Origin of the sequence: Nitrospirillum amazonense (assembly GCF_007828045.1) — a bacterium.
Lineage (GTDB): Bacteria > Pseudomonadota > Alphaproteobacteria > Azospirillales > Azospirillaceae > Nitrospirillum > Nitrospirillum amazonense_C.
Genome location: NZ_VITN01000001.1, coordinates 575798 through 633468, shown reverse-complemented (window position 1 = coordinate 633468; position 57671 = coordinate 575798). Strand labels below are relative to the sequence as shown.

41 protein-coding genes (2 of these 41 running past the window's edge) are annotated in these 57671 nt (G+C 67.7%); 32 read left to right on the top strand and 9 right to left on the bottom strand.

What is annotated here, in order from left to right:
- From FBZ89_RS02530 to FBZ89_RS02465, 13 genes are all read left to right on the top strand, one after another.
- Positions 1–2922, top strand: partial view of a beta strand repeat-containing protein gene (locus FBZ89_RS02530; protein ID WP_145748436.1) — the 3' portion only. 1398 nt of this gene lie to the left of the window's left edge; 2922 of the gene's 4320 nt are visible here — the last part of the coding sequence; the start codon falls outside the window, past its left edge; the stop codon is at positions 2920–2922.
- A 676-nt stretch (positions 2923–3598) separates the two neighbouring features.
- Positions 3599–4348: an arsenical resistance protein ArsH gene (gene arsH, locus FBZ89_RS02525; protein ID WP_145748435.1), complete on the top strand. Its 750-nt coding sequence runs from the start codon at positions 3599–3601 to the stop codon at positions 4346–4348.
- Positions 4349–4352: 4 nt separating this feature from the next.
- Positions 4353–4706: an ArsR/SmtB family transcription factor gene (locus FBZ89_RS02520; protein ID WP_145748434.1), complete on the top strand. Its 354-nt coding sequence runs from the start codon at positions 4353–4355 to the stop codon at positions 4704–4706.
- A 15-nt stretch (positions 4707–4721) separates the two neighbouring features.
- Positions 4722–5552 (top strand): arsenate reductase (glutaredoxin), encoded by an 831-nt coding sequence (arsC, locus tag FBZ89_RS32015; RefSeq protein ID WP_145748433.1) that lies wholly within the window; start codon positions 4722–4724, stop codon positions 5550–5552.
- 11 nt (positions 5553–5563) lie between these two features.
- Entirely contained in the window at positions 5564–6589 is a 1026-nt protein-coding gene (gene arsB, locus FBZ89_RS02510) for an ACR3 family arsenite efflux transporter (protein WP_145748432.1), read from the top strand.
- A gap of 458 nt (positions 6590–7047) precedes the next feature.
- A complete protein-coding gene (locus tag FBZ89_RS02505) occupies positions 7048–9246 on the top strand; it encodes a TonB-dependent receptor (protein WP_246171995.1) in 2199 nt (732 codons plus the stop codon).
- A 37-nt stretch (positions 9247–9283) separates the two neighbouring features.
- Positions 9284–9964, top strand: a complete 681-nt coding sequence (locus FBZ89_RS02500; RefSeq protein ID WP_145748431.1) for a Fe2+-dependent dioxygenase — start codon at positions 9284–9286, stop codon at positions 9962–9964.
- A gap of 4 nt (positions 9965–9968) precedes the next feature.
- Positions 9969–11198, top strand: coding sequence for a PepSY-associated TM helix domain-containing protein (locus FBZ89_RS02495; RefSeq protein ID WP_145748430.1), 1230 nt, complete (start codon positions 9969–9971; stop codon positions 11196–11198).
- 68 nt (positions 11199–11266) lie between these two features.
- Positions 11267–12112 (top strand): tonB-system energizer ExbB, encoded by an 846-nt coding sequence (gene exbB, locus FBZ89_RS02490; protein ID WP_246171994.1) that lies wholly within the window; start codon positions 11267–11269, stop codon positions 12110–12112.
- A 5-nt stretch (positions 12113–12117) separates the two neighbouring features.
- Positions 12118–12543 (top strand): TonB system transport protein ExbD, encoded by a 426-nt coding sequence (gene exbD, locus FBZ89_RS02485; protein ID WP_145748428.1) that lies wholly within the window; start codon positions 12118–12120, stop codon positions 12541–12543.
- Positions 12524–13285: an energy transducer TonB gene (locus FBZ89_RS02480; protein WP_145748427.1), complete on the top strand. Its 762-nt coding sequence runs from the start codon at positions 12524–12526 to the stop codon at positions 13283–13285. The genes exbD and FBZ89_RS02480 overlap by 20 nt, the downstream gene beginning before the upstream one ends.
- Positions 13286–13413: 128 nt before the next feature.
- Entirely contained in the window at positions 13414–14187 is a 774-nt protein-coding gene (locus FBZ89_RS02475) for an FCD domain-containing protein (protein ID WP_145748426.1), read from the top strand.
- Between the two features lie 527 nt (positions 14188–14714).
- A complete protein-coding gene (locus tag FBZ89_RS02465) occupies positions 14715–17021 on the top strand; it encodes an acyltransferase family protein (RefSeq protein ID WP_145748424.1) in 2307 nt (768 codons plus the stop codon).
- Positions 17022–17113: 92 nt separating this feature from the next.
- Here FBZ89_RS02465 and FBZ89_RS02460 read toward each other — a convergent pair whose 3' ends face one another.
- A complete protein-coding gene (locus tag FBZ89_RS02460; protein WP_145748423.1) occupies positions 17114–18763 on the bottom strand; it encodes a lactate permease LctP family transporter in 1650 nt (549 codons plus the stop codon).
- Positions 18764–19317: 554 nt separating this feature from the next.
- Between FBZ89_RS02460 and FBZ89_RS02455 the strand changes: the two genes are divergently transcribed.
- The 6 genes from FBZ89_RS02455 to FBZ89_RS02430 all read left to right on the top strand — a co-directional run bounded on the left by FBZ89_RS02455 (position 19318) and on the right by FBZ89_RS02430 (position 28086).
- On the top strand, positions 19318–20082 hold the full coding sequence (locus FBZ89_RS02455) for a (Fe-S)-binding protein (protein WP_145748493.1): 765 nt from the start codon (positions 19318–19320) through the stop codon (positions 20080–20082).
- A complete protein-coding gene (locus FBZ89_RS02450) occupies positions 20072–21595 on the top strand; it encodes a LutB/LldF family L-lactate oxidation iron-sulfur protein (RefSeq protein ID WP_145748422.1) in 1524 nt (507 codons plus the stop codon). Before FBZ89_RS02455 ends, FBZ89_RS02450 begins: the two co-directional genes overlap by 11 nt.
- Entirely contained in the window at positions 21592–22242 is a 651-nt protein-coding gene (locus FBZ89_RS02445; RefSeq protein WP_145748421.1) for a LutC/YkgG family protein, read from the top strand. The genes FBZ89_RS02450 and FBZ89_RS02445 overlap by 4 nt, the downstream gene beginning before the upstream one ends.
- Before the next feature lie 6 nt (positions 22243–22248).
- A complete protein-coding gene (locus FBZ89_RS02440) occupies positions 22249–25101 on the top strand; it encodes an FAD-binding and (Fe-S)-binding domain-containing protein (RefSeq protein ID WP_145748420.1) in 2853 nt (950 codons plus the stop codon).
- Between the two features lie 148 nt (positions 25102–25249).
- Complete coding sequence (locus tag FBZ89_RS02435) at positions 25250–27472, top strand: malate synthase G (protein ID WP_145748419.1); 2223 nt, start codon at positions 25250–25252, stop codon at positions 27470–27472.
- A 245-nt stretch (positions 27473–27717) separates the two neighbouring features.
- Positions 27718–28086: a hypothetical protein gene (locus tag FBZ89_RS02430; RefSeq protein ID WP_145748418.1), complete on the top strand. Its 369-nt coding sequence runs from the start codon at positions 27718–27720 to the stop codon at positions 28084–28086.
- A gap of 123 nt (positions 28087–28209) precedes the next feature.
- Here the strand turns inward: FBZ89_RS02430 and FBZ89_RS02425 are convergent, their stop codons facing one another.
- On the bottom strand, positions 28210–29169 hold the full coding sequence (locus FBZ89_RS02425) for a hypothetical protein (RefSeq protein ID WP_145748417.1): 960 nt from the start codon (positions 29167–29169) through the stop codon (positions 28210–28212).
- Positions 29170–29502: 333 nt separating this feature from the next.
- On the opposite strand from FBZ89_RS02425, the gene FBZ89_RS02420 reads away from it, so the two are divergent.
- The 6 genes from FBZ89_RS02420 to FBZ89_RS02395 all read left to right on the top strand — a co-directional run bounded on the left by FBZ89_RS02420 (position 29503) and on the right by FBZ89_RS02395 (position 39126).
- Positions 29503–30144, top strand: a complete 642-nt coding sequence (locus FBZ89_RS02420) for a GNAT family N-acetyltransferase (RefSeq protein WP_246171993.1) — start codon at positions 29503–29505, stop codon at positions 30142–30144.
- 322 nt (positions 30145–30466) lie between these two features.
- Positions 30467–32677, top strand: a complete 2211-nt coding sequence (locus tag FBZ89_RS02415) for a TonB-dependent receptor (RefSeq protein WP_145748416.1) — start codon at positions 30467–30469, stop codon at positions 32675–32677.
- Between the two features lie 29 nt (positions 32678–32706).
- A complete protein-coding gene (locus FBZ89_RS02410) occupies positions 32707–34104 on the top strand; it encodes a tetratricopeptide repeat protein (protein ID WP_145748415.1) in 1398 nt (465 codons plus the stop codon).
- 25 nt (positions 34105–34129) lie between these two features.
- A complete protein-coding gene (locus FBZ89_RS31370; protein WP_145748414.1) occupies positions 34130–36676 on the top strand; it encodes an ABC transporter substrate-binding protein in 2547 nt (848 codons plus the stop codon).
- Complete coding sequence (locus FBZ89_RS02400) at positions 36673–37521, top strand: ABC transporter permease (protein ID WP_246171992.1); 849 nt, start codon at positions 36673–36675, stop codon at positions 37519–37521. The genes FBZ89_RS31370 and FBZ89_RS02400 overlap by 4 nt, the downstream gene beginning before the upstream one ends.
- A gap of 3 nt (positions 37522–37524) precedes the next feature.
- Complete coding sequence (locus FBZ89_RS02395; RefSeq protein ID WP_145748413.1) at positions 37525–39126, top strand: dipeptide ABC transporter ATP-binding protein; 1602 nt, start codon at positions 37525–37527, stop codon at positions 39124–39126.
- Here FBZ89_RS02395 and FBZ89_RS02390 read toward each other — a convergent pair.
- A complete protein-coding gene (locus tag FBZ89_RS02390; protein ID WP_145748412.1) occupies positions 39114–40166 on the bottom strand; it encodes a P1 family peptidase in 1053 nt (350 codons plus the stop codon). The genes FBZ89_RS02395 and FBZ89_RS02390 overlap by 13 nt on opposite strands.
- 112 nt (positions 40167–40278) lie before the next feature.
- Between FBZ89_RS02390 and FBZ89_RS02385 the strand changes: the two genes are divergently transcribed.
- Positions 40279–41157, top strand: coding sequence for an alpha/beta fold hydrolase (locus FBZ89_RS02385; RefSeq protein ID WP_145748411.1), 879 nt, complete (start codon positions 40279–40281; stop codon positions 41155–41157).
- An 11-nt stretch (positions 41158–41168) separates the two neighbouring features.
- Here the strand turns inward: FBZ89_RS02385 and FBZ89_RS02380 are convergent, their stop codons facing one another.
- The 5 genes from FBZ89_RS02380 to FBZ89_RS02360 form a co-directional block, all read right to left on the bottom strand.
- The gene (locus FBZ89_RS02380) at positions 41169–43583 is read right to left on the bottom strand and encodes an ABC transporter permease (protein WP_186457151.1); all 2415 of its coding nucleotides are present in this window, start codon (positions 43581–43583) and stop codon (positions 41169–41171) included.
- 14 nt (positions 43584–43597) lie between these two features.
- Positions 43598–45997, bottom strand: a complete 2400-nt coding sequence (locus FBZ89_RS02375; RefSeq protein ID WP_145748409.1) for an ABC transporter permease — start codon at positions 45995–45997, stop codon at positions 43598–43600.
- Positions 45998–46183: 186 nt separating this feature from the next.
- Positions 46184–47260 (bottom strand): LacI family DNA-binding transcriptional regulator, encoded by a 1077-nt coding sequence (locus tag FBZ89_RS02370; protein ID WP_145748408.1) that lies wholly within the window; start codon positions 47258–47260, stop codon positions 46184–46186.
- A gap of 109 nt (positions 47261–47369) precedes the next feature.
- Complete coding sequence (locus tag FBZ89_RS02365; RefSeq protein WP_145748407.1) at positions 47370–47843, bottom strand: DUF1203 domain-containing protein; 474 nt, start codon at positions 47841–47843, stop codon at positions 47370–47372.
- Positions 47844–47928: 85 nt separating this feature from the next.
- A complete protein-coding gene (locus tag FBZ89_RS02360) occupies positions 47929–48180 on the bottom strand; it encodes a hypothetical protein (protein WP_145748406.1) in 252 nt (83 codons plus the stop codon).
- A gap of 168 nt (positions 48181–48348) precedes the next feature.
- Here FBZ89_RS02360 and FBZ89_RS02355 point away from each other — a divergent pair, with 168 nt between their 5' ends.
- From FBZ89_RS02355 to FBZ89_RS02340, 4 genes are all read left to right on the top strand, one after another.
- The gene (locus FBZ89_RS02355; RefSeq protein ID WP_145748405.1) at positions 48349–49287 is read left to right on the top strand and encodes a LysR family transcriptional regulator; all 939 of its coding nucleotides are present in this window, start codon (positions 48349–48351) and stop codon (positions 49285–49287) included.
- A 97-nt stretch (positions 49288–49384) separates the two neighbouring features.
- Positions 49385–50215, top strand: a complete 831-nt coding sequence (locus tag FBZ89_RS02350; RefSeq protein ID WP_145748404.1) for a class I SAM-dependent methyltransferase — start codon at positions 49385–49387, stop codon at positions 50213–50215.
- Positions 50216–50565: 350 nt separating this feature from the next.
- Positions 50566–53598 carry a TonB-dependent receptor domain-containing protein gene (locus FBZ89_RS02345; protein ID WP_186457150.1) on the top strand — a complete coding sequence of 1011 codons (3033 nt, stop codon included), beginning with the start codon at positions 50566–50568 and terminating at the stop codon, positions 53596–53598.
- Positions 53599–53732: 134 nt separating this feature from the next.
- Positions 53733–54242, top strand: a complete 510-nt coding sequence (locus FBZ89_RS02340; protein WP_145748402.1) for a hypothetical protein — start codon at positions 53733–53735, stop codon at positions 54240–54242.
- Positions 54243–54307: 65 nt separating this feature from the next.
- Here FBZ89_RS02340 and FBZ89_RS02335 read toward each other — a convergent pair whose 3' ends face one another.
- Positions 54308–55897 (bottom strand): S10 family peptidase, encoded by a 1590-nt coding sequence (locus tag FBZ89_RS02335; protein ID WP_145748401.1) that lies wholly within the window; start codon positions 55895–55897, stop codon positions 54308–54310.
- Between the two features lie 349 nt (positions 55898–56246).
- Here FBZ89_RS02335 and FBZ89_RS02330 point away from each other — a divergent pair, with 349 nt between their 5' ends.
- Both FBZ89_RS02330 and FBZ89_RS02325 read left to right on the top strand, forming a co-directional pair.
- Complete coding sequence (locus FBZ89_RS02330) at positions 56247–57122, top strand: MipA/OmpV family protein (protein ID WP_211115072.1); 876 nt, start codon at positions 56247–56249, stop codon at positions 57120–57122.
- A 132-nt stretch (positions 57123–57254) separates the two neighbouring features.
- Positions 57255–57671 carry the beginning of a S8 family serine peptidase gene (locus tag FBZ89_RS02325; protein ID WP_145748400.1) on the top strand. It continues 1944 nt past the right edge of the window, so only the first 417 of its 2361 coding nucleotides appear in the window; its start codon is at positions 57255–57257; its stop codon lies off the right edge, out of view.

The window sequence follows — 57671 nt, the reverse complement described above, 5'->3', positions numbered from 1 at the left end:
CCCGGCGACGGCCTGTCCATCCAGGGCCAGGCCTACACCCTGGTCAACAATCCTGCGCAGTTGCAGGCCATGACCGGCGACCTGGGCGGCCACTACGCCCTGAACGCCGATCTGAACATGTCCGGCTTCGCCTACACCGCCGTGGGCGATGGCGCCACGCCCTTCTCCGGCGCCTTCCAGGGCCTGGGCCACGGCATCGCCAACCTGACCGTGGGTGGCGGCGGCTTCAGCTATGTCGGCCTGTTCGGCGGCAATTCCGGCACGCTGAACGACGTGTCGCTGACGGCGGTCAACGCCAGCGGCACCCAGAATGTGGGCGGCATCGCCGGCTGGAACGCCGGCACCATCACCAACAGCCAGGTCACGGGCACCATCGCGCTGACCAGCCTATGGTCGGAACGGGTGGGGGGGCTTGCCGGCACCAACGCGGGCACCATTGCCTCAAGCCACGCCGCCGTGGCGGTCAGTGCCGGTGACCACACCACCCGCATCGGCGGCCTGGTGGGCCAGAACGACGGCCTGATCAGCGCCAGCTATGCCCTGGGCAGCGTCACGGCCGGCAGCAAGACGGGCGGCGACATCGACCTGCCGGACGAGGGCACCAGCCTCGGCATCACTCCGCCGCCCCAGCCCGGCAATGGCATCGGTGGCCTGGCCGGCGGCAACAGCGGCACCATCATCGACAGCTACACCCTGAACCGGGTGACCACCGGCACCCTGTCCGCCAATATCGGCGGGCTGGTGGGCGACAACCAGGGCCGCATCTTCAGCAGCTTCTCGCTGGGCACGGTGGCGGCCGGTGCCAATGCCAGCCAGGTGGGCGGCCTGGTGGGCCAGAACGGCTTCGTCCGGCTGTTCGATCCGCATTGGCCCCCGCCCCTCTCCCTGGCCGGAACCATCATCGACAGCTATTCCGCGGCCACCGTCACCGTGGCGGATACCGCCTACAGCGGCGGCTGGGGCGGCCTGGTGGGACTGAACGAATTGGGCACCATCACCAATTCCTACGCCGCCGGCGGCATATTGGGCAACGGCGTCGCCGGCCTGGTGGGCGTGAACGACGCCCTGATCACCGGCAGCCATGCCAGCGACGCCGTCACCAACGCCGCCGGCCTGGTCAACACCAACGGCACATACGGCACCATCGCCGGCAGCTACGCCACCGGCGACGTCGGCGGCACCGGGAATCTGGGCGGCCTGGTGGCCTACAACTACGGCACCATCAGCGCAAGCCACGCCACCGGCAGCGTCATCGCCCGCTTCGCCGCCACCATCGCCGGGCCGCAGACGGTGGGCGGTTTGGTGGCCTACAACATGGGCGTGGTCACGGACAGCTACGCCACCGGCGGCGTGGAGGGCACCAGTTCGACCGGCGGCCTGGCCGGCGTGAATTACGGCACCATCACCACCAGCCACGCCAACGGCGCCGTCACCGCCCGCGACGACAGCGGCCTGGTGGCCGGCACTGACATCGGCGGACTGGTCGGCCTCAACAGCGGCGGGACGATCGGGCAGAGCTATGCCACCGGCCAGGTGACGGCCGGCAATCGGGGCCAGGCCCTGGGCGGCCTGGCGGGCGGCAACACCGGCACCATCACCGACGCCTATGCCACCGGCGCCGTGCAGGTGGGGAACAGCGTCAGCGGCGTCGGCGGGCTGGTGGGCCAGAATGGTGGCCTGGTCAACCACAGCTTCGCCTTGGGCGCCGTGACGGTGGGCAACAGCGTCACCGGGGTCGGCGGACTGGCCGGAACCAACGGTGGCACCATCACCAGCAGCTACGCCACCGGCCTGGTCAACACCGGCACCCTGGCCCAAGGGGTGGGCGGCCTGGTCGGCACCAACGGCGGCCTGTTGGGCGGCGATCAGGCCGGCGCCACCATCAGCGTGGCCGGCGGCACCGGCACCGGTGGTCTGATGGTGGGGGGCCTGGCAGGGTCGAACAACGGCACCATCACCGACAGTTCCGCCACCAGCGCCATCATTGCCCAGACGTCCGGTACCGTCGGCGGGCTGGTCGGATTGAACAGCGGCGAGATCCGGCGTGCCTGGGCCAGCGGCGATGTCAACGCCAACTATCGCGTCGGCGGCCTGGCGGGCGTCAACAGCGGCACCATCAGCGACAGCCACGCCACCGGCACCATCAGCGACACGGTCGCCGGCGTCACCACCTTCCCGGGCTATGCCGGCGTCTATGTCGGCGGGTTGGTGGGGCAGAACCTGGGCCTGGTCAGCAACAGCTACGCCACCGGCGCCATCAGGGACAGCGGCTACGGCAGCTATGGCCTGGGCGGCCTGGTGGGATCCAACAGCGGCACCGTCACCAACAGCTATGCCCTGGGCATCGTGGCGGGCAGCGCCCGGGGCGACGCCGTCGGCGGCCTGGTGGGGGAGAACCTGGGGATGATCGACACCAGCCATGCGGGCGGCACCGTCTCCTCCGGCGGGCGGGACGGCGAGGTGGGGGGGCTGGTCGGCAGCAATGACGGTACCATCACGAACAGCTATGCCACCGGCAATGTCTTCAACGCGCCGGAAAGCGGCGCCATCGGCGGCCTGGTGGGCACCAACAACGGCCTGATCAGCCACAGCTACGCCACCGGCGACGTCAACGCCCAGGCCGACAACGCCGTTGGCGGGCTGGTGGGCACCAACAACGGCACCGTCACCGACAGCCGCAGCAGCGGCACCATCTCGGGCCTGAGCATCGTCGGCGGCCTCATCGGCAACAACAGCGGCACGGTGGTGAACAGCGGCAGTGTCAGCGACATCCTGACCAGTGACCCGCCCTACTATGCCGGCCTGCTGATCGGCTACCAACACACCAGCGGCACCATCGTCAACAGCGCCGGCGCCGGCACCATCACCACCGGCGTGGTCGTCGGCGGCTCCACCGCCCAGATCGGGGGCACCGGGTTCTGACCCGGCGGGCCGGCGCCCCAGGCAAGGGGCGCCGGCCCGCCCATTTCCGACAAAACAGGCCGGCGCATCCCGGAAAGCGGCGGCCCTGTCAGCCGGAGGGCGGTGGCGCTGGTGCTGCGCCGTCAGCACGTCGGGATAGGCCGCCACCGGGCCCTGGAGCCTGCGGATCGCCCGGAAGATGTGGGCCTCGCCCAACAGGCACTCGTGGTAATCCTCACCGAACGTGCGGAACAAGGTCGCCGCCCGCTTCAGGGGCCCGCGTCGACAGCCCCGGAGTCGGTTGGCCCTCGTTCCCGCGCAGGCGCGCGGCGGTCTCCGTGTAGGCGAACAGGGCCCGGCGCAGCACGCCGTGCTCGCGCATCATATCCTCAACCGCGCCGACGCCCTTCCCGCTGCCCGCCCCCTTCCCGCGTCCCGCCAAGCCCGCGGCCGCGACGGCGCCGGCGGAACCGGTATGGAGGAACGACCGGCGCGGCATTAAGGCGCAAATTCACCACGCTTGAAAACACAGGGAATCCGGGCCGCGCTGCCCGCGACTGAACACCCTTCCTCTTGGTACCGGGCGCGTGGGGCCGGTACCCATTCTGAGACCGATCGGCAGATTCGGGCGAGCAGTTGGCATAACCGATTTCAAAGTCGTTTGACTATTCGATATTTGTCGAATTATCGTATCGGCATGATCGACCTCCCGAACATCGACGCTGCCCGGTTCGACTGCCCCGACCTGGACAAGCTCACCCCCAAGCGGATTTCCACCCATCCGCCGCGCATCCTGCTGCTCTACGGTTCGCTGCGGGAGCGGTCCTTCAGCCGTTTCCTGACGCAGGAGGCCGCCCGCCTGCTGGAGCGGTTCGGGTGCGAGACCCGCATCTTCGACCCCGCCGGCCTGCCGCTGCCCGACAGCGCGCCCCCAACCCATCCCAAGGTCGCGGAACTGCGCGAGTTGTCCATCTGGTCCGAGGGCCAGGTGTGGTGTTCGCCTGAGCGCCACGGGACCCTCACCGGCGTGTTCAAGAGCCAGATCGACTGGCTGCCGCTGGAGACGGGCAGCGTCCGGCCCACCCAGGGCCGCACCCTGGCGGTGATGCAGGTGTCCGGCGGCAGCCAATCCTTCAACGCCGTGAACGCCATGCGGGTGCTGGGCCGTTGGATGCGCATGGTGACCATTCCCAACCAGTCGTCGGTGGCCAAGGCCTACCAGGAGTTCGACGACGACGGCCGCATGAAGCCGTCCGCCTACTACGACCGCGTGGTCGACGTGATGGAGGAATTGGTGAAGTTCACCCTGCTGGTGCGCGATCGCTCCGACTACATGGTCGACCGCTACAGCGAGCGGAAGGAGGCCGCGGCCAAGGAACCCAAGCCCGACCTGGGTGCTGTGGCGATGAACCATGAAACACCGGCACCGGCGCCCGCGGAAGCGTGACGCCATGGAACCGAAAGCCGCCATCGACGCCTTCGCCGCCCTGGCCCAGGAGACTCGCCTGAGCGTCTTCCGCCTGCTGGTGCGGGCGGGCCTCAACGGCCTGACCGCCGGCGACGTCGCCGCCCGGGTCGGCGTGCCGTCCTCGACCCTGTCGCACCACCTCGGCCTGCTGGAGCGGGCGGGCCTACTGCGCTCCTGGCGGGTGCAACGGCAGATCTTCTACGCTACCGACTACGAGGGCACCCGGCGCCTGCTGGCCTTCCTCATGGAGGATTGCTGCCAGGGCCTGCCCGAACTGTGCGGCACCGGCATCGCCGACGCGATCGACTGCTGCCCCAAACCCACCGTCGATGCCTGACAACCCGAGCATCCCATGACCGCGATCACCATCTACCATAACCCCGGCTGCGGCACGTCACGCAACGTCCTGGCCATGATCCGCCAGGCCGGCGTCGAGCCCGAGGTGATCGAGTACCTGAAGGCCCCGCCCAGCCGTGCCGTGCTGGCCAACCTGATCCGGCGCATGGGCGTGCCCGTGCGCCAAGTGCTGCGCCGCAAGGGCACACCTTATGCGGAGCTTGGTCTGGACAAGCCTGAGTGGACCGACAACGAGTTGCTGGACTTCATGATGGTGCACCCCATCCTGATCAACCGGCCCATCGTGGTGACGCCCCGGGGCGTGAAGCTCTGCCGGCCGTCGGACGTCGTCCTGGACCTGTTGTCCGACCTGCCCCACGCGGATTTCGACAAGGAGGAAGGGGTGCCCTTCCTGAAGGACGAGCCGGTCCCGGCCACCGATCCCGGCTTGGCGGCGGCGCTGACGGCCGCCGGCCTGCCCGTGGCGGACCTGGCCGACGGCGGGGGCCGGTTCTTCGCCTACCGGACCCTGGGCGGCACGCCCGCGGGCTACGGCGGGTATGTGCCGTTGGGCGCCGACATCCTGGTCCGCTCCGTAGTGGTGCCGGCGACGGCGCAAGGCAAGGGCATCGGCCGCAACCTGGTGGCCCTGCTGCTGCGCCGCGCCTGGGAGGAAGGCCACCAGCGGGCCTGGCTGCTGACCACCTCCGCCGGCGGCTTCTTCGAGAAGGCCGGGTTCAAGCCCATTCCCCGCGACCAGGCGCCGGCATCCGTTCTGGCCACGCCCCAAGCCCAGAGCCTGTGCCCCTCCACCGCGACGCTGCTGTCGCGGACCATCACAGTCTGAGGACCATCCCCATGTCCCGCTTCGAACGCTACCTCAGCCTGTGGGTGGCGCTGTGCATCGTCGCCGGCATCGCCCTGGGACACCTGCTGCCGGGCATGTTCAGCACCATGGCGGCCGCCGAGGTGGCCAAGGTCAACCTGCCGGTCGCCCTGCTGATCTGGCTGATGATCATCCCCATGCTGCTGAAGATCGACTTCGGCGCCCTGGCGCAGGTGAAGGAGCATTGGCGGGGGGTGATGGTCACCCTGTTCATCAACTGGGCGGTCAAGCCCTTCTCCATGGCGCTGCTGGGCACGCTGTTCATCGGCACCCTGTTTGCCGGCCTGCTGCCGGCGGGCCAGGGCCCGTCCTACATCGCCGGCCTCATCCTGTTGGCGTCTGCCCCCTGCACGGCCATGGTGTTCGTCTGGTCCAACCTGTGTGAGGGCGAGCCGCATTACACCCTGAGCCAGGTGGCCCTGAACGACGTGATCATGGTGTTCGCCTTCGCGCCCCTGGTGGGGCTGCTGCTGGGCGTGGCCTCCATCACCGTGCCCTGGGCCACCCTGGCGCTGTCGGTCGCCCTCTACATCGTCGTGCCGGTGGTGGTGGCGCAGGCTTGGCGCCGCGCCCTGCTGGCCGGCGGCGAGGCCCGGCTGAAGCGCGCCCTGTCCATCCTGCAGCCCATGTCCCTGGTGGCGCTGCTGACCACCCTGGTGCTGCTGTTCGGCTTCCAAGGGGAGCAGATCCTGGCCCAGCCCCTGGTGATCGCTCTGTTGGCGGTGCCCATCCTCATCCAAGTCTACCTGAACGCCGGCCTGGCCTACCTGCTGAGCCGCCACTTCGGCGTTGCCTGGTGCGTCGCCGCACCGGCGGCCCTGATCGGCGCCAGCAACTTCTTCGAACTGGCCGTGGCCGCCGCCATCAGCCTGTTCGGCCTGAACTCCGGCGCCGCCCTGGCCACGGTGGTGGGCGTGCTGGTGGAGGTGCCAGTCATGTTGTCGGTGGTGCGCCTGGTGAAAGCCACCCGGCCTTGGTATGAGCGCGGCGCCGTCTGATGGATGCGCCGGGCGGACCTGTCCCCGGAGCGCGCGGCCCAGCGCATCACGGGTTCATCTCCGACCTCGGCGCAGCACAGATCGTCTCCTGGGGCACACTGATCTACGCCTTCCCCCTGCTCGCAGGATCTATGGGGCGGAGTTCGGCTGGTCGAAGACGCAAACCTACCTGCTGGCGTCGCTGGCCCTGGGGACGGCAGGCTTGGTGAATTTGCGCCCTAATAGCAGACCGGCGGCTCTGATCCATGATCCCACCCCACCATTTTGCCGCACCGCAACACTGCCATGCGGGCTCCCCCGCCAGATTTTGATAATCAGTCTCACCGGCCCGTTGACAGGGGGCAAATCGGCAAATAAGAGTCGATCGCAATCTTAACAAGGGGTATAACCGCGGAGCTCGATAGCCGGGATCCGCGCGGGGAGCCAACCACATAGCGTGGCATAAGGTGGGGACCGTCATGTCGAGCAACCGCAATTTCATCATCGCCAGCCGGGCCAAGCCGCCCCGCACGCTGGCGCGTACCGCCCTGGGCCTTGCGAGCATGAGCCTGGCCGTTTCCCTGGGCGCGCAGGCCCAGACGGCGACGGCGCCCGCCCCCCAGGGCGGCACGGGCCAGTTGCCCACCCTATCGGTGCAGGACCAGGACGCCGCCCCGGCGCAGGATTATCGGACCGAGCGGTCGTCCAACGTGAAGCTGACGGAAAAGCTGCTGGACACGCCGCAGTCCGTCACCGTCATCTCCGGCCAGGAGATGAAGGACCAGGGCGTCACCACCCTTCGCGACGCCCTGCGCAACGTCGCCGGCATCAGCCTGGCGGCCGGTGAAGGCGGCGCCCAGGGCGACAGCCTGACCCTGCGCGGCTTTAGCGCCCGGTCGGACATCTTCCTGGACGGCCTGCGCGACTTCGGCAGCTATTACCGCGACAGCTTCAACTACCAGTCGGCCGAGGTGCTGAAGGGCCCGGACAGCGCCATGTTCGGGCGCGGGTCCACCGGCGGCACCATCAACCAGGTGAGCAAGACGCCGACGCTGGAGGCCATCACCGCCGGCACCGCCGGCCTGGGCACCGACGGCATGAAGCGCCTGACGGCCGACGTGGACCGCGCCATCGACGCCACCACCGCCGTGCGCCTGAACGCCATGGGCACCAGCAGCTTCGTGGAGGGCCGCGACGGCGCCAAGAATGAGCGCTACGGCTTCGCGCCCTCGGTCGCCTTCGGCATCGGCACGCCCACCCGCGTCACCATCAGCTACCTGCACCAGTCGGAGGATGACCGGCCGGACTACGGCATCCCCTTCCTGCTGGGCAAGCCGGCGCCGGTCGACTACCGCACCTACTACGGCTTCCACAGCGACTACCTGAAGACCGACGCCAACGTCGTGACCGCCGACGTGCAGCACGACCTGACGTCCGCCATCACCCTTGAAAACCAGTTCCGCTACGGCAACTACTACCGCAACGTGCGCATCACCGAGCCGCAGCTGGTGAATGCCAACGTGACGCCGGCCACCGTCGGCCCGCTGTCGGGCGTGGCCATCAAGCGCAACGCCATCACCGTGCGCAGCGTGGAAACCACCCTGGACGACCAGGCCACGGCGTCCGCCCGGTTCAACACCGGCTTCCTGGAACATCATCTGGTGGCGGGCGTGGAACTGTCGCGCGAGACGTCGGACCCGACGCGCACCGCCTGGACCGGGGTGCCCAACACCACGCTGCTGAACCCCAACGAGTACCAGGCTTTCGCCGGCGTGGGCACCATCTCGTCCCGCGTCAGCACCACGGTGGACACGGTGGCGGTGTTCGCCGTCGACACCATCAAGTTCAACGAGCAGTGGTCGCTGGTCGGCGGCTTCCGCTACGACCACCTGGACACGGACTACACGCAGACCGTGGCCCCGGCCGCCGCCTTCTCCCGCACCGACAGCCTGCCGTCCGGCCGCGCCTCGCTGGTGTTCAAGCCCACGCCGGAAAGCAGCCTCTACGCCAGCTTCGGCACCTCGTTCAACCCGTCGGCCGAGCAGCTGTCGCTGTCCGCCGCCACGGCCAACCTGGACCCGGAAAGCAATAAGACTTACGAGGTCGGTGGCAAGATCGACCTGCTGCACGACGCGCTGAGCGTGCGTACCGCCCTGTTCCAGACGGAAAAGGACAACGCCCGCGTCACCGACCCCAACAACTCCGCCCTGAACGTGCTGGGCGGCGACCAGAAGGTGCGGGGCGTGGAGCTGGAGGTGACGGGCCACATCACCGAGGACTGGCAGGTCAGCACCAGCTACGCCTACATGGACGGCCGGGTCATCAAGTCCACCACCTTCAGCCAGGTGGGCCGCGGTCTGCCCAACGTGCCGCACCACACCTTCAACCTGTGGACAACCTATCAGGTGACCCACCAGCTGCAGATCGGCGGCGGCGCCAACGCCGTGTCGCAGCGCATCGGCAGCTCCAGCCCCGTGGCGGCCACCAACCTGATCAACACCGTGCCCGGTTATGTCACCTTCAACGCCATGGCCAAGTACGACATCACGGAAAAGATCAGCATCCAGGCCAACATCATCAACCTGACCGACCGCGACTACGTCGACCAGATCCACCCGGCCCACCTGGTCCCGGGCGAGGGCCGCACGGTCCAGTTCACCGCCAACTTCGCCTTCTGATCCACCCATCAACCCCAGACCATCCAAGGCGGCACCCATGCTTCTTCACATTCCCGGCGTCCTGACCCAAGAGCAGGTCGCCTGGTGCCGCCAGCAGATGGAAACCGCCGATTGGGTGGACGGCCGCGTGACGGCCGGCCACCAGTCGGCCATGGCCAAGAACAACGCCCAGATCCCGGCCGACCATCCGGCGGCCCGCGCCATGGGCGACATGATCCTGGCGGCGCTGGAGAAGAACGCCCTGTTCCTGTCGGCGGCCCTGCCGCTGAAGGTGTTCCCGCCGCTGTTCAACCGCTATGCCGGCGGCCAGTCGTTCGGCATCCACGTCGATAACGCCATCCGCCAGATCCCCGGCACACCGCACCGCGTGCGCACCGACCTGTCCGCCACCCTGTTCCTGGCCGACCCCGACGAGTACGACGGCGGCGAGCTGCTGGTGGAGGACACCTATGGCGAGCATGAGGTGAAGCTGCCGGCCGGGGACATGGTGCTGTACCCGTCCACCAGCCTGCACCGCGTGGCGCCGGTGACCCGGGGCGCCCGCATCGCCTCGTTCTTCTGGATGCAGAGCATGGTGCGCGACGACGGCGAACGCACCCTGCTGTTCGAGCTGGACACGACCATCCAGGATCTGAACCGGGAGGCCGCCGGCCAGCCCGCCGTGGTGCGGCTGACCGGCATCTACCATAACCTGCTGCGCCGCTGGGCGGAGGCCTGACGCCATGGTGAAAACGCTGCGCTTCCTGCACCTGTGGGTGGGCCTGATCCTGGGCCTGCCCCTGTTGGCGCTGGGCCTGTCGGGTACCGTGCTGGTGATCGAGCCCGAGCTGCGCGCACTGTTCACACCATCATTGCCGGCCTCGCCCGCCGATGCAGCACCACATGGCGTGGCCGAGGTGGTGGCCGCCGCCGCCGCGGCCCTGGACACCGCTGGTGCCCCGCCGGGCGCCCGGCCCGCCAGCTACGCCGCGCCATCCGCGCCGGGCGGAACCGCCACCGTGCGCTTCCAGGCCCCCCGCCGCATGCCGCAGGGTGGGGAGCACGCCCACGGCCAGGGCGGCCCCCGCCCGCAGGGCGGCGGGCCAGGCGGCGGCATGCCGGGCATCAGCGTGCACATCGACCCGGTCACCCTGGCGGTGGTGAACACGCCCGGCCTGGACGCCACCATCGGCTGGATCCACCGCTTGCACGGCAACCTGCTGATCCAGGACCGCAGCGGCCGCGACCTGGTGGGGTACCTGGGCCTCATCATGACGGCGCTGGGCGTTACCGGCCTGGTGCTGTGGTGGCCCCGGCCCGGGCAGTGGCGCCAGTCCTTCATCGTGCGCAAGGCGGCCAAGGGTGCCCGCTTCCATCGCGAGTTGCATGGCGCCGCCGGCATCTGGGGCCTGGCCGTCTTCCTGGTAGTCAGCTTTACCGGCGTCGCCATCGCCTTCCCCCAGACCATCGCCGCCGGCATCGCATCGGGGTTGCCCATGGCGGCGCAGACCCAGGGCTTCGCCGTGCCCAAGGTGACGCCGCGCGACGGCGTGGACCCGGCCGGCGTGGATGAGGCCGTGGCGATCGCCCTGGCGGCATCGCCCCGCCCCGGCCTGGCCCTGCGCGGCGCCGGCCTGCCGCAAGGCCCCGACCAGGCCATTCGCGTGGTGCTGGCGCCCCCGGGCGGCGACGCTTCCAGCGCCGTTACCCTGATGGTGGACCCCTGGGCCCGCCAGGTGGTGGAGGTACGCGACCCCAACGCCCAGGCCGCCGGCAACAAGATCACCGGCTGGATGCGCCCCCTGCATGAAGGCGAGGGGCTGGGCCCCATTTACCGCGTCCTGGTGGCGCTGAGCGGCCTGCTGCCCACCCTGTTCGCCATCACCGGCATCTCCATGTGGTGGATCAAGCGCCGGAACCGCAAGGCCGGCGCCGCCCGCGCCGCCGCCATCCTGCAATCCGCCGCGGAATGACCGCCATCAACCGTCACACGACGCGTCAGGGCAGCGACGCGATGATTTCAAAGAGGGGCACGACAATCATGGCGACCATATTGTTGAAGCGGGCTGGGCTGAAGCGCACGGCCGCCGGCCTGACGGCGGCGCTGGGCTGGGGCGCGGCCGGCGGCGCCTGGGCGCAAGAGGGGACAACGCGCGCGGCCGCCGCAACCGTGCCGCACGACCTGTCGGCCATGGGCATGTTCCTGAACGCCGATGGCGTGGTGAAGGCCGTCATCCTGGGCCTGCTGGCGGCCTCCGTCGTCACCTGGACCATCCTGTTGGCCAAGGGCCTGGAACTGCGCGCCGCGCGCGGCCGCCTGCAGGGCTCGCTGGACAAGCTGGACGACGCCCCCAGCCTGGACGTGGCGGCCAGCCAGCTGACGAACGAGGCCGACGCCCTGGCCCTGGCCTTCGCCCGCGCCGCGACCGCCGAACGTGCCCAGTCCGACGGCCTGCCGGCCGAGGGCGTGAAGGAGCGCGTGGTGCTGCGGCTGGAACGGCTGGAGGCCAAGGCCCGCCGCGCCATCGTGCGCGGCACCGGCATCCTGGCCACCATCGGCGCCACCGCCCCCTTCGTCGGCCTGTTCGGCACGGTGTGGGGTATTATGAACAGCTTCATCGGCATCTCGAAGACCCAGACCACCAGCCTGGCGGTCGTGGCCCCGGGCATCGCCGAGGCGCTGCTGGCGACCGCCACCGGCCTGGTGGCGGCCATCCCGGCGGTGGTGGTCTACAACGTTTTCGCCCGCAAGGTGGACGGTTATCGCGTGCTGCTGGCCGACGTGTCGGCCGGCGTACTGCGCCTGGTCAGCCGTGACCTGGACCGCGCGCAGGCTGGCATCCAAGGGGCCGGCGTCACCCTCTCCCGCGGCCGCGCGGCGGAGTGACCGGGATGGCTGCCCGTCTTTCCCACGGCGGCGATGAGCTGGCCGAGACCCACGAGATCAACGTCACGCCCTTCATCGACGTGATGCTGGTGCTGCTGATCATCTTCATGGTGGCGGCCCCCTTGGCCACCGTGGACGTGCCGGTGGACCTGCCCTCCTCCAACGCGCCGCCCCGGCCGCACCCGGAAAAGCCGGTGACCCTGACCATCCGCGCCGACCTGACCCTGGCGGTCGACGGCGCCGACGTGGCGCGCGACGGCTTGGCCGCCGCCCTGGACCAGGCCGCCGGCGGCGACAAGGAACAGCGCATCACCCTCAGCGCCGACCGCGTCGTCTCCTACGGCGACCTGACGGCGGTGATGAACAGCCTGCGTAGCGCTGGCTACCTGAAGGTCTCGCTGGTGGGGCTGGATGGCGGCGGGGCCCCGTGACGCCATGGCGATGGCATCGATGAACAAGAACGGCGGCGACCTTCCTGGCGAGGACAGGCGCGGACGCTTGGTCTGGGGCGGCAGCTTGGCCTTGGTGCTGGCCGCCCATGCCCTGGCCCTGCCCTGGCTGATGGCGCGCTCCACCCTGGAGCCGCCGCCTCCTCCACCGCCGCTGCAGATCGACCTGCCGCCGCCCCCGGCGCCACCGCCACCCGCACCGCCCAAGCCCGAGCCCCCGAAGCCGGAGCCGCCCAAACCCACGCCCCAACCCACGCCCAAGCCCCCGCCGCCCAAGCCGGTGGCGGTGAAGCCCATCCCCCTGCCCCCGCCGCCGCCGGTGCCGCCACAGGCCGCCCCGGTTGCGACGCCGCAACCTGAGCCGCCGCCGCCCAGCACAGCGGTGCAGACGGCCACCCCGGCGCCGGAGGCCCCGCCCGCCCCGCCGGCACCGGCCAGCAAAGGCCCGGACAGCTATGAGGGCCGGCTGATGGCGCACCTCTACCGCTATCTGCGCTATCCCGCGCAGGCGCGGCAGCGTCACCAGGTGGGCACCGCCTTGGTGCACTTCACCCTCGACCGGACAGGCCACGTGCTGAGCGTGACGCTGGGGCGCAGCTCCGGTTCCGCCCTGCTGGATGAGGAGGCGGTGGCCACGGTGCGGCGGGCCGACCCGTTGCCCCCGGCCCCGGACGACAAGCCCCTGGACTGGACCCTGCCGGTGGACTTCAGCCTGCTGCGCTGAGGCCCCCAACCGTCATTTCCGTTGCGCCCCAAGGTGCTGCTGGTCAATTATTTTGACCGCGCCACCGCGCCGCCGTCACAAGCGGGCGACCGGGAACGGTGGGGCAGAGGAAACGCTGACGGGACCCCATGAAGGACAGCATCCGGCCGGCCAAGCTGGCCGACACCATCGCCGAGCATCTGGAACAGCTGATCGTGGAAGGCAGCCTGCGCCCCGGCGAGAAGCTGGTGCCGGAGCGGGAACTGGCCGTGCGCTTCAACGTCTCCCGCCCTTCGCTGCGCGAGGCATTGGAGAAGCTGGAGCAGCGCGGCCTGCTGCGCAGCGGCCGGGGTGGCGCCACCTTCGTCGCCCCCCTGCTGGGCCCCACCTTCACCGAGCCGCTGCACGCCGTGCTGGCCGCCCGGCCCGAGACCACCTTGGATTACCTGGAGTTCAGGACGGAGGTGGAGGGCGCAGCCGCCTACTACGCCGCCCTGCGCGCCACCGATGTCGACCGTGCCCAGATCCGGGCCCGGTTCGAGGCCATGGAGGCCGCCCACGGCCATGACGAGGCGAAGGAAGAGGCGGACGCCGACGCGGAATTCCACCTGGCGGTCTATGAGGCCACGCACAACGTCGTCATCCTGCACATCATGCGGGCCCTGGCCGAGATGCTGCGCCAGGACGTGTTCTTCAACCGCGCCAAGCTGTACCAGCGCACCGGCGTGCGCCAGCTGCTGCTGAGCCAACACCGCGCCCTCTATGAGGCGATCATGAAAGGCGACCCGGCGGCGGCGCGCGCGGCGGCCGAGGCGCACATCAATTTCATCCGCGACGCCCTGGTCGAAATCTCCCGCGCCGACGCCCGGCTGGAGGCCTCGCTGCGCCGCATCGCCGGCGGGGATATCGTGGCGGAGAAGTAAGTCCCCTTCCCTACGTCCGCACCCGCGACAGGCTGACCGAGGGCGGCGCGCCGAAGGTGCGGCGGAAGGGCACGCCCATCTCCCGCGTGAACAAGTACTGGAAGCGGGACGGCGACAGGCCGGCCAGCCGCGCCAGGGCGCCCCCCCGCGAGGCAGGCCACGGTCTGGTGATGCGATATGAAACTGAGTCCGGGACGGGGAGCGGCGGGCACTTCACCGACGTCGCCTACGGACGGGACACGGTGATGGATGAGCGCCCGATCTACAACAGGCCAAGCGGGGGGCCGTGATCGAGCGGCATTCTAAATGAAGGGAGCAACGGCGGGTCGGCGCTGAAAATCTGTCTCCCCCCTTCTGATCTGAGGTCGGGGGGAGCCACGGCAGTGACTATTGGAACTTTTTTCTTTTTTTGTTAGGGTGCCTCCCTGCAAAATTGCGACCGACAATAGCTTGTAGTCAGAAATGCCCCTAAGAAAAATTACAATATAGCAGCCAATTATCTATCCACCTTCCGGCAAGAGATTTCCATGTCTTTATCTTATAGAAGTCCCGCGTTCCGAAATGACATCGAGGGATTACGTGGCATCGCCGTTCTTTCCGTTCTCTTATTTCATTTGCAAATATCTGTCTTTTCTGGAGGATATATCGGCGTTGATATTTTTTATACGATTTCCGGGTATTTGATCACCAGGAATATAAGCTCAGAAATTGATGAGCAAAAGTTTACCTTTGCCAATTTCTATCTTCGCCGGCTGCACAGATTATTTCCAGCTGCGTTTTTCGTAACAGCCACAAGTTTTGTTGCGGCTTCCATAATATTTCCTCCAATTTATCTTACAAAAATGAGTGGCGAGGCCATTTATTCCATATCCGGGCTGGCGAACATTTATTATTGGCTGCAGTCTGGTTATTTTGATGTCAGTTCTATACAGAAACCACTTCTTCATATGTGGTCTCTTGGCGTTGAAGAGCAATTCTATCTTCTCTGGCCTGCATTCATGGTTTTAATTTCAAAGTTCAACGAAAATGCGCGCGCCCTGATCATTGGCGCGGTTGCTATCCTTAGCCTTCTGGCCTGCACAATCGTTATGGCGTCCCATCCAGTAACAGCGTTCTTTCTCACCCCATTTAGGATATATGAATTTGCCATCGGCGCAGGTCTTGCCGTCCTCAAAACGAAGTTGCCTCGCCTTATTCATTCACTTTCTTGTATCGTTGGCCTTCTTTTGATTGCCGTCTCCATCTTCCTCTATACAGAACATACGAGTTTTCCCGGCTTGCACGCACTTATCCCTACGATGGGTGCAGCCCTTATTATCTTTAGCCGAGGAGGGGGCCTGAGTGGCCGTGTCCTGGATAATGCCCCCATCCGTTGGATAGGCAGAATCAGTTATTCACTATATCTAGTGCATTGGCCACTGATTGTTTTTGCAAACTATGTTCATGGCGACATAGATTCTTTTTTCTGCAAATTTCTGCTTCTTGGTTTTTCGCTTCTTTCCGGCTATTTACTGCATCACTTTGTCGAAATTAGATTTTTCATAAGAAAATCCAAACCAACGAAGAACTCCAATGCGTTCGTGCTGTGCTGCATGTTTTGCATTATGGCTTTCACTCCTATCGCTGCCGATGCCTGGGCCAGCGGTGGGTGGAAATGGCGCATCAGCGAAAAATTGAGCGCGCTAAATCAGACAACGAAAGAGGAATATGATCGTTACTTATTCTCCCATAATGGACTCTATTCCAGAACCCAGTTCAACTCATCCCGGCCGAACGTTCTAATTGTTGGCGACTCTCAGGCTGCTGACTTTCTGAATATGATGGTCGAGTCCGGATTGGGAAATGCGGCCAATATCAGGATACTGCCCATCATCACGCAATGCGGTACCCTTATCGTCAACAAAGCTGAGAGAAAACACTTCCTGGAGTCCGTCAATCCGCCATCCGCCAGCTCTACGGCCTTGCGTGAAGAATGCGAAAAGAAACAAGAGGAATTTGAGAACGATCCTCACGTTCAAGAGGCCAATGTTGTTTTTGTTGTTGGCCTTTGGTCTGATTTCCAAATTCCATATTTAAAGGAAACTGTCGACACTTTAACAGCAAAGACCAAAGCTGATATCTTTGTAGTGGGGAGAAAGACACAAAAGGAAAGTTCTATCGATTTGGTCAACAAGATTGGTAGCTTCGATGGAATCGAAAAACAATCCGCGCTCTATAACCAATTGCCTTCTGTGCGAGCAATTAATCGGCAGCTTGAGAATTTCTGGCCTACGAAATTCATCGATATTATTGACTATATATGCCCAGCCGCCGATTATTGTCACGTTTTAACGGAAGACAAGAAGGCAATCTTTTACGACGCCACTCATCTTTCCAAGGATGGGGCTCAATTTCTTGGAAAGAAGATGGCAAACGATCTAACAAAGAAAATATTCTCCAACTCTATTTGTAGCCAGGGCATAATCTTCCAAAATGAAGAGGCCTGGCATGCTTGTGAGAGCGATGGACGATGGCTCAAGGACATGGGGACTGTTCTACAGATACCAGACGCTAAAGGAGCCCGCAGCATCTCCATGACGGGGCGTTTCTATGCCTATCCGCGCAAAATCATCATTTTCGCCAATGGCGACATCATTTATAGCAATACGATTGATGGCAGTGAAACGCATCCGGTCACCATAAATGCGGTTCTACCCTCTCCTTTGCAGCAAGATAAGCTTACGTTGAAGTTGGACTTCGAAGGCCCGGCCCCCACCAGTCCTGTTACGCTGCAGCAATCAGACGACGGCCGCACACTGAATTTCTTTTTGCAGGATCTGAAAATCCTACGCTGAGTCGTCGCGGTTCAGTCATTGTAAGCTCCTTGCGAATGTAGAAGGCCCCGGCGGTCGCTGGCCGGGGCCTTGTCACATATAAAGCCGGTGCCCTATTGCGGAATCATGCCGGTGAAGACATAGGCCTGCAGCAGGGTGATGACGCCGACGATGCAGACGAAGAAGAGGCTGTGCTTCAGCGTGAAGCGCAGCAGGTTGGACTCGCTGCCCACCAAGCCCACGGCGGCGCAGGCCACCGCGATGCTCTGCGGGGAGATCATCTTGCCGGTGACGCCGCCGCTGCTGTTGGCGGCCACCAGCAGAAGGTCGGAGACGCCCAGCTGTTGCGCCGTCGTGGCCTGCAGCGCGCCGAACAGGGCGTTGCTTGATGTGTCCGACCCGGTCAGGAACACGCCCAGCCAGCCCAGGATGGGCGAGAAGAAGGGGAAACCCTTGCCCGCCTCCGCCAGGGTCAGCGCCAGGGTGGAGGACAGGCCGGAATAGTTGGCGATATAGGCGAAGGCCAGGACGGCGCCGATGGTGTACATGGGCCACTTCAGCTCCGCCAACGTTTCCCCGAACGTGACCAGCGCCTTGCCCGGGGCATAGCGCAGCACCACCATGCTGAGGATGGCGGAGATGAGGATGGCGGTGCCGGTCGCGGCCAGCAGGTCCAGCTTGTACTGCGCGGCGTAGGGGGTGGCGGCCTTGACGATGGGGGCCACCTTGGTCACGGCGTTGTGCAGGCTGGGCACGTCGAAGAGGAACACTGTGTCCACCAGGGCGCCGCCCTTGGCGAACAGGGCCTTGAAGGGCTTCAGGCTCCAGATCGTCACGATGACGGTGAGGATGAGGAAGGGCGACCACGCCTTCAGCACCTGGCCGCCGGTGTAGGCCCGGGCCTCCCGCTCCGCCGCCAACGGCTGGTCCTTGAAGCGGAAGATGCTCTTGGGCTTCCAGAACTTCAGGAACACCGTCAGGCACAGCAGGCTGATGAGGGCGGAGATGATGTCCGGCAGCTCGGCCCCGATGTAGTTGGAGGTGAAGTACTGGCTGACGGCGAAGCTGACCCCCGTCACCAGGATAGCGGGCCACGTCTCCTGCACGCCCTTGGCCCCGTCCATGATGAAGACCAGCCAGAATGGCACGAACACCGACAGGGCCGGCAGTTGCCGCCCGGTCATGGCCGCCACCTTGTAGACGTCCAGGCCCGAGACCTGGGCACCGACGATGATGGGCGTGCCCATGGCGCCGAAGGCCACGGGCGCGGTGTTGGCGATGAGGCAGAGGCCGGCGGCGTAAAGGGGGTTGAAGCCCAGGCCCGCCAGGATGGCGGCGGTGATGGCCACCGGCGCGCCGAAGCCGGCCGCGCCCTCCAGGAAGGCGCCGAAGGCGAAGCCCACCATCAGCATCTGCAGGCGTTGATCCTCGGTGATGGAGATGACGCTGGCGCGGATGATGTCGAACTGCCCCGTCTTCACCGTGATCTTGTAGAGGAAGACGGCCGCCACGATGATCCAGGCGATGGGCCACAGGCCGTAGAAGAAGCCGTAGACCACGGCGGCGATGGCCGAGGACGCCGGCATGCCATAGGCCGCGATGGCGATGATCAGGGCGATCAACACGGTCAGCGTGCCGGCGACGTAGCCCTTCAGCCGCAGCACGGCCAGCGCCACGAAAAAGAAAACGATGGGCAGCACCGCGACCAGCGCGGACACCACCATGTTCCCAAACGGGTCGTAAACTTGGACCCAAGGCTGCATGGCCTTCCCCCCTATTTTGTTGTCATGTCGAAACCAGGCAGAACGCGTAAGGCGGCGCGGGGTCGGGGATGCCGCCGGTGCCCGCCGGCGTCCTGTCGTTCCTCCCCACGCGCTGGTATCGGTCAGGCGCGCTGATTCAAGCGTCCCGGGCAGGTGCCCCAGGCAGGTGCCCCGGGTATCGCCCGGGTTGGTGTCTCCTTGGTCAAATTACTGTACCATGGACACAATGATGGATAACCCGCGCGCCGGGCGGGTGCAAACGGAAAAGAAGGCCCTAATCCAAGGTCTTGGTTAACCCGGTTACGTTTCGGCCGATCCGCCTAGGGGATAAGGCCGGCCAGAGCCCTTGGGATTAAGCCGCTGAATAATTTGGCCTTCCGTCACAATGCGGAGGACGGGCCCGAGACAACCATTCTTGGTAAAATGATTTGACCAAAATTGCCCGTTGGTAAAATATGCCGCCGACAATTTCCCCAGCGCACAGGCGGGAACGCCGCGTCCAGGGGCAGCATCCTGGGAGGGACGGGCTTTTGACCACCACGAACCTGGCCGCAATGCATACCGCCGCCGCCGCCCCGGCGGCCCGGCCGGACACGGTCTATTTCTTCGGCACCTGCCTGGTGGACATGCTGTACCCCGAGGCCGGGCTGGCCGGCATGGACCTGCTGCGCCACGCCGGCGTGCGCGTGGTGTTCCCGGAGGGGCAGAGCTGCTGCGGCCAGCCGGCGCGCAACTCCGGTTACTTTGAAGAGGCGCGGGAGGTGGCGCGGGCGCAGCTGGACGCCTTCCCCGGCGACGTCCCCATCGTGGTGCCCTCGGGTTCCTGCGCCGGCATGATGAAGACCCACTACCCCCACCTGTTCGAAGGCGACCCCGACCAGCCGCGCGCCATCGCTTTCGCCGCCCGCATCCATGAACTGACCGCCTTCCTGGTCAACGTGCTGGGCGTCAAACTGGAGGACAAGGGGGAGCCGGTGACCGTCACCTGGCACCCCTCCTGCCATTCGATGCGCGAGATGGGCGTGGTGGACCAGCCCAAGGCCCTGCTGCGCCAACTGGCCAACGTCACCCTGGTGGAAAACAAACGGGAACGGGAGTGCTGCGGCTTCGGCGGCACCTTCGCCGTGCGCCAGACGGCCGTGTCCACCGCCATGGTGTCGGACAAGCTGGCCAGCGTGCGGGAGACCGGCGCCGGCACCCTGCTGTCCGGCGACTGCGGCTGCCTGATGAACATCGGCGGGCATGCCGAGAAGGTGGGTGACGGCACCCGCTGCCGCCATATCGCCGAATTCCTGATGGAGCGCTGTCATGCTCAGTGAGAAGGGGGGCGCTGATGGCGGACATCCCCCCGAGCATGCGCCCCGGTTCGCCGAGCGCGCGCCCGACGCGCTGAACAACCCGCAGCTGCGTCGCAACTTCCGCCGGGCCATGGACGGCCTGATGGCCAAGCGCGCCGCCCAGTTCCCCGACCCCGCCTATTGGGCGGAACTGCGGGAGCGGGGGGCCGCCGTGAAGGCCCGCGCCCTGGCCAAGCTGCCGGACCTGCTGGAGCGGCTGGAGGCCAGGCTGACCACCAACGGCGTCCAAGTGCACTGGGCGGAAACGACGGAGGAGGCCAACGCCATCGTCCTGGGCATCCTGCAACGGGCCGGCGCCCGCACCGTCATCAAGGGCAAGTCCATGGTGTCGGAGGAGATGCACCTGAACGCCCACCTGGAGCGGCACGGCATCGAGGCGGTGGAATCCGACCTGGGCGAATACATCATCCAGCTGGCGGGGGAGACGCCGTCCCACATCGTCATGCCCTGCATCCACAAGAACAAGGATGAGATTTCGGACCTGTTCGCGGAGAAGATCCCGGGCCTGGAACGCACCGGCGACGTGGATGAGCTGACGGCCGCCGCCCGCCGCGTCCTGCGCGAGCGCTTCGCCCAGGCCGACGCCGGCATCTCCGGCGTCAATTTCGCGGTGGCGGAGACGGGCACCCTGGTGCTGATCGAGAACGAGGGCAACGGCCGCCTGTCCACCACCATGCCACCCCTGCACATCGCCGTGACCGGCATCGAGAAGGTGGTGGAGCTCCTGGACGACATCCCGCCCCTGCTGGCCCTGCTGCCCCGCTCCGCCACCGGGCAGCCCATCACCACCTATGTCAACATGATCAGCGGCCCCCGGAAGAAAGGGGAAATGGGCAAGGCGGGGGAGAAGGACGGGCCCACCGCCGTGCACCTGGTGCTGCTGGATGCGGGGCGCAGCCGCGTCTACCAGGATGTGGAGCTGGCGGACACGCTGCGCTGCATCCGCTGCGCCGCCTGCATGAACCACTGCCCCGTCTACACCCGCGTGGGCGGCCATACCTACAACGCCATCTACCCTGGCCCCATCGGCAAGATCCTGACGCCGCAGTTGCAGGGCCTGGACGCCGCCGGCGACCAGCCGCACGCCTCCACCCTGTGCAACGCCTGCGCCGAGGTCTGCCCGGTCAAGATCCCCATCCCCGACCTGCTGGTGCGCCTGCGCCGCGAGGCGGTGCGGCCGACCGAGACGCCGGCCACCCACCTTCCCGTGGTCAAGGACGGCGGAGCGGAGCGGTCGTGGAATGAGGCCCTGGTCTGGGCCGGCTGGCGCCTGGTCTACACCCGGCCGCTGCTGTACCGCATGGTCACCCGCGCCCTGGCCTGGGGCGGCAACTGGGTGCCGGCCGGCGCCCCGCTGATGCGCGACTGGACCACGGCGCGGACCAAGCCCCGCTTCAAGCCCCGCACCCTGCATGATCTGGCGCGCGAGCGCGGTTACCCCAATCGCTTGGAATTGGACGAGGTGCCGAAATGAGCGCGCGCGCCAACATTCTGGGCCGGCTGAAGGCCGCCCCCGCCCGGCCCGGCCCCGACCTGCCGCCCTGGACGCCCCCCACCTACGCCGACAAGCTGGCCCGCTTCCGCCAGATGGCGGAAGCCAACCACGCCGAGATCCACGACGTGACGGCCGAGACCTGGCCGGAACGGCTGGCCACCCTGCTGAACAACCGGGGTGTGGGCCGCCTGATGGTCGCCCCCGGCACGCCGCGCGGCGATACCCTGCTGCGCGCGGCGGCCCAGGGCGTGGCGCTGCCCACCCTGGTGCCCTATGACCGCGCGGTGGAGGACCTCAAGGACACGCTGGTGCACCAGGTGGACGCCGGCCTGACCGGCACGCGCGGCGCCATCGCCGAGACGGGCACCCTGATCCTGTGGCCCACGGCGGAGGAGCCGCGCCTGTTGTCGCTGCTGCCACCCCTGCACATCGCCGTGCTGGAGGAGGACGCGCTGCACGACACGCTGGCGGCGGTGGTGCGGGACCAGGGCTGGGCGGCGGGCATGCCCACCAATGCCCTGTTGATTTCCGGCCCGTCCAAGACATCCGATATCGAGCAGACGCTGGCCTATGGCGTCCATGGGCCCAAGGAACTGATCATCCTGCTGATCAAGAAGGGGGAGTGAGCGGCCATGCTGGACACCACGCTGAACGCCGCGCCCATCCGCGATTACGACGCCCTGCGCGCCGAGCTGGCCGGCGTGGTGCCGGCGGATCGCCTGATCACCGACCCGCTGCGCCGCCTGGCCTATGGCACGGACGCCAGCTTCTACCGCCTAACCCCCAAGCTGGTGGTGCGGGTGGACGGCGAGGCGGAGGTGAGCCAGGTGCTGGCCGCCTGCCGCCGGCACAACACGCCCGTTACCTTCCGCGCCGCCGGCACCTCCCTCTCCGGCCAGGCCATCACCGACAGCCTGCTGATGGTGCTGGGCGACGGCTGGCACCGCTCCGTCATCAATGACGACGGCAGCGTCATCAAGGTGCAGCCCGGCATCATCGGGGCGGAGGTCAACCGCCGCCTGGCGCCCTATGGCCGCAAGATCGGGCCGGACCCGGCCTCTATCGAGAGCTGCAAGATCGGCGGCATCGCCGCCAACAACTCGTCGGGCATGTGCTGCGGCACGCACGAGAACACCTACAAGACCATGCTGTCGCTGCGCTTCATGCTGGCGGACGGCACCCTGGTCGATACCGGCGACGCCGCCAGCGTGGCCGCCTTCCGCGTCAGCCATGCCGACCTGCTGGCCCAGTTGGACGCCATGGGCCGGCGGGTGCGGGACGATGAGGCGCTGGCCAACCGCATCCGGCGCAAGTTCGCCATCAAGAACACCACCGGCTACAGCCTGAACGCCCTGGTCGACTATCAAGACCCGGTGGACATCCTGGCCCATCTGCTGATCGGGTCGGAAGGCACGCTGGGCTTCATCGCGGAGGTAACCTACCGCACCGTGCCGGAACTGGCGGACAAGGCCAGCGCCCTGCTGCTGTTCCCCGACATCGTGGAGGCCGGGCGCGCCGCCTGCCTGCTGAACGGCGGGCCGGTGGCGGCGGTGGAGCTGATGGACCGCGCCAGCCTGCGCAGCGCCAAGGGCCAGCCCGGATTGCCGCCCGAGATCGACAGCATGGGGGAGGACGTGGCCTCCCTGCTGGTGGAGACCCGCGCCGTCAGCCCGGAGGCCTTGCGCCAGAACATCGCCGCCATCGAGGGGCTGCTGGCCGGGGTCACCCTGCTGCGGCCCCCGGCCTTCACCACCGACGCGGCCGAGTACACCAAGCTGTGGAAGATCCGCAAAGGGCTGATCCCCACCATCGGCGCCATGCGCCAGACCGGCACCAGCGTCATCATCGAGGACGTGGCCTTCCGCATCGAGGACCTGGCCGACGCCTGCCACGACATGCGGGCGCTGTTCGACAAGCACGGCTATCCCGACGCCATCCTCATGGGCCACGCCCTGGCCGGCAACCTGCACTTCGTCTTCGCCCAGGATTTCAGCACCGAGGCGGAGATCGAGCGCCACGCCCGCTTCATGGACGAGATGGTCCACATCGTGGTGGAAAAGTACGATGGCTCGCTGAAGGCGGAGCACGGCACCGGCCGCAACATGGCCCCCTTCGTCGAGCTGGAATGGGGCAAGGCGGCCACGGCGCTGATGTGGGAGATCAAACGCCTGCTGGACCCGGCCAACCTGCTGAACCCCGGCGTGCTGCTGAACACCAACCCGCGCCTGCACCTGGAGAACCTGAAACCCCTCCCCCCGGCGCACACCCTGGTCGACACCTGCATGGAGTGCGGCTTCTGCGAGAAGATGTGCCCCTCGCACGGCATGACGCTCAGCCCCCGCCAGCGCATCACCGGCCTGCGGGAGATCGCGCGCCTGACCGCCCTAGGGGATGCAGGACGGGACCCGGCGACGGAGCTGCGGGAGCTCTACGATTACCACGCCATCGACACCTGTGCGGCCTGCGGCCTGTGCGCCACCGCCTGCCCCGTGGGCATCGAGACCGGACAGCTGACCAAGGCCCTGCGCGGCCGGCGCCACGGGCCGAGGGCGCGCACCGTGGCCGCCCTGATGGCCCGCCACTACGGCACCGTGCTGGCCGCCACGCGCGGCGCCCTGAGCCTGGCAGCCTTCGCCGCCCAGGCCATCGGCCCGAGGAAGGTGGCCAGCCTGGCCGCCTACGCCCGCACGCTGTCGGGTGACCGCCTGCCCCACGCCGGCCCCAACCTGCCGGAGGGGGCCAGCATGGCCTGGCTGAAGGACCTGCCCCCGGTCAGCGCCACCGGGGAGCCCGTGGTGTACCTGGCCGCCTGCGCCGGCCGCACCTTCGGCCCGGCGGTGGAGGATGGGGAGGCCGATCCCCTGCCCGCCGTCACCCTGCGCGTGCTGGCGCGCGCGGGCTTCCGCGCCATCGTGCCCGACAACCTGCCCAACCTGTGCTGCGGTCTGGCCTTCGAGTCCGAGGGCATGGCGGCGGCGGCGGACGCCAAGTCGGCGGAGATGGAGGCGGCGCTGAAGGCCGCCAGCGACAATGGCCGCATCCCCATCGTCATGGACGCCAGCGCCTGCACCCAGCGCCTGAAGACCTGGCTGGCCGGCCGCCTGCCGGTGAAGGATCTGGTGGAGTTCCTGGCGCAGGACGCCCTGCCCCGCCTGACGCCCACGCCCCAGGCGGCGCCGGTGCTGCTGCACCTGAACTGTGCCGCCCGCAAGATGGGCATCGACCCGCAGGCGGCCACGGTGGCCCGGGCCTGCGCCACCACCGTGGTGGTGCCAGAGCGGGTGGGCTGCTGCGGCTTCGCCGGTGACAAGGGCTTCGTCGAGCCGGAGCTGAACGACCACGCCCTGCGCTTCCTGGCGCCCCAGGTGCCGGCGGGGTGCGAGGCGGGGTATTCCAGCAACCGCACCTGTGAGATCGGCCTGGCCGACCATGCCGGCGTGCCCTATCGCCATCTGGTCTATCTGGTCGACAGGGCCACGCGCTGACGGACCTATGTCCCAGGGAGCCTTCCGCACCGTTGACGGCGACCCCGCCGCCGCCTACCCATATCGGGCGTCGAAAAACAGTGCGTCATAAATCCGCGATGGCCTGCCCAAGGCCACGCATGAGCGATAGAAATCAGGGGAGAGGACCATGACGGCACGGGTTACGGCCGGGCATCTTCAGGTGGCGCAGGAACTGTTCGACTTTGTCGAGAACGAGGTCCTGCCCGGCACCGGATTGTCGGTGGAGGCCTTCTGGCAGGGCGTGGATGTGCTGGCGCATGAACTGACGCCGCTGAACCGCGACCTGCTGGCCAAGCGCGACGCCATCCAACAGCAGATCGACGACTGGCACCGCGGCCAGAAGGGCCGGCCCTTCGATGGTGCGGCCTACCGCGCCTTCCTCTCCGCCATCGGCTACATCCAGCCCGAGGGGCCGGACTTCAGCGTCAGCACCGCCAACGTGGATGCGGAGATCGCCACCATCGCCGGCCCGCAGCTGGTGGTGCCGGTGATGAACGCCCGCTATGCCCTGAACGCCGCCAACGCCCGCTGGGGCAGCCTGTACGACGCCCTCTACGGCACCGACGCCCTGCCCGAGGATGACGGGGCGGAGCGGGGCCGCGGCTACAACCCCATCCGCGGCGCCAAGGTCATCGCCTTCGGCCGCACCTTCCTGGACCAGTCCTTCCCCCTGGCCGACGGCTCGCACCGCGACGCCACCGGCTATGCCATCGTGGACGGCGCCCTGGCGGTGGCGCTGGAGGGTGGGGCCCAGGGCGAACGGACCACCGGCCTGGCCGACCCCAGCCGCCTGGGCGGCTGGCAGGGCGACGCCGCCGCCCCCACGGTGATCCTGCTGTGCCGCCACGGCCTGTATGCCGAGATCCATATCGACGCCACCCACCGCATCGGGCGCGAGGACAAGGCCCACGTGGCCGACATCGTCCTGGAATCCGCCATCACCGCCATCATGGATTGCGAGGATTCGGTGGCGGCGGTGGACGCCGCCGACAAGGTGCTGGCCTACCGCAACTGGCTGGGCCTGATGAATGGCACCCTGGTGGCCCAGTTCGAGAAGGGCGGCCAGACGGTGGACCGCCACCTGAACCCGGACCGCGTCTACACCGCCCCGGGCGGCAAGACCCTGACCCTGCCGGGCCGCAGCCTGATGCTGGTGCGCAACGTCGGCCACCTGATGACCTCGGACGCCGTGCTGCTGGCCGACGGGAGCAACATCCCCGAGGGCATCCTGGACGCCGTCATGACCGGCACCATCGCCCTGCACGACCTGCGGCGCGACGGCGTGGGCGACACCCCGGCCGTGCGCAACAGCCGCGCCGGCAGCGTCTATATCGTGAAGCCCAAGATGCACGGGCCGGAGGAGGTGGCGTTCGCCAACCGCCTGTTCGGCGCGGTGGAACAGCTGCTGGGCCTGCCGCCCAACACCCTGAAGATGGGCATCATGGATGAGGAGCGGCGCACCACCGTCAACCTCAAGGAATGCATCCGCGCCGCCCAGCACCGGGTGGTGTTCATCAACACCGGCTTCCTGGACCGCACCGGCGACGAGATCCACACCTCGATGGAGGCCGGCCCCATGGTGCGCAAGAACGACATCAAGGGCACCGCCTGGATCAAGGCCTATGAGGACTGGAACGTCGACACGGGCCTCGCCTGCGGCCTGAAGGGCCGGGCGCAGATCGGCAAGGGCATGTGGGCCATGCCCGACCGGATGGCGGACATGCTGGCCACCAAGATCGCCCACCCCCAGGCCGGCGCCAACACCGCCTGGGTCCCGTCCCCCACCGCCGCCACGCTGCACGCCCTGCACTACCACACCGTGGACGTGGCCGCCCGCCAGGCCGTGCTGGCCGGCCACCGCCGCGCCAAGCTGGAGGATATCCTGACGCCGCCGCTGGCGCCCCTTGGCGTAAATGGCGCCGCCAATTGGTCGGAGGATGAAATCCAGCAGGAACTGGACAACAACGCCCAGGGCATCCTGGGCTATGTCGTCCGCTGGGTGGACCAGGGCGTGGGCTGTTCCAAGGTGCCGGACATCAACAACATCGGCCTGATGGAAGACCGCGCCACCCTGCGCATCAGCAGCCAGCACATCGCCAACTGGCTGCACCACGGCATCTGCACCAAGGACCAGGTGCGGGCGACCCTGGAGCGCATGGCCGCCGTGGTCGACCAGCAGAACGCCGGCGACCCCGCCTACACCCCCATGGCCCCCCACTACGCCCAGAGCATCGCCTTCCAGGCCGCCTGCGACCTGGTGTTCGACGGCGTGCGCCAGCCCAACGGCTACACCGAACCGGTGCTCCACCGCCGCCGGGCGGAGGCGAAGGCGCGGGAGGCGGGGACGTAGGCGCGAGGGTTGGGGTGAGGTTGAAGGGGCGGGACTGTGAGGTTCCGCCCCATTTTCCATGCTCGGAATCGAGGGCTCCTGAAGCGTCGGCGGCTTATATCTCTGCATATGTTCTCGCGATGATTCCGCTGGCGTGGCCATTTCGGTAGTTGACAAAAAATGGTAAATAATCAAGCATTATATCCAATAGGTAGTGTGCATTTTGTGAGGATATTACCACCTATAAACTATAGACGGAGGAAATTATGCAGAACACCCGCGCCTATCGCAATTTTATGGCGCAATTAATAAAAGAAAGAAAGATTGACAATGACCAAGGAAGTTCATTTGAAGCGAGTGTTGAAATTATAATAGGTGATGAGGTTAGATATTCGCCAAAATGCAGGGTTTATTTTCGACGCCATCATGAATCTGATGGAGACGTTATGCATATAGTACCAAGCGAACTTCTGCGCGAAGGAGAGGTATACGAGCAGGGAAAATATCCGTCAGAATTTAGAACAAATGTTTATTATAAATATCCACCCATGATATTTAAAGCAATAGGCCAATCCCTGCACATCTCAGGCGAGTATTTTGGAAAGAAATTTATCGCCGTCATAATCCCAATTTAGATCATAAAATTAAATAAACTTTCATGAAATTTACCAATACACGAACTTAAATATGAACCTGGTATTCTATGAACTATTTACTTATTAAACCCCTCTGAAAAACCCATATAGGATTATCTCTCATTAGAGCGAATTTTGGCGAGGCCGAAATGCTTGAGCGGAAGCCCTCACTTCCCCCATCGCGTCTTGCTCTAATCGCAACAACACGTGTCTCAAAGCCCCCCTGCTACTAGCCAGCCACTCGCAAATTGCATGCGCCCGCTTGTTCCCGTAACCCCGAGATGCAACCTTTAACTGCCAAACTTCTCGCCCCAAGAAGGCTGGCAAGTGTCCACTCATGTGACAGTAAGCTCCAGCCACCAGATCCGGCACAGCAGCAACATCTTCTGACCACGCAGGCACAAACGGTAACTCAGTAGTACTAAAATAATGACCGGCAGGTTTCTGCCATCGAGTGAGTCCATATGTAATATATGTCGCCAAACGAGCAAAACACTCGCGTTTATCATGACTGTCTAAAGCTTCATCATGATCACTTATCAAAATAGAATCCTGATCCTCATTTCGAAAACCAGACAAAATCAGAGCCAAAAGACTAGCCAAGCGAAGCATTTTTTCCACCGTACCGCGATTAGCCTGCAACGGAAAACAATCGGGGAAAGCTGCAATCGTCGCGTCCGGCCCGCCGTGCATAAAACTACCCACATTCCGATCAATCATTATAGTGACAAGATTTCCACTTAACTCGCTTACCGTTTCAAGAAAGGCCGGCAATGCCCTCCAGCGGACAGGCTCATTTAGTTTTTTAAACGAAATCCGTCGATCATCCGGCAGCCAACGTTGGCGAAAATCCCTCAATGACGGTAGCCACCCTCCTAGAGCCTGGTCAGTCGTTATTAAAAATGAATAAGACTCATGCGTTGCTCCCTTATGTTGGCCGGAATAGTCACTTGCAACGAACAAACTTCCATTGGCAACAGAAGCCAGAAGCCCGGTATTGTTATTTTCTAAAATTCTCAGAGAATCACTTAATCTAAATATAAACCCAGCACTTGGATCGGCTATAGGTTGCCAAATGCTCATCTTCCCGCACACTCTCATCATAGCTCAGCCGCTCGGCCAACATCGTTTCCAACAATGACCACGAAGTCAGTGGCATTACAATTGATATCGCAATTTGAAATCAAACACTTCCTGGATGAACCTAGCGGCCCAGATCGGGTGGCCATCCTCGCCACTGCTTTTGAATAGTGCAGCGCGCCCTTAAGGCTCAGTAGTTCTCTGTCCATAACCTACATTCGGAACCCAGGCGGGCACTGCTCCCCACGCCAAACCTTGTCCCCCAGACAATCCCGCCCTTGCCCCGACCGCCCGCCGCTCGTATCGAACCAGGAGCCCCTGTCCACGGAGAGCCCCATGGCCGAGATCGACACCCGCCCCATGACCGTCAGCGCCGTCACCCTGACGGGGGCCGTGGTGCGGTTGGAGCCGTTGAGCCAAGACCATCTGCCGGGGCTGATCGCGGTGGGGCTGGACCCGGTGTTGTGGCGCTGGGTACCGACGCAGCTGACGACGCCCGATGAGATGCGGGCCTATGTCCACACGGCGCTGGAGGAGCGGGACCGGCATGTCAGCCTGCCCTTCGCCATCGTGGACCGGGCCAGCGGCCAGGTCATCGGCAGCACGCGCTATGGCAACATCGACCGCGCCAACCGGCGGGTGGAGATTGGCTGGACCTGGGTGGCGCGGTCGCACCAGCGCACCGGCGCCAACACCGATGCCAAGCGCCTGCTGCTGACCCACGCCTTCGAGGTGCTGGGCGCCCACCGGGTGGAGTTGAAGACCGACGCGCTGAACCAGCAGTCCCGCGCCGCCATCGCCCGCATCGGCGCCACGCAGGAAGGCATCTTCCGAAACCACGTCGTGGTGCCGGCCCGCGTGGGGCCGGAGGGCGAGGCCCTTGCCGCCCGCCTGCGCGACAGCGTCTATTTCTCCGTCATCGCCGCCGAATGGCCGCAGGTGAAGGAACGGCTGGCCACCCTGGCACGGCGGGACTGAAGCACCACCCCCTATCGCGCCTGCGAACGCCGCCGGTCTGCAACCGATGCCAGGCTTGCGCGCCCGGCCCGTCCGGCCTTAAGGCTGTGACGGGGCGCATTGCCGTGAGCAGGTGCGGCATGACAGATATGCACCGACTATCCCCGTAATCATCGCCCGCCGGTAATTTACGCAATTGACCGGAGCGTTATTCCCCGTGCTAACTGTCGTTAGTGTGCTATTAATATTTTGCACAGCCATTGAACAGTACAATCCGGCGGCCGGCATCATCCGGTGAACAAGCCCAGCCAAGGGCCACGCCGGGGACCGATGGGGGCTGAGGATGAAGGGATCACGCATTAAAGCCTTGAAGGGCTGTGTGGCGGCCGGTGTCCTACTGCTGAGCGGCGGCGCCGTGGCGCAGGAGCAGGACGGCGGCGGCATTCCGGACATCATCGTCACCGCCCAGCGGCGCGAGCAGTCGGTGCAGGACGTGGGCCTGTCCGTCTCCGTCCTGTCGGCGGGGGATTTGGCCGCCCACCATGTCACCTCGGTCAACGATCTGCAGACCATGACCCCGGGGCTGGAGGTCACCAACGCCTTCGGCGGGGGGCAGCCGCAGTTCCGCATCCGGGGCGTGGGCTTCAACGACTATGCCTCGAACAACACGCCCACCGTGGGCGTGTATGTCGATGAGGTCGCCTACCCCCTGCCCATCATGACCCAGGGCCTGGTGTATGACGTGGACCGGGTGGAGGTGCTGCGCGGGCCGCAGGGCGTGCTGTACGGCCGCAACACCACCGGCGGCGCCATCAACATCCTGACCGCCAACCCCACCGACACGGCCGGCGCCGGCATCACCGCCGACTATGGCAGCTACGACGCCGCCAAGGTGGAGGCCTACGTCTCCGGCCCCATCGGCGACAATGTGAAGGTGCGCCTGTCGGCCATGACGCAGCAGGGCGGCGCCTGGCAGACCAACCGCGTGACGGGCCAGGACCTGGGCAACGCCAACCGCACCGCCGTGCGTGCCAAGATAGCCTGGGCCGCCACGCCGGATACGGATGTGAAGCTGAACCTGCATTACGGGCGCGACCTGTCGGACGGCACCGGCGGCTATGACTTCAACCCCACCGTCCAGCCGGGCGTGGGCACCCTGCCGGCCGACACCGACCCGTCGAAGACGGGGTGGGGCCTGTCGCCCGCCTTCGCCAAGGTCATCGGCGCCGACCCGAACGCCAAGCCCTTCCGCAACAACACCAGCGGCGGCGCCGACCTGACGGTGCTGCACCGCTTCGAGGATGTGACGCTGACCAGCATCACGGCGTGGGAGGCGCTGAACCGCAAGGAGTTCGACGACTGGGACGCCACCGCGTACCGCGACGCGGATGAGTATTTCAACAGCCGCGCCCAGGACGTATCGCAGGAGTTGCGCCTGGCCTCCACCGGGGCGGGGCGGCTGCAATGGGTGGGCGGGCTTTATTACTCGCACGAGACATTGCGCGAGGCCTTCCTGTCCGACTTCACCGACATCTACGGCTTCATCGCCAACACCCGCTATGCCCAGACGGCGGAATCCATCAGCGGCTTCGGCCAGGTCGACTATGCCGCCACCGACCGGCTGAAGCTGATCCTGGGCCTGCGGGAGGAGCATGAGGACCGCACGCTGCGCACCTTCCGCACCATTACCATCCCCGACACCGGCATCGGCGTGGCGGCCGACAGCGTGCCCACCGGCTTCACCCAGACCACGGGCAAGGCGGGGGTGGAGTTCAAGCTGGACGATGCGGCCCTGTTGTACGCCAACGTCAGCCGGGGGGTGAAGTCCGGCGGCTTCACCGCCTACAACACCCTGGCGCTGGGCGGCCTGGCCCCCTTCCGGCCGGAGGTGCTGTGGGCCTATGAGGCGGGGGTGAAGTCCGACCTGGCCGGCCACACCCTGCGCCTGAACGCCTCGGCCTATTATTACGACTATCATAACCAGCAGGTGCAGTCGGTCATCATCGACCCGGTGTTCGCCGCCATCGGCAAGATCGTGAACGCCCCCCGGTCGGAGATTTACGGCGCGGAGCTGGAGGCCCAGTGGGCGCCCCGCGCCGGCCTGCTGATCACCCAGGCGCTGGGCCTGTCGCATGGCGAGTTCACGGAATTCAACGCCGTGGACACGGCCGCCTCACTGGCCACCTGCTACCCCTGCCGGTCCATCACCACCAACCAGGCGGGGGAGGATCTGGGCTTCCCCCGCGTCACCTACAACGGCGGCGTCAGCTATGACTGGGCCCTGCCCGGCCACACGCTGAAGACGGAGGCCGACTACAGCTATCGCGGCAGCGAACGCTCGCTGCTGGGCAGCCGCTACAACGTCGCCGGCTATTGGCTGGTCAACGCCGCCGTGACCCTGACGCCGGAGCAGGGGCCGTGGACGGCCACGGTCTATGGCCAGAACATCCTCGACAGGCGCTACGACCTGCTGCGCAACTTCTTCACCAACGCCGACATCGCCATCCCCGGCCGGCCGGCGACCTGGGGCATCCGCCTGGGGTACCAGTACTAAGCGCCCGCAACAGCCAGGCCGAGAGCGTCATGGACGAAGACTTCCTGGGCAACCCCATCACCACGGACGGCGACCACAGCGCCGGGCTGATCGACGATTTCGTCGGCGGCCTGCTGGCCTATGAGACGCGGGCCGTGAACCTGCTGGCGGTGGCGGACGCGGCGGTGGACCTACCCCTGGTGCAAATCTACGCCGGCATGCTGTGGATGTTCCTGGAATCCACCGACGGCCCTGGCCGCGCCGCCCCCTATGTCGGCCGCGCCCTGACCGCCGCCCGCCACGGCACGCGGCGGGAGCGGCTGAACGCCGCGATGCTGGAGGCCTGGTGGCGGGACGACATCCCCGCCGCCCTGGCCCTGGGCGACCAGATCGCGGAGGAATTCCCCCGCGACCTGGTGGCGGTGAAGATCCACCAGTACCTGAACTTCAACCGGGGCCAGTCGCCGGACATGGTGCGCATCGCCCTGAAGGTGCTGCCCCGCGCCGGCGACGTCGCCTATCTGCATGGCATGCTGGCCTTCGGCTATGAGCAATGCCACCTGCTGGATGAGGCGGAGGCGGCGGCCCGCCGCGCCATCACCCTGAAGCGCAAGGAGCCCTGGGCCCACCACGCCCTGGCCCACGTGATGCTGACGCGGGGCGAGATCGACCAGGGTGCGGCCTTCCTGCGCGGCGTGCACGACAGCTGGACCGACCTCAATTCCTTCATGTCCACGCACCTGTGGTGGCACTACGCCCTGTTCCTGCTGAGCCAGGGGCGGGCGGCGGAGGCGCTGGCCACCTACGACGCCCGCGTCTGGGGCGTGGACAAGGGCTATTCCCAGGACCAGGCGGGGGCGGTGCAACTGCTGAGCCGGCTGGAGCTGGCGGGCGTGGACGTGGGCGGGCGCTGGACCGACCTGGCCGGCCACCTGGCGGCCCGCGCCACCGACACGGCCCAGCCCTTCCTGGCGCTGCTGTACCTCATGGGCCTGGCGCGCGCGGGCCGGGCGGAGGCCGACACCCTGCTGGACGCCATCCGCGCCCAGGCGGGCACGGCGCCGGACCACAGCCGGGAGACATGGGCGGACGTGGCCGTGCCGGCGGCCGAGGGGCTGGTGGCCTATCACCGGGGCGACTGGCGCGCGGCGGTGCGCCGCCTGGGCCCCGTGCTGCCCCGCCTGGTGGAGATCGGCGGCAGCCACGCCCAGCGCGACCTGTTCGAGCAGGTGGTGCTGGACGCCTATCTCAAGGACCGGCGCTGGGCGCCGGCGCAACAGATGCTGGAACTGCGCCGGGCCTTTGACCCCGGCGGCGTGCCCCTGAACCGCGCCCTGGCCCAGGTCTATGACGCGCTGGGCCTGCCCAGCCTGGCGCGCCAAGCGGCGGCACGCGCCCACGCCACGGTGGAGGCGCACCGCCACGCCCCCTCCCTGCTGGGGCGCTAGACCAATGGCTTGGGCGACCTTTCTCATGCGTCTTGTCAGGTCGGCGGCCGTGCTGGCCGTCCTGGCGGTAGCGCCCATGGCGGCCGCGCGCGACAGCCTGACCCTGGGCCTGCAGCTGGAGCCGCCGGGCCTGGACCCGACGGCGGAGGCCTCGGCCGCCATCCCCGCCGTCGTCTTTCCCACGGTGTTCGAGGGCCTGGTGCACCAGGGCGTGGGCGGCACGGTGCAGCCCCTGCTGGCCACCGACTGGACGGTGGCGCCCGACGGCCTGACCTACACCTTCCACCTGCGGGCGGGCGTGCGCTTCCAGGACGGAACTGGTTTCGATGCCGAAACGGTCAAGTTCTCGCTTGAGCGCGCCATCGCCCCGGGCAGCACCAACCCGCAGAAGGTGGCGCTGTCGCACATCGACCATGTCGATGTCATCGACCCGCTGACGGCCGCCATCCACCTGAAGGCGCCCTACGGCAGCCTGTTGCAGGTGCTGGGCTGGCCGGCGGCCGTCATGGTGTCCCCCGCCAGCGCCGCCGGCAACGTCACCCACCCGGTGGGCACCGGCCCCTATACCGTGGCCGACTGGCAACGGGGCAACGCCGTCACCCTGGCGCGCAACCCGGCCTATTGGGGGGTGCCCCCCCATCTGGCCAGCGTCACCTACCGCTTCATCGCCGACCCGGCGGCGGCCACGGCGGCGCTGAAGGCCGGCGACATCCAGGGCTTCCCCGCCTTCCCGGCGCCGGAGGCCATCGCCGCGCTGAAGGCCGACCCGCGCTATACCGTCGACATCGCCCCATCGGAGGGGGAAACGCTGCTGGCCCTGAACAACCGGCGCCCGCCCTTCGACAATGTGCTGGTGCGCCGCGCCCTGTCGCACGCCATCGACCGCCAGGCCATCATCCAGGGCGCCATGTTCGGCTATGGCGACCCCATCGGCAGCCACTACCCGCCGCAGAACGTCGGCTATGTCGATCTGACGGGCCTGTACCCACACGACGTGGCCAAGGCCAAGGCCCTGCTGGCGCAGGCCGGCTATCCGCACGGTTTCACCGCCACCCTGCGCGTGCTGCCCCTGCCCTATGCCAAGCGTGCCGCCGAGATCATCGCCGCCCAGCTGGCGGAGGCCGGGGTGCATGTGGTGCTGCAGGACGTGGAATGGGCCACCTGGATTTCCCAGGTGTATGGCGGCCATGACTTCGACATGACCATCGTCGCCCATGTCGAGCCCATGGATTACGACATTTACGGCCGCGACGATTACTATTTCGGCTATCGCAACCCGGCCTACAAGGCGCTGCTGGCCCAGCTGGACGCCACGGTGGACCCGGCGCGACGCCTGGCCCTGCTGGGCGACATCCAGCGCACCCTGGCCGACGATGCCGTCAACGTCTTCCTGTTCGAATACCCCTATTTCGGCGTGTGGGACGCACGCCTGCGCGACATCTGGCTGCCCACGCCGGTGCAGCTGGTGGACCTGGCCACGGCGCGCTTCGACGACGCCGGCGGAAACACCGGGACCGGTGGCGGCCTGTCCGGCGCCGGGGGGCTGGCCTGGCTGCTGGGCTTGGCCGTGCTGGGCGCCGTGGCCCTGGCCGCCGCCAAGGCGGGCCCGCGCTATGTCGCCGGGCGCCTAGTCGTGCTGCTGCTGACCCTGCTGGCCGCCAGCCTGGCCATCTTCCTGGTGTTGCAGGTCATCCCCGGCGACCCCGCCCGGGTGATGATGGGCCTGAGCGCCGACCCGGCCGCCCTGGCCGTGCTGCGCCACCAGATGGGCCTGGACGTGCCGGCGCCGCAGCGCTACCTCGCCTGGCTGGCCGGCCTGGCGCGGGGCGATTTCGGCCTCAGCTACACCTACCGCGTCGATGTCGGCCGCCTGATGGCGGAGCGGCTGGCCGTGACCCTGCCCCTGACGCTGTATGCCGTGCTGCTGTCCACCCTGCTGGCCGTCGCCCTGGGCACCCTGGCGGCGCTGGGGGCCGTGCGCGGGCGGCGGGGCGGCGTGGTGGACGCCCTGCTGAACGGCGTGGCGCAATTGCTGATCGCCGTGCCCAACTTCTGGGCCGGCACCGTGCTGGCCCTGGTCTTCGCCGCCGGCCTGCACTGGTTCGCCGCCGGCGGCTTCCCCGGCTGGGGCGGCGGCCTGCTGCCGGCATGCAAGGCCCTGACCCTGCCGGCCATCGCCCTGGCCGCCCCCCAGGCCGGCATCCTGGCGCGGGTGCTGCGGGGCGAGCTGGTGGCGCAGATGGGGCAGGATTACATCCGCACCGCGCGGGCCAAGGGCCTGAGCCTGGCCCAGGCCCTGCTGCGCCACGCCCTGCCTAATGCGTGCGTGCCGGCACTGACCATCCTGGGCATGCAGTTCTCCTTCCTGCTGGCGGGCGGCATCATCATCGAGAACGTGTTCTTCCTGCCTGGACTGGGGCGCCTGGTGTTCCAGGCCGTGGCCCAGCGCGACCTGATCGTGGTGCAGGGGGTCACCGTCGGCCTGGTGTTCGCCGTGGTGGTGGTCACCTTCCTGATCGATCTGGCCAACGCCGCGGTGGATCCGCGCCTGACACGGGGGCCGCGGCCATGACCGTCATGATCACGCTGGAGGCGACGGCCGACGGCAGCCGCCATTCCAAGGCCCTGGCCGCCGGCCTGTTCCTGACCGGCCTGGTGGTGGCCACCGCCCTGCTGTCGCTGGCGTGGACGCCCTATGACCCCACGGCCATCAACGTCGCCGGGCGGATGGCCGCACCCTCCGCCACCCATTGGTTCGGCACCGACGCCTATGGCCGCGACGTCTTCTCCCACGTGCTGGCGGGCGGGCGCAGCGCCTTGGGCGTGGCCCTGGCCGCCGTGGGCGTGGGCGCGGGATTCGGCGTGCCCCTGGGCCTGCTGGCGGCGGGGCGGCGCGGCTGGGTGGAGGAGGTGGCGATGCGCGGCAGCGACGTGGTCTTCGCCTTCCCCGCCCTGATCACCGCCGTGCTGATCGCGGCCCTGTGCGGCCCGGGGGCCGTGGACGCCATCGCCGCCATCGGCCTGTTCAACATTCCCGTCTTCGCCAAGGTGGCGCGGGGGGCGGCCCTGGGCGTGTGGGCGCGGGATTACACCCTGGCCGCCCGCCTGGCTGGCAAGGGCGGCGGCCGCATCTCAGCGGAACATGTGCTGCCCAACATCGCCGGCCTGCTGCTGGTCCAGGCCGCCATCCAGCTGTCGCTGGGCATCGTCGCCGACGCTGGCCTGTCCTTCGTCGGCCTGGGCACCCAGGCGCCGCAGCCCAGCTGGGGCCGCATGCTGGCGGACAGCCAGACCCTGGCGGGCCAGGCGCCCTGGCTGGTGCTGTTCCCCGGCCTGGCCGTGGTGGCCGCCGTGCTGGGCTTCAACCTGCTGGGCGAGGGCCTGCGCGGCCGCCTGGCCCCGAAGCGGGGGGCCTGAGCCATGGCACTGCTGGACATTCGCGATGTCAGCCTGACCATCGACGGCCGCACCATCCTGAGTGCCGTATCGCTGACGGTGGAACCGGGCCAGATCGTGGCCCTGGTGGGGGCGTCCGGCTCCGGCAAGTCCATGACCGCCCTGGCGGTGCTGGGCCTGACACCCCCCGGCGCCCGCACCCGGGGTAGCATCCGCCTGGACGGGCGGGAGCTGACCACCCTGACCGAACGGCAGATGAACGCCGTGCGCGGCCGCGACGTGGGCCTGGTGTTCCAGGAACCCATGACGGCGCTGAACCCCGTCCTGTCCATAGGATCGCAGGTGGCGGAGACGGTACGGGTGCACGGCATGGCCAGCCGGGCCGAAGCGGCGCGCATTGCCGACACCATGCTGACCCGTGTGGGCCTGCCCGCCGATCGCTTCCCCCGCAGCCGGCGCCCGCATGAGCTGTCGGGCGGGCAGCGCCAGCGGGTGGCCATTGCGGCGGCCCTGGCCCTGAAACCCAAGCTGCTGATCGCGGATGAGCCCACCACCGCCCTGGACGTGACCACCCAGGCCCGCGTCCTGGGCCTGCTGGTGGATCTGGTGCGGCAGGATGGCCTGGGCCTGCTGCTGATCAGCCACGATCTGGCCCTGGTGTCCCGCGTGGCCGACCGCGTGGTGGTGGTGCATGAAGGCGCGGTGGTGGAGGCGGGCGACCCCGCGACCGTCTTCGCGGCGCCGGCGCATCCCTATACCCGCCGCCTGCTGGCGGCCACGCAGCCGGCGCGGCAGCGGCCGGACGTTCTACCGGCCCCCGTACAGCCGCCCCTGTTGGCCGCCGAGGGCATCGTGCGCGACTATCCCCTGCCCCGTGCCGGCTGGTGGTCCAGGCCGGCGCACCTGCGCGCCGTGGACCAGGTCAGCCTGGCCGTGCACCGGGGGGAGAGCGTGGGCATCGTGGGCGAGTCCGGATCGGGCAAATCCACCCTGCTGCGCACCCTGCTGGCGGCGGACGCGCCGCAGGCGGGTGCCGTGCGCCTGCTTGACCGGCCCTGGTCGGCGGCCGGCGAGGCCGCCCGCCGCCCCCTGCGCCGCCACGTCCAGATGGTGTTCCAGGACCCGGTGGGCAGCTTCGACCCCCGCTGGCGGGTGGAGCGGGTGGTGGCCGAGCCCCTGGCCCTGCTGGACGCGCCGCTTCCCCCCGCGCTGCGGCGGGCGCGGGTGGAGGAACTGCTGGCCCAGGTGGGCCTGGCGCCGGCGGATGCCGACCGCCATCCGCACGAATTCTCCGGCGGCCAGCGCCAGCGCATCGCCATCGCCCGCGCCCTGGCGGTGCAGCCCGACCTGATCGCCCTGGATGAGGCGACCTCCGCCCTGGATGTGCTGACCCGCGCCCAGATCCTGGACCTGCTGGGCAGCCTGTCGCGCCGCCTGGGCCTGGCCTATCTGGTGGTGTCGCACGATCTGGCGGTGGTGCGGGCCCTGACCGACCGGCTGCTGGTCATGCGCGACGGCCGCATCGTCGAGGAAGGGCCGACCGCGCAGGTGTTGAGCCAGCCGCGGCATCCCTACACCGCCAGCCTGCTGGCGGCCACGCCCACCCTGGCAACTCAGGTCGCCTGATGGCCGTCCTCGCCCCCTTGTCCGTCCCCCGCATGATACACCGCGCGGGCGATGGCGCGGGCCAGGCAGTCGGCGGCGGCGGAGCCGATGCGCGCCACCTGGGCCCAGCGGCTGCCGGCGTCCATCGACAGGGCCGGTCCCCGCGCCACGGCGAACACGGTGTCGCCGTCGAAAGGGGTGTGGGCCGGGCGCGCGGCGCGGGCGATGCCGTCCTGCGCCATCATCGCCACCCGCTTGCACTCCGCCGTGCTGAGGTCAGCGGAGGCGGCCACCACCGCAATCGTGGTGTTGGCGCCCGCCGTGGGCTGGCGGTGCACGCCCAGCCGCGACAGCTCGGGCACCGGGTCGCTGGCATCCATGGGGCCCTGGGGTGTGCGGCCGCCGAACTCGCCATCGATCTCGAAGGGCCAGGCCCAGTAGGTGCGGCCGTCGGGCATGAAAACCGAGCCCAGGGGGTTGGCCGCCACCAGGGCGCCCACCACCAGGCCATCGCCCAGATCCAGCGAAGCGGTGCCGATCCCACCGGGGACCAGCCCGGCCATGGCGCCGCGCCCGGCGCCCAGGGCGCCTTGGGGCACATCCAGGCCGGCGGCCTCGACCGCGCGCATCCCCAGGTCACGGTAGGGCGGCGCCAGGCCCCAGTCCTTGTCGCCGCCATTGGCCAGGTCATAGAGCACGGCGGCCGGCACCAGGGGCACGGCGGGCGTACCGGGCCGCAGGGTCAGGCCCATCCCGCGCCGCGACAGCACGGCCACCACCCCGTCCGCCGCGGCGAGCCCGAAGACGGAACCACCGGTCAGGACCACGGCATGAGCCCGGCCCACCAGGTTCTCCGCCGCCAGCATCTCGGTCTCGCGGGTGCCGGGGCCGCCGCCGCGCACGTCCACGCCGCCGGCCCAGCCGGCGGCCCCCTTGGGGCCCCCGCACAGCAGGACGGTGACGCCACTGCGCACCCCCTCATCCGTGGCGTGGCCCACCGTCAGGCCGGGGACGTCGGTGATGGCGTTACGCGATCCGGGGCGCGGTCCGGTGGCAGGCATGATACGGTTTTCCAACGGCTTGGTTCACGGTCCGGGGACGGCCGATCCACGATCCCGGCCGCGACAGCGCGGATAGTCCGCCTTCATCCTCGTACCTTCAACGGGAAACACCATGCCGGATACCGCTGAGCCCCAGCCGATTGCCACCACCCGCCTGGTGGTCACGACCGACACGGTGACGGTGCGCGACGGCCGTCCGCCCTTGAGCCTGCTGGTGCATGAGGGCGGGACGCGTGCCGACACCACCGTCTTCCTGTGCCACGGCAGTGGCGGCAACAAGAACCAGTGGCGCCACCAATGGGCCGCCCTGGTGGAGGCGGGCGTGCGCATCGTCGCCTGGGATTTCGTCGGCCATGGGCAAAGCCCCCAGCCGCGCGACTGGGCGGCCTATGAGGGTAACCATCTGGTGGCCGACTACCGCCAGATCCTGGACAGCTATGGGCCGCCGGACAGTCAAGGCCGCGTCATCCTGGCCGGCCACTCCTATGGCTGCCGCCTGACCTTGAGCCTGCTGCAGGGCCTGGCGGCGGAGGGCCAGTTGCATCGCGTGGCGGCGGCCTTGTTGCTGGGCCCGCCCAGCCCCGTCGCCCTGTTGGGCGCCAACCCGCTGGGCTGGCTGCCACCCTTCGTCCTGGAATGGATCCGCCCCCTCATCTCCGCCAAGTTCCGTTCCCTGGCCTGGCATCCGGACACCGACGCCGCCCTGCTCGCGTTCGAGGAGCAGGCGACCAAGGGCAACAGCCTGTTCATGATGAAGGCGCTGATGAGCCAGGCGGCCCATCCCGACCCGGCGGCGCTCTCATCCCTGACCCTGCCCATCACCGTGGTGGCCGGCGCCAATGACGGCCTGACGCCGCCGGCCGGTGCCCGCGACCTGGCCAAGCGCCTGCCCAACGCCACCTACGTGGAACTGGAACGCTGCGGCCACCAGATCATGCTGGAGAAGCCGGCCGAGACCAACGCCCTGCTGCTGGGCCTGGTAAAGGGCTGACTGTCGCGCGGTCATTCGTACCGCAGCGCCGCCACCGGCGGGGCGCTGGCGACGCGGATGACGTGGACCGCCACCGTGGCCAGCGCCACGGCCAAGGCGACAGCGCCGGCGGCCAGGAAGGTCAGGGGCGCCTGGTCCACCCGCACGGTGAATTGCAGCAGCCACTGGTGCAGGGCCCACCAGGCGACAGGCCACGCCACCAGGTTCGCGAGCAGCACGGGCCGGGTGAATTGCCAGGCCATCAGCCCCATGATATCCGGCACCTTGGCCCCCACCACCCGGCGCACGCCAATCTCCTTGGTGCGCCGGGCCGCCGTCAGGGCGGTCAGGCCGAACAGGCCCATATTGGCCAGCGCCACGGCCAAGCCGCCGAAAGCAGCGAAGACGCGGGCCTGGCGCCGTTCCGACTGGTACAGGCTTTCGATCCGCTCATCCGCGAAGGCGCGACGCAGGTAGTCGGCGTCGGGGTACAGCTTGTCGACCACGGCGTTCACGGCCGCCATCGTGGCCCGCTGGTCGCCTGCGGCCAGGCGCACGGTCAGGTGCTCGCCGCTGGCCTTGATCGGGAACATCAGCGGCAGATCGGCCCGGCGGGCGGACTGGAACCGCATGTCCGCCACCACGCCGGCGACCTCGGTGGGGTCTTCGCTGTTGATGGACAGGCGTTCGCCCACCGCGTCCTCCGGCCTGGTGTATCCCATGCGCCGCGCCGCGGTTTCCGTCAGGATGAGGTAGCGCGGCTTTTCCTCGTCCCCCTCCGCCGGCTTCCAGCCGGGGGGCAGGTCCTTGCCGGCTACCAGGCGCGCGCCGTAGGTGGCGAAGAAATCCTGGTCCGCCGTGAAGGTGGCGATACCCCGCGCCTGGCGCAGGGTGCTGCGGGTATTTTCCGGCAGGTCGAAGCTGGACAGGCTTTCCGATTGGGCGGCCGGCACCAAGCTGGACAGACTGGCGGCACGCACGCCGGGCAGGCGTGTCACCTCCGCCTTCAAGGTGGCGGCCCGGGACAGGTCGGCGGGCAGGTTGCTGACCAGGTACAGGCTATCCGGCTGATAGCCCAGGCCGGCGGCCTGAACGTGGGCCACCTGGCGCTGCACCGTGAAGGTCGCCACCATCAGGGCGATAGATACCGCGAACTGCGCCACCACCAGCACGGCCCGCACGCGGCCGGCGCCCGGCGCCTGGGCGCGGCCCTTCAGTACTTCTCCCGGCCGGTAGCCCGACAACACCAGGGCGGGGTAGAAGCCGCCCAGCACGCCCACCAGGACAGGCGTGGCCAGCAGCAGGGGCAGCAGCCAGCCCCGGGTCAGGGGCGCCAGCGAGACATCCCGGCCCACCAGTCCCTGGAACGCCGGCCGGGCCAGTTCCATGAGCGCCAGGGCGGCCACCGTGCCGACGGCGGCCAGCAGCACCGCCTCGCCGGTGAACAGGGCGACCAGCTGCCGGCGGCGAGCGCCCACCAGCTTGCGGATGCCCACCTCGCGGGCCCGGGTGATGGCCTGGGCCGTCGCCATGTTGGTGTAGTTTGCGATGGCGATGCCCAGGATCAGCAGGGCGACGCCGCCCAGGACCTGCAAGGTGCCGACATCCCCTTCGGCGAGGGCGCCCAGCGCCTTGACCCGCAGATAGATGTCGGGCACGGGATCCAGCCGCAGGCTGACCATGTTGTCCATGCCGCCGCCCGCCTTGTCGGGGTTGGGCGGGTTGTGCCGGTTGACGAACGCGGGCAGGCCTGCGCCCACCGCCGCCGCCGACGCCCCCGGCGCCAAGCGGACGTAGGTGGTGACCCCCGAGATGTCGGACCAGGGTCGCGGTTTCGCATGCGCCCAGGACTTGTCCCCCCGTGCGGCCTCGGCGGCGATGGCGGTGAAGACCAGATGGCTTTGCCCCAGCGGCGCCAGGATGCCGGTAACGGTCAGGGCCGGCCCGTGCCGCACCTCGATCGTGCGGCCCATGGGGTCAGCGTCCCCGAACAGCGTGCGCGCCAGGTCCCGGGTCACCACCACGCCATCGGGCCGGGCCAGAGCCAGGGCGGGATCGCCCCGTTCCAGTGGATAATCCAGCAGCCGCAGGAAGTCCGGATCGGCCCACAGCACCCGCTGTTCGAAGTAGCGGGTGGCGGCGCCCAGCATCACCCGATCCTGCTCGATACGGGTGACGGCCTCGACCTCCGGCACCTCCTGCTTCACGGACCCGGCCAGGTCATCCGGGGCGAAGGTCAGCTTGATGGACTGGCCGCCCACGTTCAGTTGACTGCCCACGCGGTAGAGGCGGTCGGCGTGGGTGAAGCCCCGGTCCACCGTCCCCTCTTCCGCCACATAGAGGCTGACCAGCAGGAAGGCGGCGATACCGACGGCCAGACCCGTCAGGTTCAGCAAGGTGAACAGGATATGCCGGCGGAGGAAAACAGGCAGCGTGAACATCGGCATCGTACACCTCCCCCTCATTCATACCGCAGGGCGCCGGCGGGCGGCGCCTGGGTCACGCGGATGACGTGAACGGCCACGGTGGCCAGCGCCACGGCCAGGGCGGCGGCCCCGGCGGCCAGATAGGTGCCCGGCCCCTGGTCCACCCGCACGGTGAACTGCCCCAGCCAGCGATGCAGCCCCCACCAGGCCACGGGCCAGGCCACCAGGTTGGCCAGCAGCACCGGCCGCGCGAACTGCCACACCATCAGCCAGGCGATGTCGCGCGCCCGGGCGCCCACCACGCGGCGGATGCCGATCTCCTTGGTCCGCCGCGCCGCCGCCAGCGCCGTCAGGCCGAACAGGCCCAGGTTGGCCAGCACGATGGCCAGCGCGCTGAAGATGGCGAAGACCTTGGCCTGGCGCTCCTCCGTCCGGTACTGGGCCTCCAGCCTATCGTCGGCGAAGCCGCGCGGCGCGCGACGCGCCTCGGGGTACAGCTGATCCACCAGGGCGTTGATGGCGGCCAGGGCCGGGCGGGGATCGCCGGCGGCCAGACGGATGGTCAGGAAGCCACCGGTGGCGCCGATGGAGAACATCAGCGCCTCGTCCGCGTCGCGGGCGGTGCGGAAACGGACATTGCCCAGCACGCCCGCCACCTCGACCGGATGATCCTCCTCATCGGTGTAGCGGTCGCCCACGGCATCCGTGGGATGGGCATACCCCAAGCGTCGGGCCGCCGCCTCAGTCAGCCAGACATAGCGCCGCCCCCCGTCCGCCGCCGGGCGCCAGCCGGGCGGCAGGGCAGCGCCCGCCTTGAGGTCCAGGCCATAGGTCGCGATAAAGTCCGGATCCGCCGAGAAATCCGGCATGAAGGCCTTGCCCGGCGTGGCGCCATGAGTGTCCCCGGGCACCGTGAGCTGGGTCATGAACTGGCTGATGTCGGCGGGGACGAGGCTGCTAAAGGCCGCGCCCTGGATACCGGGCATCTTCGCCAACTCCGTCTTCATGGTGACCGCGCGCTGCGCGTCGTGGGGCAACTGGCTGACGACGTACAGGTTTTCCGGCAGGAAGCCCAAGGCGGCGGTGCGGGCGTGCGCCACCTGGCGCAGCACCGTCACCGTGGCGATGATCAGGGTGATGGAGATGGCGAACTGCGCCACCACCAGCACCGCGCCCAGGCGGCCGGCGGCTGGCGCCGCGCCACCCTTCAGCACCTCCGCCGGGCGGTAGCCGGAGAGCACCAGGGCGGGATAAAGGCCGCCCAGCACCCCTACCACCAGGGGCGTGGCCAGGACTAGGGCAAGGAAACCGCCGTCGCGCAGCAAGGAAAAGCCGAGCGGCCGGCCCACCAGCGCCAGGAAGGGGGGCAGCAGCACCTCCACCACCGCCAGGCCGGCCAGGGTGCCGGCGATGGCCAGCGCCACGGACTCGCCGGTGAACAGGGCCACCAGTTGCCAGCGCCGGGCGCCGGCCAGCTTGCGGATGCCGACCTCCCGCGCCCGGTGGATGGCTAGGGCCGTGGCCAGGTTGGTGTAGTTGGCGATGGCCACGCCCAGGATCAGCAAGGCGGCGACCGACAGGAGGCCCACGGTGCCGACGTCGCCGCCCGGCTTGGACTGGTTGAAGGTCTTGATGTGCAGATGGATGGAGGGCACCGGGTCCAGGCGCAGGGCCATGAAGCCCTGGCGCACATCGTCCGGCAATTGGCTCAGGACGGCCCGGCGCCGCACGAAATCCGGCAGCCGCGCGGCCACGGCCCCGGCGGAGGTGCCCGGGCGCAGCCGGACGTAGACGGCGGTTTCCCCGATGTGGCTCCACTGCTCCGCGGCCATATGGGCCCAGTTCTTGTCCCCCCGGCCACTGTCGGCGGCGATGCCGGTGAACTTCAGGTGGGTTTCGGCCAGCGGCCTCAGCACGCCGGTGACGGTCAGCATCTGGCCGCCCGCCACCCGGACGGTGCGGCCCATCGGATCGGCATCCCCGAACAGGGTGCGGGCCAGTTCCGGCGTCACCACCAGCCCATCGGGCCGGGCCAGCGCCGTGGCGGCGTCGCCCCGCGCCAGCGGATAGTCCAGCACCCGCAACAGGTTGGCGTCCGCCCACAGCAGCGGCGTGGTCAGGACGCGGTCCCCATCCTGCAGGTCGACATCCTCCTCGGAAGCGCGGGTGACCGCCTCCACCTCTGGGAAGTCCTGGGCCAGCGGCTCCACCAACAGCGGCGTGGTGGCGCCCAGCACGATCTCGTTGCCCCCCACCGACAGCCGGGTTCCCACGCGGTAGAGCCGGTCGACCCCCGTGAACCCCCGGTCCACCGTCAACTCCCCCGCCACATACAGGCTGACCATCAGGAAGCCGGCGATGCCCGCCGTCAGCCCGAACAGGTTCAACAGGGTGACCAGGGCGTGGCGGCGGAAGATGGACGGCAAGACGATCATTCAGCGGTTTCCCCCGGCTGCGGAATGAAGTGTGTGTGTCAAGCAAAAGACGGGCCGCGCCTAAGTGCTTGCTTTTATTGAAGTGGTGGGGGGATACCCCTGTCCGTTCTCGAACAGCTGTCCGGGAACGGACAATCCGCGCACAGGGGCCGCCCGACCATCAACACGCGCCGCCGGCTCCCCCCTTCACGCCGGCCGCACCGATCCGCGTTCCACCAGGGTGAAGTCCAGCACGACGTCGCGTGGCGTGGGGGCGATGCCGGCCACCATCCCACCTGCCGCCGCCCCGCTTGCCGCCGCCGACCTGCCCAGTGCCTCGACCAGCAGGTCGATGGCGCGGACGGCCATGTCCTTTATGGGTTGGCGCACGGTGGTCAGCGCCGGCCACACCCGGGTGGCGACCAGCGTGTCGTCAAAGCCGGTGACGGCGAGGTCACGGGGCGGCACCAGACCCCGCCGGTGCGCGGCCCACAAGGCGGCGGCCGCCATGTCGTCATTGGCGGCCATGATGGCATCCGGCGGCTGGGGGAGGTTCAGCAGGATGTCGGTAGCGATCAGCCCCGTTTCAAAACTGAAAAGCCCCTCCGCGCACAGCTCCGGCCGGAAGGGGATGCCGTGCGCCGCCAGCGCCGACTTGTAGCCGTCCAGCCGGGCCACGCTGTCGGAATGGCCGCCCGGACCGGTGATGATGGCGATGCGGCGATAGCCCCGCGCGATCAGCAGGTCGGCGACCGCCCGCCCTGCCGCATGGTTGTCGATGCGTACCGTCGCCATGTCGGGCAAGGGGCCGGCCGTGGCGATGGCCACTGCCGGCACGCCCAGGGTGCGCAGCGCCGGCGTCCCGGTCAGCAATTCGGCGAAGGGGGGAATGAGCAGCAGGGCGTCCGCGCCCGACCGTACCAGGGACAACGCCACGGCCGCCGCCTTGTCGGGCGTGGCGGCGCCGGCGCGGCGTACCATGAGCTGCAGCCCCTTCTCCGCCGCCGCGGCCGATACCTCGCCATGCGCCAGGCTGAGGAACATGCTTTCGATATCGAGGTAGATCAGTCCGATGCGCGCCGGGGCCGCCCCCACCAGGTGGCGGGCCGCCTGGCTGGGCACATAGCCCATTTCCTCGATGATGGCGCGGACCCGGGCGCGGGTGGATTCCCCCACCTTGCCGGTGCGGTTGACGACGTTGGATACGGTCATGGCGGACACGCCGGCGCGCTGGGCCACGTCCTGGATGGTCACCCTGTCCCGCTGCTGCCGCGACCGCCGCATCCGTCCGCTGATCCGTCATCCTGGTCGCCGCGCCGGCATGGCGACGGCGCCCCGCCGGGCTGGCGGGGCGCCGATATTCCCTTGCCCGGGGAGGGCGACGCAAGCGGCATCACGCCCTGTCGATCCGCGCGGCATAGCAGCCGTATTTGGCGTAATGGGCGTGGATGTAGGCCACATCCGGCCGGTCCAGCAGGCGGTGGATGACGGGGATGGCGTCCGTACCGTCCACCAGGTCGGCCGTCACGATCATATGGCCCGCGTCAAAGCATCGTAGCGATAGGATGCGCCGTTCCAAGGCCGGCGGCAGGATGTCCGCCGTCCGACATGCTTCACCCACGCCCTCGCGCACATAGATCGCATGGGCGGAGCGATACGGGGTGAAGGCGGGTTGATGCTGATGGTTCACCAGCACCACGCGCTCCCCCGGGCGGGCATCATCCAGGCTGACGCGGCAGGGGAAGGCGCCCGGGGCGTCCACCACCTGGCGGCAGGCGCCGGCGGCCAGCAGGCCGGCCTCATCCAGGGCGAACAAGGGGGCGAAGGGGGCCGGATCGAGGCCGGTGACGGTGAAGGACAGGGTCATGATGGCAACCGATTGTCAGGTGTCGATGTCCCACCCTGCCCCGCGCCGACGCGGCGGCCATCCCGTTTCCTGCGGTCGAAAATACTCAGTCGCCGTAGGCATCCGGGCCGAAAGAGGGCGGGCCAGGCTTCGCCACCTGCGTCGGCGGCATCTCATCCGCATCCGGCACCACCCGCACCAAGGTGCAGGGGTGGCCCTGGCTGTCGAGCGCCACCGGCAATGCCGGGCGCAGCATCAGCAAGAGGATGAAGGCGAGCAGGAGCAGCCCCAGCAGCGCGCGCGACAACGCGCCGCCGGCGCCGCCGGAAAGGCGGCCGGTCATGATGGTGTCCTTCATGGTTTCAAGGAGCCGCCGGCGATGCGGAGCCCCGGGCGGAGGAGCGTCCGTTCAGGCATTCGCTCCGTCACAGGCGAAGTATCGGTCACCGAACACTTGGCAACAATGTGTATTGCGCGCAGTGTGCCTTCGCCGATGACGAAGGGTGGTCCGCGAAGGGGGGCTTCCATGCAATTCGACCTGACCGACCTGGCGCTGTTCCGCGACGTGGTGGAGGCGGGCAGCATCACCTGGGGGGCCGAGCGGGCGCACCTGGCCCTGGCGGCGGCCAGCACGCGCATCCGCAATATGGAGGTGTCGCTGGGCGCCACCCTGCTGGACCGGGGACGGCACGGGGTGACACCCACCCCCGCCGGCCGCGCCCTGCTGGCCCATGCCCGCGCCATCCTGGAGCAGACGGAACGCCTGCGCGAGGATTTGAGCGTCTATGCCGGCGGGGCGGCCGGCAACGTCCGCATCCTGTCCAACACCAACGCGCTGACGGAATTCCTGCCCGAGCTGCTGAGCAGCTTCCTGAACGCCCACCCCCTGGTGTCGGTGGATGTGGAAGAGCGGCTGAGCGATGAGATCGTGGCCGCCATCGCCGACGGCACCGGCGACATCGGCATCGTCGCCGGCACGGTGGAGACGGGCGAGCTGGAAACCTACCCTTTCCGCCAGGACCGCTTCGTCCTGGTGGCCGCCCCCGCCCACCCGCTGGGCGGGCGTGAGACGGTGACCTTCGCCGAGGTGATGGACCACGACCTCGTGGGCCTGGACCGCGCGGCGGCGCTGCAGCGCTTCCTGTCCGACCGGGCCGCCCGGGCCGGCCGGCGCCTGCGCCTGCGCGTGCAGTTGCGCAGCTTCGACGGTATTTGCCGCCTGGTGGAGGGCAACGTCGGCATCGGCATCGTGCCGGAAACGACGGCGCGGCGCGCCGCCCGGACCATGGACATCCGCTGCATTGCCCTGACCGACAGCTGGGCGGTACGCGACCTGAAGGTCTGCACCCGCGGCCGCGCCCGCCTGCCCCGTTTCGCCAAATTGCTGGCCGACCATCTGCTGAGCACACCCTCCGCAGGGCCGCTTCACGACGGGGGCATGGAACCACCGGCGGCGGCCCCATAGCGCCAATAGGCGCTTTTCCCGTACACTTCCCCGCTCATGACGACGGGCCGGCATAACGGCCCCCCAGATGGCCCACAAGCCCCGAGGAAGAATCCCCATGCGTCTGCGGCCCTTGCTTCGCCTGGCCGTCCTGGCCGGCGCCACCGTATTGAGCCTGCCCACCCTGGGCGCCGAAGAAGCCAAGCCCGATCCCGTCCTGTCGCAGATGGTGGCCTCACCCGCGCGGTCACCCCAGTTTCAGGCGCGCGACGCCGCCCGCCATCCCCTGCAGGAACTGGCCTTCTTCGGCCTGGCGCCCAACCAGACGGTGGTCGAGATCTCGCCCAGCGGCGGTTATTGGACAGAGATCCTGGCGCCCTACCTGCATGACCGGGGCACCTACTACGCCGCCGCCAACCCCCGGGGCACGGACAGCGCCTACGCCAACCGCGAGAACGCCGCCTTCGACGCCAAGCTGGCCGCCGACCCGGCGCGCTACGGTAAGGTCAAGGTGACGGAGTTCGGCCGGGGGCACTTTGACATCGCCCCCGCCGGTAGCGCCGACCTGATCGTCACCTTCCGGAACCTGCACAACTGGATGGGCGGCGGTTACGCGGACGAGGCCATGGCCGCCTTCTACCGTGCGCTGAAGCCCGGCGGCATCCTGGGCATCGAGGATCACCGCGGCAGCGATGCGCAGCCGCAAGATCCGAAGGCAACCAGCGGTTACGTAAGGCAGGATTACGCCATCGCGCTGGCCAAGAAGGCCGGCTTCGAGCTGGTAGGCAGTTCCGAGATCAACGCCAACCCCAAGGACAGCAAGGATTGGCCGGAAGGCGTATGGACCCTGCCCCCAACCTTAGCGCTTAAGGATAAGGACCGGGACCGTTATCTGGCCGTGGGCGAAGCCGATAATTTCGTGCTGAAATTCCGGAAGCCGCTGCAATAAGCTGATTAGTTTATACAATATTCAGATAACAAACGAGTCTCGCGCCGCGCCGCCCCCGGTTGCGGCGCGTTTTCGTTTCCGGAGGTGATGGATGCGGCGATCCGCCACGGCATAGGCCTTAGGTAATAACATTTCCATTTTTGATACCTTAGCATTTCTGCCGTTATCAAAAATGTGACAAAATTCGCACACCCACCGGTTGATACCAACTGTTACAAAATCCGCCGTTTACTCGGTCGCACTTCTGCAAAAGAAATTGGTCGCAATCCTGCCCCGATATGGGCGCGGGGCTGGCTGGGCGCCGTCGGCGCCGGCCAACGATCAAGACAGAAGAGAGATTGAGGAGAGGCATGAGGGAGATTTCCGTCGCCGCCCGCCGTAAGGTGTGGCGCCATGGCATCGCTGCGGGCGCCCTGATGGCGCTGGCCGCGACCACCGCCCAGGCCCAGCAGAAGCAGCAGGCCGCCGCCGATGATTCCCTCGAGGAAATCGTCGTCACCGGTTCGCGCATCGCGCGCCCCAACCTGACCCAGCCCACCCCCGTCCAGGTCATCAATTCCGAGGCCATCCAGGCCACCGGCCTGACCTCGACCGTCGATGTGCTGAGCCAGCTGCCGCAGACCCAGAACGACATGGGTCCGTCGACCAACGCCCGCTTCATCAACGGCGCCGGCGTGAACTTCGCCAACCTGCGCGGCCTGGGTGAATACCGCACCCTGACCCTGGTGGACGGCAAGCGCCACGTCGGTTCGCTGTCCGGCCGTAACGGTTCCGGCGGCACCTCGCTGGTCGACCTGAACAGCATCCCGCCGGCGCTGGTCGAGCGCATCGAAGTGGTGACGGGCGGTACGTCGGCCGTGTATGGCGCTGACGCCGTGGCCGGTGTGGTCAACGTCATCACCAAGAAGAACTACGAAGGCGCTGAAGCCACCATCCAGTACAACTGGTCGGACGGGGACGGCTACCAGTCCACCGATATCAGCGCCATCGTCGGCCACAACTTCGACGGCGGCCGCGGCAACATCACCCTGGCGGTCGACTACAACCACGACCTGGGCCTGTACGGCCGCGACCGGCCGGAAGCGCTGTACAACTACACCCTGGTGGCCAACCCGGCCAGCAAGAGCGCCAGCGACGGCATCCCCGACCGCATCACCATCTCCCCCACCGTGTCGTCGGTGCTGGCGGCCAGCGGCGCCCCCGTCATCCGCACCTGGCTGGACGCGGCACACCCGCAGTACAGCTACACCTTCAAGCCCGACGGCTCGGGCCTGATCCCGTTCAACCGCGGCACGCTGATCAACGGCATCCCCGCCGGCAACAAGACCAGCGCCGGTGACGCCAACTCGATCGGTGGGGATGGCTACAACCCGTCCAAGTACCTGACCCTGCGCACGCCCAACATCCGCGAAGTGGCCGACACCCTGGTCAACTATCGCCTGGCGCAGGATCTGGGCCCCATCGACACGGTGAACTTCTTCGCCGACCTGAAGTATTCCGACAGCCGCGGCACCAGCCGGTCCACGCCCATGACCAACGGCACGGGCACCCCGGGCACCGGCAGCAACGGCCAGCTGGGCTCCGGCGCGCTGACCATCCAGGCCGACAACGCCTACCTGCCGTCCGACCTGAAGGCGCTGCTGGCGACCGACAAGGTGTCCAGCTTCACCATCACCCGCGTGAACGACGACTGGTATGGCCCGCGCGAATACGCCTATGAGTATGAGGTGATGCGCGGCGTGTTCGGCCTGAACGGTGACCTCACCAACGGCTGGCACTACGAGGCCTATTACGACTACGGCCGCAACCGCACCAGCTTCGTGAACACCGACAAGGTCGTCAGCCTGTTCAACCAGCAGCTGGACGCCGTGAACGTCGGCGGCAACATCGTCTGCCGCGACGCCACCGCCCAGGCCAACGGCTGCGTCCCCATCAACCCGTTCGTCGTCGGCCCGCTGACCGCCGCGCAGAAGGCCTACGCCTACACCTACACCAAGGAAATGGCGACGCTGCAGCAGCACGACGCCGCTTTCAACCTGAACGGCGACCTGTTCAAGTTCCCGGCGCTGTTCAGCGGCACCGTGGCCCCGGTCAGCTTCGCCGCCGGCGTCGAGTACCGCAAGGAAGAGTCGGTGGACAAGACCGACTTCCTGCAGAACCAGCCCACCGGCACCATCTACGGCAACCAGAACGGTTCCGTCTCCGGCTCCTACGACACCACCGAAGTGTACGGTGAGCTGAGCGTCCCCGTGCTGCGCGACCTGCCGTTCGCCAAGGCCGTGGACCTGGACCTGGCCTATCGCTATTCCGACTACTCGCTGGCCGGTCCCGCCAGCACCTGGAACGTCCAGGCCGGCTGGGCCGTCAACGACGACGTGAAGCTGCGCGGCGGCATCGCCCGCGCGGTGCGCGCGCCCAACATCGACGACCTGTTCACCCCGGCCGGCGATAACTTCCTGGGCGTCAGCGATCCCTGCTCGGTCGAGAACATCGGCGCCAACGCCACCCGCGCCGCCAACTGCGCCAAGGTGGTCCCGGCCGGCTACAAGTCGAGCGACTTCGGCAACCCGTCCACCCGTACGGGCGGCAACATCAACCTGAAGCCGGAAATCGGCCGCACCCTGACGGCCGGCGCCGTATTCACGCCGACCTTCATCCCTGGCCTGAACGTCACCGCCGACTACTGGCTGGTCAAGATCACCCAGGGCCAGGCGGCGCTTACCTCCAACTCCATCCTGACCAACTGCTATGATCTGAGCGCCGCCGCGCAGTGCGGCCTGATCAACCGCCGTGCGGACGGTTCCATCGCCACCATCTATGGCAACACCGTCAACATCGGTAAGGAAGTGGTGCGCGGTCTGGACTTCCAGGTCGACTATGCCTTCGAACTGGACAAGGTTGGCCTGGAGAACATGGGCGGCCTGAACCTGGGCTTCACCGGCTCCTGGGTTCCGGAAAGCATCATCATCCAGGACCCGGCCCACGCCGAGAACAAGCTGTACCGCGCCGGCACCGTCGGTTATCCGCACCTGAAGGGCCGCTTCACCGGCACCTGGGACTGGAACAACCTGACGGTCACCTGGTCCAGCCGCTTCATCGGCGAGTCCGAGACCTTCCCGAACTCCACTGCTGAAATCGCTGATTTCAACAAGATCCCGACCTACTGGTACCATGACATCTCCGCCCGCTACCGCTGGAAGAACATCACGGTGTTCGGCGGTATCAACAACCTGGCGGACAAGATGCCCCCGGCCGTGCCCTTCCTGTACCAGGGCTCGTACCAGGGCGGTTCGTACGCCACGTTCCCGGTCACCACGGGTGGCGGCGGCTCGTACGACATCGTCGGCCGTACCTTCTTCGTCGGCACGACGGTGAAGTTCTGATGAGTGCGGGGGCCGGGCGGCGACGCCGGGCCCCCATCCTTCGAGAAATCGGGGCCGCGATCGGGAAACCGGTCCGGCCCCTTTCGCGTTCAGCCCCCGCGCGCCCATGTCCGCCGGGGTTTTGGGAGAGATGGATGAGGCATGCCCACATTGCCGCCCTCCTCGCGGCGGCCCTCTTGGCCCTGGCCGCACCGGCCCAGGCGGCGACCGCCCCCAGCGCCGCCGGCGAGGTGGTGGCCTGCAAGAAAATCGCCGACCGGGACCAGCGCCTGGCCTGCTTCGATAAGAGCAGCGACGGCTTGGAAGCAGAGATGAAGAAGGCGGTGGCGGCCACCTTCGGCAGCCCGCCCGGCGTCAAGGCCGACCAGACCGAGGCCACGTTCGGCAAGCATGAGCCGCCCCCGCCGCCGGTGGCGGCGGAACTGGACAACATCCAGTCCCGCATCGTCTCCATGCGCCCAGACCCCGCCGGCCGGCCCATCTTCGTCCTGGAAAACGGCCAGGTCTGGCGCTCACAGGAAAACGCCCACATCCATTTGAAGGGTGGTGAGGTCGCCACCGTGTCCCGTTCCATGCTGGGCATGGGCTATCAGCTGCAGGTGGGCGACATGTCCTACAGCCTGAGCGTGGTGCGCGACCGCTAAAAAGGCGGCGGCTTGAAAGAGGGGCGGGGACGCGTTCCCCCGCCCACACCTTTTCCGACTGCGCGTCAGTTCTGCGCCGGGCTGCCGGTGACGATGAACTTGCGGATGTCCTGGGTCAGCTTTTCGATGGCCTGGGGCTGCACGTACATCATATGCCCGCCGGGATAGTAGTTGAACGACACCCGGTTGGTGGGCACGCCCGCGTCGTTGAAGCTGTTCTCCGTATGAAAAAACGGCGTCGCCAGATCGTAATAGCCCATGGCGACGAAGGCCCGCATACCCTTGTTCTGACGCATGGCGTCGCCCACGAAGGGGCCGACGTCGGTGCCGCGATAGGGCTCGCTGCCGCCGCCGTCCACCTGGGCGTAGTTCCAGCGGCGATAGAGGGACCCCAGCACCTTGTACTCCCGCCCGCCCATGTCCAGGCCCAAATCGTTGCGGAAATAGGTGTTCACCACGGCGCTGAACGCCCCGCTCATGCCGTTCAGCGAGGGGTCGTTGTCCGGCCGGTCGCCTGAGGCGTCGTAGTCGTCGCCCAGATAGCGGCCGTCGATGCGGCCGATGCTCTTGCCCTGGTCGCGCAGCAGTTCCTTCATGAAGCGGTGGTCCTGGATCTTCAGGTGCGACTGCTCGATGAAGGCTGGGGACAGGCCGGTGAAATGGGCCAGCTTGGCCACCACCGCCTTGTGCTGCTCCGGCGACAGCCGGTTGCCCAGGATGAGGGCGGAGGCGTACTCGGTTGCCGCGAACTGGCGGGCATCGGCCAGGAACTTGTCGAAGCCCATGGAGGTGTCGGCCACCTTCTTATGGTACCAGGCCGTGGCGGCATAGCTGGGCAGGAAGGACCAGTAGGGCACCAGGTTGCCCCGCGCGAAGGTCAGCGAGGTATAGTCCATGGCCGGCGAAATCAGGATGATGCCGTTCAGGGACACGGTGGAGGTGGTGCCGCTCAATTCCGGCAGCATGGCGCCGGTACGAATGCCGCCATAGCTTTCGCCGCCCAGGAACTTGGGGCTGTTCCAGCGCTTGTTGTCGCCCAGCCAGACGCGCACGAACTGCGCGACGGACTTCGCGTCCTCCTTCACGCCCAGGAAGTCCTTCTCCTCTCCCTTGCCGAGGGCGTGGCTGTAGCCGGTGGCGACCGGGTCGATGAACACCAGGTCGGTCACGTCCAGGATGGAATAGGCGTTGTCCACCAACGGGAAGGGCGGCGGGCCGGGGTTCTCGGCGTCCGCCGGGATCTGCACGCGCTTAGGGCCAAAGACGCCCATGTGCAGCCACAGGCTGGCGGAGCCGGGGCCGCCGTTGTAGAGGAAGGTCACCGGCCGCGTCGCGGGATTGGCGCCCTTCTTGGTGTAGGCGACCGCGAAGATGCTGGCAACGGGTTCGCCCTTCTCGTCACGCAGATAGGTCTCCCCCGCCGAAACGGTGTAGTCGATCCGCTTGCCGTTGAAGGTGCCTGACCGGTCGACGGTGACGCGCTTGGGCGCGTCCGCCTTTGAGGCATCCGGGGCGGCCTTCGGCGCGCCATCCTTACGATCCTGCTTGTCGTCTTTTTTCTCCTGCGCGACGCCCATCACGGCAGGAGCCATGACCGCCGGCAGCGTCACGGCCAACACGGCCGCCACCAGCAGTCCCCAACGCCTGTTCTTCACTGGAACCCCCATTCTTCTTCAACGCCCCACGCCTGGCCGCCCCTGTCGAAACGGCCTAGCGGGCACAGCGTAACAAAAGCATCCGCAATAGGACGCCCGGATAAAAGTTTTAAGCGGGGGCATAGCTGGCGCCATGCCGGCCTGCGGCCAGCCGGTCGAAGCGGATGGCCCGATTGCTGAGGCAAGGTCGCCGTCTGGCTGAATCGAAAAAGTCGCATCAACCAGGCACCGTGCCATCCATGATCCATCCCCATGGCACGGGAACCTTTGAAATCCTTGGGTGTTCTCAGGTCACCCGTTTTTCTTTGGTCCCAGAAGCCTATCCTCTCCTCAGGAGGCAAAAACAATCATGGACGTTTCCGGCCCATCATCCCCGCGGCGAACCATCCGTCGCCCCGCGCTGATCAGCCTGATGCTCGGCCTGACGCTCTGCCTGTTCTGCCTGATACCCGGCAAGGCCCAAGCACAGACACCCTCCCCCCTCAGTGAATGGCAATATTCGGCCGGCGTGCTGCTGCGGTCGAAGTTCGAAAATCCACTGCCCACCTGGGATGTCAGCGTCGGGGCGGCAACGTCGTTGCAGCCGCGCTACGTCGGCTCGTCCGAATATCATGTGCAGCCAGGCATCAACCTGGATGTGCGCTACAAGGATATCGCCTTCTTCTCCATGGGTGAGGGCCTGGGCGTCAACCTGCTGCGCGGGGAAAATTTCCGCGCCGGCGTGGCCTTGGGCTTCGATGTCGGCCGCGACCAGGACGACAGTTCCCAGCTGCGCGGCCTGGGCGACATCTCGCCGGCGCCGGAGGCCAAGGTGTTCGCGGAGTATACCATCTTCCCCGTCGTGCTGCGCACCGCCGTGCGGCGCGGCTTCGGCGGCAACAACGGCTGGGTGGGGGACATCAGCGCCTATCTGCCCGTCGCCGGGTCGGAGCGCTTCTTCGTCTTCGTCGGCCCGACCGCGACCTACGCCGATTCCTCCTACATGCGGCGCTATTTCGGCATCAACCCCAACCAGTCCATCCGCAGCGGGTACCGGCAATTTACGCCGGGAAGCGGTTTCAGCAGCGCCGGCTTCGGCTCCAGTGCCGTATGGTTCTGGACGGAACACTGGTTCATGACGGCGGACGGCGCCTACCAGAGGCTGCTGGGCGACGCGGCCGACAGCCCCATCACCCGCGCCCATTCGCAGTTGACCCTGAACCTGAGCGTCGCCTACCGGTTCTGACCGCATAATGTTCACGCCAATGCGGTTGGCGGCACGCCCCAACCACCTTAAGATGGTGGCGCCATAGGAAATACAGCCCTGGCGGAGGTCGGCGCACGCCGAACTCCGCCGGGGCCTTGGGGGAACCGCACCATGCCGCGCGTGATCAAGGTTTTTGATGCGTCGGCGCAGGCCCTGGCGGTCCTGCCCGGAGTCCGCCTGGTGCGGGACTACCCCGCCTTCCGCATCGTGGAGGTGGACGGGGACGCCGCCGCCGCCGCCGTGCTGGCCACCGGCCTGACGGAAGACATCAGCACCCTCTACACGCTGAGCATGGCCAACACGGGTGCCGCCCCCATCGACACCGCCATTCCGCGCGTGGCCCCCGACGGCAGCCATGAGGCCCATCCGGCCTATAAGGACCAGGCCCCCCTGCCGCCGGGCGCCCACCACTACATCGTCCAGTTCGTGGGCCCCGTCCAGGATGGCTGGCTGGCCGCCGTGGCGGCGACGGGGGCGGAGGTGGTGGAGCCCTATCAGCACTTCGCCATCATCGTCCGCGCCACGGCC

What these genes read in the sequence shown, in the direction of transcription:
- arsH (WP_145748435.1), top strand. Translation starts at nt 3,599, where the DNA reads ATGATCGACCTCCCGAACATCGACGCTGCCCGGTTCGACTGCCCCGAC.
- FBZ89_RS02520 (WP_145748434.1), top strand. Translation starts at nt 4,353, where the DNA reads ATGGAACCGAAAGCCGCCATCGACGCCTTCGCCGCCCTGGCCCAGGAG.
- arsC (WP_145748433.1), top strand. Translation starts at nt 4,722, where the DNA reads ATGACCGCGATCACCATCTACCATAACCCCGGCTGCGGCACGTCACGC.
- arsB (WP_145748432.1), top strand. Translation starts at nt 5,564, where the DNA reads ATGTCCCGCTTCGAACGCTACCTCAGCCTGTGGGTGGCGCTGTGCATC.
- FBZ89_RS02505 (WP_246171995.1), top strand. Translation starts at nt 7,048, where the DNA reads ATGTCGAGCAACCGCAATTTCATCATCGCCAGCCGGGCCAAGCCGCCC.
- FBZ89_RS02500 (WP_145748431.1), top strand. Translation starts at nt 9,284, where the DNA reads ATGCTTCTTCACATTCCCGGCGTCCTGACCCAAGAGCAGGTCGCCTGG.
- FBZ89_RS02495 (WP_145748430.1), top strand. Translation starts at nt 9,969, where the DNA reads ATGGTGAAAACGCTGCGCTTCCTGCACCTGTGGGTGGGCCTGATCCTG.
- exbB (WP_246171994.1), top strand. Translation starts at nt 11,267, where the DNA reads ATGGCGACCATATTGTTGAAGCGGGCTGGGCTGAAGCGCACGGCCGCC.
- exbD (WP_145748428.1), top strand. Translation starts at nt 12,118, where the DNA reads ATGGCTGCCCGTCTTTCCCACGGCGGCGATGAGCTGGCCGAGACCCAC.
- FBZ89_RS02480 (WP_145748427.1), top strand. Translation starts at nt 12,524, where the DNA reads ATGGCGGCGGGGCCCCGTGACGCCATGGCGATGGCATCGATGAACAAG.
- FBZ89_RS02475 (WP_145748426.1), top strand. Translation starts at nt 13,414, where the DNA reads ATGAAGGACAGCATCCGGCCGGCCAAGCTGGCCGACACCATCGCCGAG.
- FBZ89_RS02465 (WP_145748424.1), top strand. Translation starts at nt 14,715, where the DNA reads ATGTCTTTATCTTATAGAAGTCCCGCGTTCCGAAATGACATCGAGGGA.
- FBZ89_RS02460 (WP_145748423.1), bottom strand. Translation starts at nt 18,763, where the DNA reads ATGCAGCCTTGGGTCCAAGTTTACGACCCGTTTGGGAACATGGTGGTG.
- FBZ89_RS02455 (WP_145748493.1), top strand. Translation starts at nt 19,318, where the DNA reads ATGCATACCGCCGCCGCCGCCCCGGCGGCCCGGCCGGACACGGTCTAT.
- FBZ89_RS02450 (WP_145748422.1), top strand. Translation starts at nt 20,072, where the DNA reads ATGCTCAGTGAGAAGGGGGGCGCTGATGGCGGACATCCCCCCGAGCAT.
- FBZ89_RS02445 (WP_145748421.1), top strand. Translation starts at nt 21,592, where the DNA reads ATGAGCGCGCGCGCCAACATTCTGGGCCGGCTGAAGGCCGCCCCCGCC.
- FBZ89_RS02440 (WP_145748420.1), top strand. Translation starts at nt 22,249, where the DNA reads ATGCTGGACACCACGCTGAACGCCGCGCCCATCCGCGATTACGACGCC.
- FBZ89_RS02435 (WP_145748419.1), top strand. Translation starts at nt 25,250, where the DNA reads ATGACGGCACGGGTTACGGCCGGGCATCTTCAGGTGGCGCAGGAACTG.
- FBZ89_RS02430 (WP_145748418.1), top strand. Translation starts at nt 27,718, where the DNA reads ATGCAGAACACCCGCGCCTATCGCAATTTTATGGCGCAATTAATAAAA.
- FBZ89_RS02425 (WP_145748417.1), bottom strand. Translation starts at nt 29,169, where the DNA reads ATGAGCATTTGGCAACCTATAGCCGATCCAAGTGCTGGGTTTATATTT.
- FBZ89_RS02420 (WP_246171993.1), top strand. Translation starts at nt 29,503, where the DNA reads ATGGCCGAGATCGACACCCGCCCCATGACCGTCAGCGCCGTCACCCTG.
- FBZ89_RS02415 (WP_145748416.1), top strand. Translation starts at nt 30,467, where the DNA reads ATGAAGGGATCACGCATTAAAGCCTTGAAGGGCTGTGTGGCGGCCGGT.
- FBZ89_RS02410 (WP_145748415.1), top strand. Translation starts at nt 32,707, where the DNA reads ATGGACGAAGACTTCCTGGGCAACCCCATCACCACGGACGGCGACCAC.
- FBZ89_RS31370 (WP_145748414.1), top strand. Translation starts at nt 34,130, where the DNA reads ATGCGTCTTGTCAGGTCGGCGGCCGTGCTGGCCGTCCTGGCGGTAGCG.
- FBZ89_RS02400 (WP_246171992.1), top strand. Translation starts at nt 36,673, where the DNA reads ATGACCGTCATGATCACGCTGGAGGCGACGGCCGACGGCAGCCGCCAT.
- FBZ89_RS02395 (WP_145748413.1), top strand. Translation starts at nt 37,525, where the DNA reads ATGGCACTGCTGGACATTCGCGATGTCAGCCTGACCATCGACGGCCGC.
- FBZ89_RS02390 (WP_145748412.1), bottom strand. Translation starts at nt 40,166, where the DNA reads ATGCCTGCCACCGGACCGCGCCCCGGATCGCGTAACGCCATCACCGAC.
- FBZ89_RS02385 (WP_145748411.1), top strand. Translation starts at nt 40,279, where the DNA reads ATGCCGGATACCGCTGAGCCCCAGCCGATTGCCACCACCCGCCTGGTG.
- FBZ89_RS02380 (WP_186457151.1), bottom strand. Translation starts at nt 43,583, where the DNA reads ATGCCGATGTTCACGCTGCCTGTTTTCCTCCGCCGGCATATCCTGTTC.
- FBZ89_RS02375 (WP_145748409.1), bottom strand. Translation starts at nt 45,997, where the DNA reads ATGATCGTCTTGCCGTCCATCTTCCGCCGCCACGCCCTGGTCACCCTG.
- FBZ89_RS02370 (WP_145748408.1), bottom strand. Translation starts at nt 47,260, where the DNA reads ATGCGGCGGTCGCGGCAGCAGCGGGACAGGGTGACCATCCAGGACGTG.
- FBZ89_RS02365 (WP_145748407.1), bottom strand. Translation starts at nt 47,843, where the DNA reads ATGACCCTGTCCTTCACCGTCACCGGCCTCGATCCGGCCCCCTTCGCC.
- FBZ89_RS02360 (WP_145748406.1), bottom strand. Translation starts at nt 48,180, where the DNA reads ATGAAGGACACCATCATGACCGGCCGCCTTTCCGGCGGCGCCGGCGGC.
- FBZ89_RS02355 (WP_145748405.1), top strand. Translation starts at nt 48,349, where the DNA reads ATGCAATTCGACCTGACCGACCTGGCGCTGTTCCGCGACGTGGTGGAG.
- FBZ89_RS02350 (WP_145748404.1), top strand. Translation starts at nt 49,385, where the DNA reads ATGCGTCTGCGGCCCTTGCTTCGCCTGGCCGTCCTGGCCGGCGCCACC.
- FBZ89_RS02345 (WP_186457150.1), top strand. Translation starts at nt 50,566, where the DNA reads ATGAGGGAGATTTCCGTCGCCGCCCGCCGTAAGGTGTGGCGCCATGGC.
- FBZ89_RS02340 (WP_145748402.1), top strand. Translation starts at nt 53,733, where the DNA reads ATGAGGCATGCCCACATTGCCGCCCTCCTCGCGGCGGCCCTCTTGGCC.
- FBZ89_RS02330 (WP_211115072.1), top strand. Translation starts at nt 56,247, where the DNA reads ATGGACGTTTCCGGCCCATCATCCCCGCGGCGAACCATCCGTCGCCCC.